This window comes from Streptomyces sp. NPDC031479 (genome assembly GCF_055581065.1).
Genome location: NZ_JBVIKC010000009.1, coordinates 1 through 56,904, shown reverse-complemented (window position 1 = coordinate 56,904; position 56,904 = coordinate 1). Strand labels below are relative to the sequence as shown.

The window sequence follows — 56,904 nt, the reverse complement described above, 5'->3', positions numbered from 1 at the left end:
CATCGCCGAACTGATCACCGCCGAGCACGGCAAGGTGCACTCGGACGCGCTGGGCGAGGTCGCCCGCGGCCTGGAGATCGTCGAGCTGGCCTGCGGGATCACCACCCAGCTCAAGGGCGAGCTGTCCACCTCCGTCTCCAGCCGGGTGGACGTCTCCTCGATCCGCCAGCCGCTGGGCGTCGTCGCGGGCATCACGCCCTTCAACTTCCCGGCGATGGTCCCGATGTGGATGTTCCCGCTGGCCGTGGCCTGCGGAAACACCTTCATCCTCAAGCCCAGCGAGAAGGACCCGTCGGCCGCCAACAAGCTGGCCGAGCTGATGACCGAGGCCGGTCTGCCCGCGGGCGTCCTGAACGTCGTCCACGGCGACAAGGCGGCCGTCGACGCGCTCCTCGCGCACCCGGGCATCTCCGCCGTGTCCTTCGTCGGCTCGACCCCGATCGCCCGCCACATCCACACCACCGCCTCGGCCAACGGCAAGCGCGTCCAGGCGCTGGGCGGCGCCAAGAACCACATGCTGGTGCTCCCGGACGCGGACCTGGACGCCGCCGCCGACGCGGCCGTCTCCGCGGCCTACGGTTCGGCCGGCGAGCGCTGCATGGCGATCTCCGCGGTCGTCGCCGTCGGCTCCATCGCGGACGAGCTCGTCGAGAAGATCCGCGAGCGCGCCGAGAAGATCAAGATCGGCCCCGGCAACGACCCCACGTCCGAGATGGGCCCGCTGATCACCGCCGCCCACCGCGACAAGGTCGCCTCCTACGTCAAGGGCGCCGCGGCCCAGGGCGCCGACGTCGTCCTCGACGGCACCGGCTACACGGTCGAGGGCAACGAGAACGGCCACTGGATCGGCCTGTCCCTCCTGGACAACGTCAGGACCGACTCCGACGCCTACCGCGACGAGATCTTCGGTCCGGTGCTGTGCGTGCTGCGCACCGAGACCTACGAGGAGGGCGTGGCTCTCATCAACGCCTCGCCGTTCGGCAACGGCACCGCGATCTTCACCCGCGACGGCGGCGCCGCCCGCCGCTTCCAGCTGGAGATCGAGGCGGGCATGGTCGGCGTGAACGTGCCGATCCCGGTGCCGGTGGGCTACCACTCCTTCGGTGGCTGGAAGGACTCGCTCTTCGGCGACCACCACATCTACGGCAACGACGGCATCCACTTCTACACGCGCGGCAAGGTCGTCACCACCCGCTGGCCGGACCCGGCCGACGCCCCGGCCGGCGTGGACCTGGGCTTCCCCCGCAACCACTGATGCCCGGCAGCCGGTGACGCCCGGAGGCCTCCGGTTCCCCGGAAGCCTCCGGTTCCCCGGCCGCCGCCGTCGTCGGCCGGCGCGTCCCCGGACAGCAGGACCCCCTGGCCAACCCTCACCGGCCGGGGGGTCCTGCCGTTCGCCGCGCCGGGCCGCCCGGGGGGTCCGTGGCTCGGGCCGCCCGGGGGTCCCCGGGGTGCCAGGGGTGCCCGGGGTGCTCGGGCCGCGCGGGGCCTCGCCGGTCAGTGCGTCCGCGCCAAGTCCCGTTCGGCTTGGGGCCGTGGGGGATCCGAGCGTCGCCGCCGGCGCAGTACCAGCACGGCCGTCCCCGCCCCCGCCAGCACCAGGACCGCTCCCGCCGCCGCCCAGGGGACCGCGAGGAAGTCCGTGGCGGACTCGGAGGAGAGGTCGGGGTAGGCGGCCGCGCCCGCCGAGACCTTGACGCTCACCCAGTCCAACTGGGGCGAGTCCGGCCACGGCTCGGTCATCTCCACCCGCTGCCCCGGCAGCAGCACCAGCTTCGGCTCCCGGGCCGGCCGGTCCAGCACCCGGCGCCCGAACAGTCCCCGCGCGGACACCGCCACCTTCGGCTCCACCACCACGTTGCCCCGGTTGACCAGCGCGTACGAGACCGTGGCGCGGGCGTCCTTCACCCACGGCAGCAGGGGTGCCCCCCGGGTGACCCGTACGTCCTCCACGCTCAGCCCCGGGGTCAGCGGTCCCGGTACCCGGAAGTACAGCCGGGCCCCCACCGAACGCTTCACCCCCACCTGCAGCTTGCCGTCCTTCTGTACCCCCTCGACGGCGGTGTTGAGGGCGACGATCCCGCCGACGTGATCGCCCGGCGTGGCGTCCCCGGGGACCTTGACGGTGAAGGGGATGTCGGCGCGGCCCTTCGGCGGCACGGTCACGGTGGCCGACGCCTGCGGTGCCAGCGCGATCCAGGTGCCGACGTCCTCGGGCTTCGTTTCGGCGGGCAGCAGCGCGAAGGCGCCCCCCGACGGGGTGTTCACGGCGTCGGTGGCGAAGACCTGGAAGGTCAGCTCCTTGTCGGAGGAGTTCAGGATCGTGGCGCTGTCGCTGACGGTGGCCCCGGCGGCGCCCTGGTGGAAGAAGTACGCGCGGTCGGTCATCGCGGCGCCCGCGGCGGGCGTGGGGAACACCCCCCAGGTGCCGTTGTCCGCGGCCGTGGCGGGGGCGGCGGACAGGGCGGGGAGCAGCAGCAGCCCGCACAGTCCGGCGAGGAGGACGTGCGGGAGGGTGCGCAGGCGCATGGGCGGGTCTCTCCAGTCACGGCGCGGAACGGGAAGAGGGGTGGTGCGACGCCGTGGCGCCGCACCACCCCGGGGCCGGGCCCGGTCAGGCGATCGAGAAGGTCACGACCGACTGGTAGGTGTCGGCGAACATGAACGGCGGCAGCTGCAGCATCGCCGCGCCGCCCACGGCGAACTCGCCGCCGGTCAGCTCGTCACCACCGGCCGCCTGGGAAGCGACCTTCATCGGGGTGTCGGTGATCGCGCCCGGCGCACCGGCGGTGCAGGTGCTCGGGCTGTCCGGGTTGGTCACGGTGCAGGACGGCTGGATGCCGATCTGCGCCTTCGCCATCGAGTGGCCGGTCGTCTGGTTCAGGAACGGCGTACGGGTCGCCGTCACGTCCCAGCCGAGGCTGCCGCCGCGGAAGTCCTGGACGGTGGCGGCGTTGAACGCGCCGAACACCGACTGGGCCTTGCCGTTGATGGTCACCGCGCCGAAGCTGACGGCCGGCTGGCCGTCCTTCGGGCCGAGGGCCAGCGGTCCGGGCAGCACCTCGACGTCCACCGGGTTCTGCACGCCCGCCTGCTCCTCGACGAACACGAAGGGCTTGGCCGGGGGTACCGAACCGTCGATCTTGATGGCGTCGGCCTTCTTGGTGACCGTGATGTTGCAGGTGGCGGCGCCGGTCGCGTCCGCCGTGCCGGTACCGGTGTCACCGGTCGCGGCGCCCGCGAGGAGGGCGGAACAGGTGACCGCGCCGGCCGGGAAGTTGGCGCCGGTTGCGGTGACGGCGGTGCCCGCCTTGCCGCTGTTGGGCGTCAGCCTCGTGGTGACCGGGTCCTTGGGCAGGGCCTCGACGGCCACCGAGCCGACGGAGGCGCTGGGACGCGGATCCGGCGTACAGGTCGTCGTGTAGACCGTGCCGCCGAGGTCGGCGTCCGTGATCACCTGGTCGATGGTGATCTGGACCGTGGTGCCCTCGGTGCCGTCCGGGACGGTGATGTTCCCGCTGAAGGCGGGCGGGTCGGCCTTCTTGCCGGCTTCCTGGTGGCTGGGGACGGCCGCGCTGGTGACCGTCTGGGCGACCCCGCCGACGAGCAGCTTCGCCTTGATCGTGTTGACCGTGTCGATGGTGAACATCGGGACGACCGGGGTCTCACCGGGGTCGATGGTGATGGGGACGCTCTGGCCGGCCTTCGCGGTGTCCGGCAGCGTGATCGTGTAGTCCTGATTGCCGTTGGCGCCCGGCTGGGGCGCCGGGGCCACGCACTTCACGGGGACCGAAGTGGTCTTGGTCGCGGCCTGCGCCGTGCCCGTGAGGGCCACCACACCGCCCGTCAGGGCCAGGGAAAGGGCGCCCGCCCCGGCCAGAACTCTTCGTCGGAACGTTGTACTCACTGGGTCGCGACTCCTTCGTCAGACGAAACCCCTCCCCCCACCCGCTGTGGGGAGGAGGTTGAGCCGGTGCGGATGGCCGTCATTGACGCGTCGCGGTCATGAGAAGTCAATGGCTTGCTTTCGCCCGAAGCACACACACATTGATGTCCCATCAGACCCGGTCTGATGGGACATCGGATACCGACTGGTCGGTGGCGGGTACGCCCGGGGCGGGAGGGGTCAGCGGTCCGTCGGGACGTGCAGGAGCAGGTTCGGGGTTCCGGCCGGGAGGTTCGTGATCCGGTCCGGAACGGCGGCGCGCACCAGGGCCTGGCGCACCTGTTCGGGGGACGGGTGCATGCCGGTCACGCCGGGCAGGCCGACGGTGCCGGGCGCGGCCGGTGCGCCACCGGTCCCGCCGGTCCCGGTCGTGCCGTTCCCGGTGTCCGACAGGATCAGCGCGGCCACGCCCGCCACGTGCGGGGCGGCCATGGAGGTGCCGGAAGCGCGGGCGAGGGCGGTCGCGGAGCCCTTCCAGGCGGAGACGACGGACACGCCCGGCGCGGAGATGTCCACGCAGGGGCCGTGGTTGGAGAACGCGGGGCGGCGGTCGGCGGCGTCGGTCGCGCCGACGGTGAGGGCCTGCGGGACGCCGGAGGGGGAGCCGGCGCAGGCGTCCTTGCCCTCGTTCCCGGCGGCCACGGTGAAGGTGATCCCGGACGCCACCGCGCGGATGACGGCCGCGTCCATGGCGTGGCTACGGGAGCCGCCCATGCTCATGTTGGCCACCAACGGGCCCTTCGGCGCGTTCTTGACCGCGTCCTTCACCATCCAGTCCAGGCCGCGCAGGATGGCCGACAGTCGCCCGTCACCCCGGCAGTCGGCCACCTTCACCCCGACGAGGGACACCCCCTTCGCGACCCCGTACGTAGCCCCGCCGACGGCCGCCGCGACGTGGGTGCCGTGGCCGTTGCAGTCGGACGCGCCCTCCAGGAACACCGCGTTGTAGCCGGCGCGGGCGCGTCCGCCGAACTCCTGGTGGAGGGTGTTGATTCCGGTGTCGACCACGTAGACGGTGACGCCCCGGCCCTGGGAGGCGTACGTGTACGAGCCGTCGAGCGGCAGCTCGCGCTGGTCGATCCGGTCCAACGGCCAGGGCGCGGACCGCTGCACGGCGGCGGCGGGTGCCGCGGGTGCCGGGGCCGCGGCGGCGGGGGTGGGGGTGGGGGTGGGAGCGGGCACCGCGGGAGCCGAGGGCGGGGGCGGCGTCGGGTCGTCGGAGATCCGGTAGAGCCCGTCCGGCTCCACGGAGGCCACCCTCGGGTCGGCGGCGAGCTCGGCGGCGCGGGCCGCGGTGGTGCGTACGGCGAAGCCGTTGAGGGCGGTGTCGTAGACCGCCGAGACCTGGTCGCCCGCCTCCGCCGCCTCGGCGGCGAGCGCACGGGCCGGGGCGCGGGAGCTGGTGTCCTTGAGGACGACGACGTAGGGGGCGGTGGGGACGTCGGTGGCACGCGCGGCGTCGGCGGTGCGCGGCGGCAGGACGGTGGCCGCCGCGAGGAGGGCGGCGGCCGGGAGGAGCGCGGTCATGGCGGTCATGCCGCCGATGCTCGGGCCGCCCCGGCGACGGCGCGCGGAGGGTGCGCCGACTGGCCGCACGACACGCCGCCGCGGGGGGCGCGGCGGACTAACCGAGCGCCCAGCCGCGCATCGTGAAGACGCCCTCGTCCTCGGCGCCCGCCGAGTCGTAGGTTGCCAGGGCGGGGCCGTTCCCGGTATCGACCCCCACCCACATGCCGTAGCAGCCGCGCGCCCTGGCCTCGTCTGCGAGGGCCAGGGTCAGGGCGCGGCCGATCCCGCGCCGCCGGTGGGCCTCGTCCACGGAGAGTTCGTAGAGGCACATCTCGGTGCCTTTGTCGGGGTGGGTCATCTCGACGCCGGAGACCATGCCGACCGGCACGTCCCCGACGTAGGCGATGAGCATCAGGTGACCGGGCGTGTCGAGGAAGCGCCGGGCCCAGTCCTCACGGGCGGGACCGTCGAAGAGCCCTTCGGCCGCCACGAGTTCGGCGCAGCTGCGGGCACGGCGGATGTCCATGGCCCGACCCTAGGCCCTGTCGTCGGAGCGGCGCCCGCCCGCGCCGTTGTCGGGGCCCGGAACGGGTCCGGTTACGCGCGCCCCTCCACCTCAGGACGCTTCCCCTCGGCCCCTCGGCCCCTCGGCCCCTCGGCCCCTCGGCCCCTCGGCCCCTCGGCCCCTCGGCCCCTCGGCCGCCCAGCCTCTCGGCCCCCCAGCCCCTCGGCACCGAGGGGGCCCGGTGCGCCGGATGTCGCGGCTGACCGGCGGCTCGGGCCGCGCGCCGGGACCGGCCGGTCCGGCGGCTCCGGGTCGGTCAGGTGGCGCGGAGGGCCAGGGCGGCCGCGAAGGCGGATGGTGCCGGGAGGTCGCGCAGGGTCCAGCCCGGGACCGGCGCCGGAGTGGCCGCCGAGCCCACGTACGGGTCGGCCAGGCCGAGTGCCAGTCCCGTGCCGGTGGCCTTGAGGTAGGCCTCCTTGCGGGACCACACCCGCGCGAGGGCCGCCGGGCGGTCCGCCACCGGGAGGCCGGAGAGCTCGGCCGTCTCCGCCGGGTGCAGGGTGCCCAGGACGTCGTCCACCGCTCCCGCTCCGGGCAGACCCTCGATGTCCACGCCGACCGGTACCCCCGCGAAGGCGAAGTACGCCATGTCGTCGCTGTGCGAGAGCGAGAAGTGCAGCGCGCCCCCGGCCACGGCGGGGCGCCCGTGCGGCCCGCCGCAGCACGGGCAGTCCTCCCGCACCAGGGCGACCCGCTCCGGCGGGAGCCCGAGGTATCCGCCGAGCAGTACGCGCAGCCCCAGGTGCGACGCGAGGTAGCTGCGGCGGTCGCCCGCGCGCAGCAGCCGCGAGAGCCGGTCCCGCTCGGACGCGTCCAGCAGCGCGACGGCACCGGCGACGTCGTGGCCGCCGACCACCTCGCGCGTGGTGTCCAGCGCCCACACCGTTACGGCGGCGCCCACCGGGAGCGCACCGGTCCGGGGTATGCCCTCGCCGAGTTGGTTCACGTACTCGATCACCCGATGAGGGTAGACGAGGAGGCGGGCCCGGCTACCCTCGTCCGGTATTGATCTTTCCGAGTCCAGGGGGAACTCGCCGTGCACAGTGCCGTCGTGACGCCGGAAGGCGACCGGATCCGCTGGGTCGAACTCGCCGGGGAGGGGCCGGTCCGCGTCTTCCTGCACGGGCTCGGCTCCACCTCGCCGGCCTACTTCGCGGCCGTCGCCGCCCACCCGTTGCTGGCCGGGCGGCGCTCGCTGCTGGTCGACATGCTGGGGCACGGGCACAGCGACCGGCCCGAGGCGTTCACGTACACCCTGGAGGCGCACGCCGACGCCGTCGCGCGGGCGCTCACCGAGGCCGGGGCCGAGGGGGCCGAGCTGATCGGCCACAGCATGGGCGGGGCGGTGGCCATCGTGCTCGCCGCCCGGCACCCCCGGCTGGTCTCCCGGCTCGTGCTGGTCGACGCCAACCTGGACCCGGTCCCGACCGTTCCCCGCACACCGGGCAGTAGCGGGATCGCCTCCTACACGGAGGAGGAGTTCCTGGCGGGGGGCTGGGCCGAGGTCCGCGACCGGGTCGGCGCGCACTGGTGGTCGACCATGCGGCTGGCCGGCCGCACCGCCCTGCACCGCAGCGCGGTGCACCTCGCCGCGGGCACCACGCCCACCATGCGCGAGCTCCTGCTGGACCTGAAGCTCCCGCGCAGCTTCCTCTACCCGGAGGCCGACGGCTCCCTGCCCGGGGCCGAGGCCCTGGAGGCCGCCGGGGTCGCCGTCGTCGCGGTGCCGGACTGCGGGCACAACATCATGCTGGACAACCCCGAGGCCTTCGTCCGCGCCACCGCCGCCGCCCTCGCCCCGACCGCGCCCTGACCCGTCCCCGCCGGGCGGACCCGGGGGAGCGCCGGGAACGACGGCGGGTTCAGCGGCGCCCGGCCGGGACGGCCGAGGCCGGTGCCACGGAGGGCTGTCCGTCCGGTATTCGCGCCCCCGGCGAGGGCGTGCCGTCGGTCCAGGCGTAGACCTTCCTGCCGCGTACGGCGACCTGGTACTGGTACCGGTCCCGGCACTCGGGCCGTTCCTCGGAGCGCGTGTCGCCGGGCCACCAACGGGCGTCCAGATGGGGCCCGCCCGCCTTCTTCGGGGCGCTGACGGCGCACTGCGGACCATCGAGCGGGGTCTTGCCGAGGGTGAACCGGATCAGCCGGGCCTCGCCGGTGGTGCGCACCCGTACGCGGACATCGGTGGCGTCCTTCGGTATCCAGCTCGGCAGGACGAACGCCAGGTCACCGCGCGTGGGCGCGTCGGCGGCGGTGGCGAAGTGCCTGCCCTTCTCCTTGAAGAAGCGGTCGTTGAGGGTGTTGGTGACCGGGTTGGGCGGAAGGTTCGGCAGGGCGAGCGCGGCGATGGCGAAGGCTCCCGCCAAGGCGGCGGCGATGACGAGCGGACGGCGGTTCATGGCTATAAGTGTTCGGATCGAAGCCCGATCGCGCGTCCCTCCGCAGTACGAATCCCGACTCTGCCTGAAGTCGCATACGCCGTCATACCTGAGTGCCGGTCCGGGCGGCCGGCGTAGGCCCACGGTCCTTCGCGGGGGCACCGGGCGAGGGTGGCCCCGCCGGACCGCGGGACCGCCGGCCGCGCCCGTCCCGCCGGACCGCCGCACCCCGGCCCCGCCCGTCCCGCCGGACCGCCGCACCCCGGCCCCGCCCGTCCCGCCGGACCCGCCGGGCCTCGTTATAGGTGTGCTGGGGATCGCAGATATGCCGGGCTCCGAGAGTGAACCCACAAGCCGCGCCGCGCAGTTGACGGGCGGCCTGCTCTCTCCCCCCACTCCCCCCGCCGCCCGGAGGAATGCCATGCGTCTTCGTCTCGCTCCCCTGCTCGCCGCCACGGCGGCCGCGGGTCTGCTCGCCCTCGCGACCCCCGCGTCGGCTGCCCCGGCGGACAAGCCGCAGGTCCTCAGCGGTTGGACGCAGACCAGCGCGTCCAGCTACAACGCCTGGGTCGCGGCGCGCGGCAGCCAGGGCAACTGGGCCGCGTACGGCTTCGACTGGTCCACGGACTACTGCTCGTCCTCCCCGGACAACCCGTTCGGCTTCCCGTTCCAGACGGCCTGCGCCCGCCACGACTTCGGCTACCGCAACTACAAGGCGGCGGGTTCCTTCCCGGCGAACAAGTCCCGGCTGGACGACGCCCTGTACGCGGACCTGAAGCGGGTGTGCTCGCAGTACTCGGGCGTCAAGAAGGGTTCCTGCGACAGCACCGCCTGGACGTACTACCAGGCGGTCAAGGCGTTCGGCGTCTCCCCGCAGGACGCCCCGGCCGCCTGACGGCCCCGGCCCGGCCCCGGCCCCGTTCCAGCCCGTCCCGGCCCCGTCCTGTACCCGCCCCCCGATCCCCGTCCCGCCCTCGCCCCCGTCGGGCGGGACGGTCCCCCTTCGCGGGAAACACGGAAGCCCTCCCGGTGGGAGGGCTTCCGTCGTGGTGCGGAGAGTGCCCCCGGCAGGACTCGAACCTGCGGCCAAGCGCTTAGAAGGCGCCTGCTCTATCCACTGAGCTACGGGGGCCGGAAGGTGACCGTGGTGGCCTGGAGCCCCTTGGTGGGGGTGGGACTGCGGTCCGTGCCGGGTCAAGGATAGGGCTCCGGTCGCCTTGTCCCGGTTGCTTCACCCGCGTGCCACGATGTGGAGGTTCGGTGAAGCGGTCCCGATAATCGCAGGCAGGTGCGATTCGCGCATCGCTTTTGCGCCGCGTCGGCCTGGGTGTTGTGCACTCGTTATGCCTGCGTCCCACTCGTCCTCCGTGTCCAGGATGTCCTGCCGAGGTCGCGGTCGGCGCGCAGAGGGCGTATAAGCTTCAAAAATGGTCCCAAATTGGGCATTCTTCGCATGTGGTGACCTTGGATGTTCGGCCTCAGCTGCTCGATGCCCTGTCCGCCCTGCGCGACCGGGTCGCGTCCGTGCGTCTGCCGCTGCCCCTGCCCGGCGCCCCGCGCGCCCGCCAGACCAGAGCCGAGCTGCTCGCGCAGCTCGACGACTACCTCGTACCCCGGCTGAAGGCGCCCGAGGCGCCCCTGCTCGCCGTCGTCGGCGGGTCCACCGGTGCCGGTAAGTCCACCCTCGTCAACTCCCTCGTCGGACGCCAGGTGAGTGAAGCCGGGGTGCTCCGGCCGACGACACGCACCCCCGTGCTCGTCTGCCATCCGGATGATCATCACTGGTTCGCCGGAATGCGGATCCTCCCCGACCTCCTGCGCGTCTGGGCCCCCGAAGGCGAGGACGAACTGCTTCCCGCGCCCAAGAAGCGCCCTCCACTCGGATCCAACCAGCGGACCGTGACGGGCGAACTGAGGATCGAGACCGTCTCGACCCTCCCGCGAGGGCTGGCCGTCCTCGACGCCCCCGACGTCGACTCCCTCGTGGTCGAGAACCGGACGCTCGCCGCGCAGCTGATCTGCGCCGCCGACGTCTGGGTCATGGTCACCACCGCCTCGCGGTACGCGGACGCCGTCCCCTGGCACATGCTGCGCACCGCCAAGCAGTACAGGGCCACCCTGGTCACCGTCCTGGACCGGGTCCCGCACCAGGTGCTCGCCGAGGTCTCGCGGCAGTACGGGGCCCTGCTCACCCGGGCCGGGCTGGGCGACGTACCGCGGTTCACGGTGCCGGAGCTGCCCGAGTCGGCGGGCGGGGGCGGGCTGCTGCCGGCGAGCGCCGTCGCGCCGCTGCTCGCCTGGCTCAGCCACCACGTCCAGGACCCGGCCGCCCGGCAGTACGCCGTCGGGCGGACCGCGCTGGGCGCCCTCGACTCCCTCGGACGCCGCATGCCGGAACTCGCCTCCGCCGTCGCCGCGCAGCACGCCGCCGCCGTACGGCTGACGTCCGCCGTCGAGGACGCGTACAAGCAGGAGGGCCGGCGGGTCCGCAACCGCCTGGACCGGGGCGCCGTACTCGCCGGGGACGCGCTGACCAGATGGCGCGGCTACCCCCTCGACACCAGTGCCGACGAACTGCTCGACTCCCTCGCCGAATCGCTGGCCGCGCTCCTGCAGTGCGCCGTGGCCGCCGCCGACGAACGCATCGCCGCCGCCTGGCGGCGCGAGCCGGCGGCCGGGGCGGTGACGCTGCCCGCGCCCGACCGCGAGGCGGCCGAACGCATCGGCGTGGCCGTACGACGCTGGCGGCGCGTCCTGGAGGAGCTGGCCGAGGAGGAGGTCGCCCGGCTCGACCGGCAGCCGGCGCCCGACCCCGACGCCATCGCGGCCCTCCTCGTCGCCGCCCTCCTGGGCGGCAAGCGGGCCCGGCCGGCGGGGGAGAAGCTCGCCGAACGGATCGGCGTACAGACCGCCGTACGGCTGCGGGACCGGGGCGGGGAGCTGGTCGCCGAACACCTCGACCAGGTGCTGCGCGCCGAACGCGACCGCAGGCTCGCCCCGCTGGAAGCGCTCGAAGTGACCCCGGAACCGCAGGCCGAGCTGATCGCCGCGCTGTCCCTACTGCAGAAGGAGAGGTGACGCGGTGACCGCGCTGACCGACCGCGACCGCACCGACGACCGCTGGGACGACGGCTTCATCGCGCGCTCGCGCCACCGGAGCCTGCGCAAGGGCGGGGCGGGGGCACGAGGAGGAGGACCGCGGTCCGGTTCCCCGGGGGCGTCGGGGCCGCGCGGGGAACGCGGCGGCCTCGACGGCGTCGACCCCGACGACTTGGACGACGTGTTCGGCGAGGAGCGGGACGAGGAGCGCCGCGAGGGCGACGAGGCCCTGGTCCGGGCCGTCTCCGGCGCCGGCAGCGACGGCGGCAAGGCCCCCGCCCTGCCGCTCAGCCCCGAGGCGCAGGCCCTGCGACTGCGCCTGGACGCCCTGCGCCAGCTCGTCGGGCTGTCCCGGACCCGGCTGGACGGCAAGACCCTCGCCGAGGCCGGCCGGGTGCTGGACGAGGCGGCCGCGCGACGCGGCCTGTCACCGCAGCACACGGTCGTCGCCATCGCCGGAGCCACCGGAAGCGGCAAGTCCACACTCTTCAATTCACTCGCCGGAGTGCAGATCTCCGAGACCGGTCTGCGCCGCCCGACCACCGCCGCGCCGATCGCGTGCAGTTGGTCCGACGGGGCCGCGGGACTGCTGGACCGGCTGGAGATCCCGGGCCGGCTGCGGCGCAGGCCCCGGGAGACCTCGGAGGCCGAGGTGCTGCGCGGGATGGTCCTCGTGGACCTGCCCGACCTGGACTCGGCGGTCGGCGCGCACCGCGACCACGTGGACCGGGTGCTGGCGCTGGTCGACGCGGTGGTGTGGGTGGTGGACCCGGAGAAGTACGCGGACGCCGTCCTGCACGAGCGGTACCTGCGACCGCTGGCCGGCCACGCGGAAGTGACGTTCGTCGTCCTGAACCAGGTGGACCGGCTGCCCGGCGAGGCCGCCGACCTCGTCCTGGACGACCTGCGCCGGCTCCTGGACGACGACGGCATCGCGCTCGGCGAGCACGGCGAGCCGGGGGCCACCGTGCTCGGACTGTCCGCCCTGACGGGTGAGGGGGTCGGGGAACTCCGCGAGCTGCTCGGACAGTTCACCCAGGAGAAGGGCGCCGCGACCCGCCGCATCTCCGCCGATGTGGACCGGGCCGCCGGACGTCTGCGGCCCCTGTACGTCGCCGACGGCCACGCCGGACCCGAGATCGGCGAGGCAGCCCGCGCCGAGTTCGAGGACCGGCTCGCGGAGGCCGTCGGGGCCTACGCGGCCGGCCTCGCCGCCGAACGGGCCTGGCGGCGCAACGCCGGCAAGGCCTGCGGCACGCCCTGGCTGCGGCTGTGGCGCTGGTACGAGGGCCGGCGCGCCCCGCGCACGCTGGCGGGCCTGGCCGCCCTCGCCGCGATCGGCCGTACCCCGGCGGCTTCCGAGCAGACGCCGGTCGAGCAGGAGGTGACCGCCCGGCAGCGGGTGGAGCAGGCCGTGCGGACCGTCGCGGACGAAGCGGTCGTCGGGCTGCCCGACCCCTGGGCCCAGGCCGTGCGGGAGACCGCCGTACGCGGCGCCGAACGGCTGCCGGAGGCGCTCGACGAACTGGCGGTCACGCTGGGTGCGGCCGTCGCGGTGCCCGCCGCCAGGCCGCCGCGGCCCACCTGGTGGCCCGCGGCGGTGCTGGCGCAGGCGGCCATGACGCTGGTGCAGATCTTCGGCGGGCTCTGGCTGGTCGGACAGATCGCCGGGGTCCTGGAGCCGAAGCTGCTGCCGCCGGTGCTGTTCATGGTGGCGGGGATCGTCGGAGGGCCGCTCGTGGAGTGGGCGTGCTCACTCGCGGCCCGCGGTCCCGCGCGCCGCTACGGACAGGACGCCGAGCGCAAACTGCGGCAGGCCGCGGCCGGCTGCGGGCGGGCCCGGGTGCTGGAGCCGGTGGCGGCGGAGCTGCTGCGCTACCGCGAAGTGCGCGAGCAGTACGCCACCGTCGCCGCAGGGGGGACGAAGTTGTCCACAACCCGCCAGTAGTCCACAGGCCCGAGCGGGGAGGGCGGCCCCGCGCCAGCATGGTCGTATCCCGTGCGGACGGTCCGGACGGGTACGACGCGGGGAGGGCTGCCGGGATGAACGACACCCTGGTGACGCTGGTGGGGTACGTGGCGACGCAGATCGACTTCAAGGAGACGCCGGCCGGCCCGTCGGCGCGGTTCCGCTTCGCGGTGACCCCGAGGTACTTCGACCGGCGCACGGACACCTGGACGGATGCGGCGACCAGCTTCTACACGGTCTGGGCGCGACGCGTGCTGGCACTGAACCTGGCGAGTTCCGTCTCGGTCGGGGAACCCCTCGTCGTCCACGGGCGGTTGCGGGTCCGGGAGGACCCACCCGACGGCGACGGCGTGCGGTGGTTCTCGGCCGACATCGACGCGGTGGCCGTCGGACACGACCTGAACCGCGGAACTGCCGCGTTCCGGCGGGTGGTCAAGACGGACACGCCACTGATGGGGCCTCAGAAGGCGGCGGTGGTCTGAGTGTTCGAGGAGGCTAGGATTCCCCGGTACTCACGGGCACCTGGGTCATTGGCCCGAAGGGGAAGACTGTGTCGATTGCTGTTCCCGCGTCCTCTGCGTCCTCTGCGTCCCCCGATCCCCGCGCCTCCGCGTGGGGATCGCCGTCCCCACCCGTGGGCGGATCACCGTCCGCGTCCGCCGCGCCACCGGCCGTCGCCGCGGCCCGCGCGACGATTCCGCTTCCCGCCGGGCCCGTTGGCCCCGGAGTCGTTCCCGGGGGGCTCGCGCGGCCCGTTCCGGATCCGGGCTCGGGCGCCGGGGGCCCGGCGCGGGCGTCTGTGCGGCGGCCCCTGGCGGTCGCCCTGCTCACCGCCGCCGCCCTCGCCAGCGGACCCGGGGCCCGCGCCTCGACGGACCCGGACCCGGCCGCCGGCCGGGCGGCGGAGGGCGCGAGCGCCGTGCTGGACGGGCTGAAGACGTACGGGCAGGCGGTCCTGCGCGCCGGGGACGGTTCGGTCCGGCAGATCCCGGCCGGGCTCTACGAGATGCGGGTCGACGGCGGCGGCATGCTCCAGACCTACGGGGTCGGGATCGCGGGCTCGGCGCAGCCGCAGGCCCGGTACACGGAGAGCGGCTGGAACGGCAGCTCCCTGGCGGGCAACGCCGAGGCCGGACGGATCCGCTGGGTCCTGGAGCACTCCTATCCGCAGCACAACGACCTGGCCGGGCTCGCGAAGGAGGCCGGCGCCGGGACGCTGACCGCGGAGAGCGCCGCCGCGGGGACCCAGGTGGCCATCTGGCGGCTGGCCGACGGCGCGCAGGTCGAGGCGGCCGACCCGGCGGCGGCGCGGCTGGCCGACTACCTCCAGCGGGAGGCGGGGCGGCTGCCGGAGCCCCCGGCCTCGTTGGACCTGGACCCCGGCCAGGTGTCCGGCCCGGTGACGGGGCCGACCGGCAGCCGGCTCGGGCCGGTCACGGTCAGAACGGGGGCGCAGAGCGTGACCGTCACCCCGGACGCGGCGGCCGCGGCCATGGGGGTGCGCGTGGTGGACGCCGAGGGGCGGCCGCTGAACTCCGCGGGCAACGGGAGCAGGCTCTACTTCGAGGTGCCCGCGGGCACCCCGGACGGGACGGCGTCGGTCATCGTGCAGGGCTCCACGAAGGTGCCCGTCGGGAGGGTCTTCACCAGCGGGATCCCGGCCGAGGCGCAGGTCGTGGCCGGCTCCAGCGACGCCGCGGCGACGGCCACCGCCACGGCCGTCTGGCCGCGGGGGCAGTCGTCGGCGGCGCAGGGCCCGGCGGGGACGGTGGGCACCCTGGCGGGCGCCTCGGAGGTGGCGGGCGCCGAGGCGGCCGCGACCGTCTCGCCGGAGTCCCCGGACGACGAGCGGCTGGCCACCAGCGGCAGCTCCGCCGCCACGCCGGTGATCGCCTCGCTCGCGGTGGGACTGGTGGTACTGGGAGGCATGGTGGTCCTCCTGCTGCGCAAGCGTCCGTTGGAGGGAGAGGAGGACGCAGAGGGGTCCGAGGGAGCGGAAGGCTGATTCCGGAGCGTCGTCCCGGGGTAGGCGCAGGCAATGGCTGATCAGGAACTGACCTGGCGGGGCACGGTCGCGCGGTGGGACCGGGGGCTGTTCGACGCGGTGGCCCGGCGGCACTGGCCGGGCGCCGACCGGGTGCTGCCGCGGCTCGGGCGCGCCGCCAACCACGGGGTGCTGTGGGGCGGGGCCGCCGTGGCGATCACCGTCCTCGGCTCACCGCGGGCCCGCGCGGCGGCGCTGCGCGGGATCGGCTCGCTGGCGCTGGCCTCGGCCACGATCAACACCGTCGGGAAGTGGTCGGTGCGCAGGCCCCGGCCCGTGCTGGACGGGGTTCCGGTGCTGCGGCAGCCAGCCGTGCAGCCGCGGACCACCTCGTTCCCGTCCGGGCACTCCGCCTCGGCCTTCGCCTTCGCCGCCGGTGTGGCCCTCGAATCGCCGGCGTGGGGGGCCGTACTGGTCCCCGTCGCCGCGTCGGTGGCCTTCTCGCGCGTCTACACCGGGGTGCACTACCCCTCCGACGTGGTGGTCGGGTCGGCGCTCGGGGTGGCCGCGGCGTTCGCCGTACGACGCCTCGCGCGCGAGGCCGAGCGGGCGAGGGCCGTACCGGGCGACGAGCGCCGGGCGCCCGGGGTACCCGCCCTGCCGGACGGGGAGGGGCTCACGGTCGTGGTGAACACCGCCTCGGGCACGGCCGGGTCGGCGGGGTTCGACGTGCTGCGCGAGCGGCTGCCCAAGGCGGAGGTCGTCGAATGTGCCGGTGAGGAGCTGGAGGCCGAGCTGGCCGCGGCCGCCGCCCGGGCCGAGGTGCTGGGGGTCTGCGGGGGTGACGGCACCGTCAACGCCGCGGCCACGGCGGCCCTGCGCGCCGGGGTGCCGCTCGCCCTGTTCCCCGGCGGCACCCTGAACCACTTCGCGCTCGACCTCGGGCTCGGCGGCGCCGAGGACACCTGCCGGGCGATCGCCGAGGGCCAGGCCGTCCGGGTCTCGGTGGGCCGGATCACCCCGACGGACGGGTCCGGCGACGGCGCGACGCGGTACTTCCTGAACAACTTCAGCATCGGCGCCTACCCGGAGCTGCTGCGCCACCGGCTGCGCTGGGCCCCGCGGATCGGCGGCGGCCCGGCCGCCGTGCTCGCCGCCTGGCGGGTGCTGCGGGCCGAGCGGCCCGTCCGGCTCACCCTGGCCGGACGCCCCCGCAGCGTCTGGCTGCTCTTCGCGGGCAACGGCACCTACCACGGCACCGGGCCCACGCCCCGGCGCCGCGACGGGGTCGGCGAGGGCCTCCTCGACCTCCGGCTCGTCCACGGCGGAGGCCGGCCGGGCCCCCGCCTGCTGGCCGCGGCCTTCACCGGCCCGCTGAGCCGGTCCCCGCTCCACGTGGCCACCCGTCGGCACGGTCTCCGCGTCGAGGACATCCCGCCGGGCACCCCGCTCGCCTACGACGGCGAATACGCCAAGGCGCCCGGCTCGCTCGTGCTCGCCGCGCTCCCCGACGCCCTGACCGTCTACCGCCCCCGCTGACCGCCCCCGGACGGCGCCCCCGCCTCCCCGACCCGTCCGTCGGGGCCGTGCGCTTCGTAGTCGTCGGGCCCGTAGCCGCGCGGTCCGTAGCCGTCGGGTCCGAAGTCCTCGGGCCCGTAACCGTGGGGCCCGACGCCGTCCGGGCCGTCGCCCTCCGGCCCGTCCCCGTCCCCGCCCCCTTCCCCGTCCACCGCGTCGTCCGGAACCACGGGACCCGGTTCCACCCCGAGGTCGGTGCGCATCACGGACCGCGCCCGTACCCAGGCGTCGCCCAGCTCCAGCAGCCCGGCCGGAATTTCGTCGAACCCCCACCCCGGCGACGGGTTCCCCCGCTCCAGCCGCATCGTCCGGGCGTACGCGCCCGCCAGCTCCCGGGTCAGGGTGCCCGTCACCGCCACGATCGCGCTGGCGAGCGCCAGTAACGCGTTGTCCACTCTTCCCCGCCCCCTGTCCCTCCGGAACACCGGCGCCCCACCGCTCAGGCGGCCCCCGCACCCCGACCGGTGTCGAGGATGCCGGCTCCGACGCCGCCCGGGGGCCCTGCCGGCCAGGCCGGGCGCGGGTTCCGCGGTGCCTTCGGGGTCTGCTCGGGCAGCCACGTGTGCCCGACGTCCGTGCGCCACGGGGAACCGGGGCTCGGCGGGCGCTCCCGTGTGGGAGGGGCCGGCCCCACGACGTACCAGCCGCCGACGAACCAGCCGGGGATCCGCGCGAACCGGCCGCGCCACGTGCGCGACCCGTCGTCGCGCGCCGGCGGCTCCATCACCTGCGGGAACCGGTCGAGGAGCGGCTGTCGGCGTTGGCGGTCGGTCCCCCTCCGGTCCGTGCCCAGGTCAGGGCCCCGGGACCATACGCGTTTCCCCCGGGGGATGGACGTACGGCAGTATGGGGTGTATCTGCCCACCATCGATCTGCCGGACGGTTTCTCTTGGCTGAGTACATCTACACCATGCGCAAGACGCGCAAGGCGCACGGTGACAAGGTGATCCTCGACGACGTCTTCCTGAACTTCCTGCCGGGGGCGAAGATCGGCGTCGTCGGCCCGAACGGCGCCGGCAAGTCCACCGTCCTGAAGATCATGGCGGGCATCGAGCAGCCGTCCAACGGTGACGCCTTCCTGTCGCCCGGTTACTCCGTCGGCATCCTCATGCAGGAGCCCAAGCTCGACGAGAGCAAGACCGTCCTGGAGAACGTCGAGGACGGCGTCGGCCCGATCAAGACCAAGCTCAACCGGTTCAACGCGATCGCCGAGGAAATGGCGACGAACTACACCGACGAGCTGATGGAGGAGATGGGCAAGCTCCAGGACGACCTGGACCACGCCAACGCGTGGGACCTCGACGCCCAGCTGGAGCAGGCCATGGACGCCCTGGGCTGCCCGCCCGGCGACTGGCCGGTCACCAACCTCTCCGGTGGTGAGAAGCGCCGCGTGGCCCTCTGCAAGCTGCTGCTTGAGGCCCCCGACCTGCTGCTCCTCGACGAGCCCACCAACCACCTCGACGCCGAGTCCGTGAACTGGCTGGAGCAGCACCTCGCCCAGTACAAGGGCGCCGTCGTGGCCGTCACCCACGACCGTTACTTCCTCGACAACGTCGCCGAGTGGATCCTCGAACTCGACCGCGGCCGCGCGCACCCCTACGAGGGCAACTACTCCACCTACCTGGAGAAGAAGGCCGAGCGCCTCAAGGTCGAGGGCAAGAAGGACGAGAAGCGCGCCAAGCGCCTCAAGGAAGAGCTGGAGTGGGTCCGCTCCAACGCCAAGGGCCGCCAGGCGAAGTCCAAGGCCCGTCTCGCTCGCTACGAGGAGATGGCGGCCGAGGCCGACAAGATGCGCAAGCTGGACTTCGAGGAGATCCAGATCCCGCCGGGCCCGCGTCTGGGCTCGATCGTGGTCGAGGTCAACAACCTCTCCAAGGCGTTCGGTGACAAGGTCCTCATCGACGACCTGTCCTTCACGCTGCCGCGCAACGGCATCGTCGGCATCATCGGCCCCAACGGCGCCGGCAAGACCACGCTCTTCAAGATGATCCAGGGCCTGGAGACGCCGGACTCCGGCGAGATCAAGGTCGGCGAGACCGTCAAGATCTCGTACGTGGACCAGGGCCGCGCCAACATCGACCCCAAGAAGTCCCTCTGGGCGGTCGTGTCGGACGAGCTGGACTACATCAACGTCGGCCAGGTCGAGATGCCGTCCCGCGCGTACGTCAGCGCCTTCGGCTTCAAGGGCCCGGACCAGCAGAAGCCGGCCGGTGTGCTCTCCGGCGGTGAGCGCAACCGCCTGAACCTCGCGCTTACCCTCAAGCAGGGCGGCAACCTGCTGCTCCTCGACGAGCCCACCAACGACCTCGACGTCGAGACCCTGGGCTCCCTGGAGAACGCGCTGCTGGAGTTCCCCGGTGCGGCCGTGGTCGTCTCCCACGACCGCTGGTTCCTGGACCGGGTCGCCACGCACATCCTGGCGTACGAGGGCGACTCGAAGTGGTTCTGGTTCGAGGGCAACTTCGAGTCCTACGAGAAGAACAAGGTCGAGCGGCTCGGCCCGGACGCCACGCGCCCGCACCGCGCCACCTACAAGAAGCTCACCCGGGGTTAGGCCGAGACCATGGCCAGACACCACTACCGGTGCCCCCTCCGCTGGGCGGACATGGATGCCTTCGGGCACGTCAACAACGTGGTCTTCCTCCGTTACCTGGAGGAGGCCCGCATCGACTTCATGTTCCGTCTGGCGCCGGGGGAGGGAAGCGACTCGTTCACGGGCGGCTCCGTCGTGGCCCGTCACGAGATCGACTACAAGCTGCCCCTCGTGCACCGGCACGAGCCGGTGCTCATCGAGTCCTGGGTGACCCGGATAGGCGCCGCGTCCCTGACCATCCGCTACGAGGTGAAGGACGAGGCGACGGCCGACGCTCCCGAGACGGTGTACGTCCGGGCCGAGACCGTGGTCGTGCCCTACAACCTCGCCGAGGGGCGGCCCCGCCGCATCACGGCCGAGGAGCGGCACTTCCTGGAGCAGTACCTCGACGCGCCCGCGGCGGCCGAAGGGCGCCTCGCGGCATGAACGAGCAGCTGCACTTCGCCGACTCCGGGGAGGCGGCGGACCTCGCCGCCTTCCTGGGCCGGCTGGTGCACTACGACCGCGCCGCCGCCGTCCGCGTCCAGGCGCGGGCGGGCGGCGGGGCGCTCGCCGTCTTCGGGAGGCCGCCGTCCTTCGACGTCCTGGCCGTCCGCACGGCACGGCTCGCCGCACCCCTCACCACCCCGCTGGACGTGACCGTGTCCGCCGGCGAGCTGCTGGAGGCGGTCGACGAGACCGGCGCCGGACTCCTCGTCCCCGGACCCGTCACCGGCCCGCCCTGGGCCGGGGTGCTCCCGCCGCACGGCGGCTGGCAGCCCGTGCCGGGGCTGCCCGCGCCCGAGGCGGTACGGGCGGCCGTTGCCGCCGCCGTCGCCGAGTTCCGGGCCCGCGACGAGGCCCTGCCCCCGCAGCACCGCACCCGGTCCGAGCGGGACCGCATCGGCCGCGAGATCTGGTCGCGCACGCTGGGTGACACCGACCTCCCGCTGCGCGCCGTGCACGCCGCCCAGTCCCTGGGTTTCCTGCGGCCGGTACGGGCCACCGTCCCGCCGGCCACCACCCCCGTCGGCACCCCCACGCCGGTGGCGCTGTTCGCCTCCGGCGGCTGGCTGCGGCTGGCCACGCCCTACGGCTCCGTCGCCACCCGGCGTCCCGGCCGGACCGGCGGGCTGGGCGCCCTCCAGGTACGGCCGGTCTGAACGCGCGGCCGGGGCGTCCGGGGCGTCCCGGCTAACCCGCGGTGTTGATCATCGAGGCGGCCGCGTAGGTCAGGTACCGCCACAGCTGCGCCTCGTGCGCCGGCGCCAGGCCCAGCTCGTCCACCGCGACCCGCATGTGCGCGAGCCACGCGTCGTGCGCGGCCGCGTCCACCTGGAACGGGGCGTGCCGCATGCGCAGGCGCGGGTGGCCGCGGTGGTCGCTGTACGTCGTCGGACCGCCCCAGTACTGCATCAGGAAGAGCGCGAACCGCTCCTCCGCGGGCCCGAGGTCCTCCTCCGGGTACATCGGACGCAGCAGCGGGTCCCCCGCGACCCCCTGGTAGAAGCGGTGGACCAGACGGCGGAAGGTCTCCTCGCCGCCCACCTGCTCGTAGAAGGTCGTCTCCTGGACCGTGCTCTGCGGATCGTCATTCACCCGACCATCGTCTCAGACGCCCGGACGGAGGACCCCGGTCCTAGGACTTCGGATGCCCGCCCGCGGGGGCGAGGGGTCGCACCCGGAGGCCGCCCGCAGCACAGTGGAGACATGGGCACGGGCGGCACGGGCGCTCACGCGTCACGCACTCCACGCGATCCCCGCACACCCCGCACCCCGCCGGGCGGCCCGGCGGCACGGGACCTGCGGGCGACCGCGCACGCCGCCCAGGTACGGGAGCTCACCGCCGCGGGCGCGCTGGAGGACCCGGCCTGGCGGGCGGCCTTCGCGGCCGTGCCCCGGCACCTCTTCGTGCCGTACTTCTGGACCGGCCGGGGCGCCGGGCACGAACGGCTGTGGGGCGAGGACCCCGATCCGGTACGGCGGGCCCGCTGGCTGCGCGGGGTGTACACGGACGCCCCCCTGGCGACGCGGCTGCGCGACGGCGAGCTGGTCTCCTCCAGCAGCCAGCCCTCCCTGATGGCGAAGATGCTGGAGAGCCTGGAGGTGCGCGACGGGGACGACGTGCTGGAGATCGGCGCGGGGACCGGCTACAACGCCGCGCTGCTGTGCCACCGGCTCGGCGAGGAGCACGTCACCACGGTGGACCTCGACGAGGAGATCACCGAGGCGGCGCGGGCCCATCTGGCCCTGCTCGGATACCGGCCGACGGTGGTCACCGGGGACGGCGCGCGCGGCTGCCCCGCCCGGGCCCCCTTCGACCGGATCCTGGTGACCTGCACCCTGCCGCTGATCCCGCACGCCTGGCTGGGCCAGTGCCGGCCGGGGGCGCGGATCCTGGCGCCCCTGTCGACCGGGCTGATCGCCCTCACGGTCCGGGACGCCGACTTCGCCGAGGGCCGCTTCCTGCACACCTCCGCCTACTTCGTCCCGCTGCGCGGGGCCACGGCCTCACCGCTGCCCGCGGGGGCCACGGGACCGCTGCACGGGGTGCCGTACGAGATGGTGGAGAACGAGCGCTTCCAGTTCCTGCTGATCCTGACCGCGGGCGTGCTGCACCCGCGCGAGGCGCTGGACCTGTGGCGCCGCGAGGGCCGGCCGCCGCGCGAGCGGTTCGGCGTCACCGTCACCGCCGAGGGCCAGTGGTCCTGGCTCGACGATCCCCAGGGGCCCTACGTGTGGCCCCTGGGGGAGGCCGTCGGATAGCGGCTACGGCCGGCCGCGGCGGACGGTGATGGTGGTCCAGGCCCCCACGTGGACCCGGTCGCCGTCGGCGAGCGGGACCGGGACGTACGGCTGGATCGGTTCCTCACCGCCGTTGATGGTGGTCCCGTTGGTGGAGTTCTGGTCCACCACGGCCCAGCCGCCGTCGGGCTGCTGCACCAGCACGGCGTGCTGGTGGGAGACGCCCGGGTCCTCCGGGGGCACCGACAGGTCGACGTCCGGGGACTCGCCCGTCGAGGCGCGGCGGCGGCCGATGGTGATCTGGCCGCCGGCGAGCGGGAGGTGCTGCTCCGGGGAGTACGCGGGCAGGTTGAGCCCGGCCGCCTCGGGGCCGCTGCGCTGCATCATCGCCATGAAGTACGAGCGGTCGGGGCCGATCGTCGCCGTCCAGGAGCCGGTGCCGTTCTGGGGCGGGGAAGGCTGCTGGGGCTGCTGCGCCTGCTGGGGCTGGTACTCGTGCTGCGGCGGGGCGGGCTGCCGGACCGGCTGCTGCGGGTACTCCGGCAGCGGCGGGGGCTGCTGGTAGTGCGGCTGCTGGTACTCCTGGTGCACCGGCTGCGGCTGCACCGGCTGCGCCGGCGGGGGTTGCACCGGCTGCGGCTGCCGCTCGGAGGCGGGCGGCGGCAGCAGCCAGTCGTCCTCGCCCTGGAGCGGCTCGGCGGGGCGGTTGACCCGCGAGGGCCGGGAGCCCTGGTAGTCGAAGTGGTCCTGTGAGTACACCGGCTGGGGCGGCGCCGGGGGCGGGGGCGGCGGGGTGCCCGCGCCCGTTCCCGCGCCGATCGCCTGGCCCTGGTTCTGGCCCGAGCTCTGGCCCTGGCCGACGGCATTGCCCGGACCGCCGTTGGGGCCGCTGTTCGGGCCGCCGTCCGGGGCCGAGGCGTACGGGGTCGCGCTGCGCGTCAGGAAGTTGTACCGGCACTCCTCGCAGAACGGCGCCATGGCCTCGCGCGGGGTCCGGCACTGCGGGCACAGCTCGGCCTGGGCGGTCGGCTCACCCGAGGTGGGAGGGTAGCCGTAGCCGTAGGAGGGCGCCGCGGGGGTGCCCGTAGGGGCAGCCATGCGGTGGCCGCAGACCTCGCACCAGTCGTCGGAGGCGGACTGGTGCCCGTTCGGGCAGGTCGGCATCGCGGCGCTTCCCCCTTCTCCCTGCGTCAAGGCGTCAGGTCTTCTCAGGTCTTCTTCACTCGGACGGTCTGCGTCGAACGCGTTTCAAGGGTCATCTCGTCGGCATCGGCGACCTTCGCCTTCAGCCGCACAGTACCCGCCACGGCATCCACGACATCCACCACCTTCGCCAGCAGTCTGGCAGTGTCCGCGTTCCCGGAGACGCTGGCCAGCTGCACGGCACGACCCAGTTTGGCCGTGGCGCCGTCGACATCACCCATTTTGCGGGCTTCCAGGCCCTGTTGGATAGCCTGCGCGAGCTCCGCCTGCCCTGTGTAGTGCGCCACCTGCGGGCTGATGGCGGTCGAGGCGGCCAGATCGTCGGTCCACACGGCCCGCACCAGACCCTGCGCGAGCGGGGGCCGCGGTTCTCCCGACGGACCGGGAAGCACCAGCGAGGCGCGGGCGGCCAGCATCTCCTGGCCGACGGAGGCGCCGGGCACCCGGACGCACACGTGGTACTCGCGGGACTCGTCGCCCCAGGAACCGGTCGGGTAGTCCCCGGCGCGGGGACCCGCCCCCGTACGGCGGTCCGTGAGGTCGTGCACGGACGGCGAGACCTGCTTGACGTACTGGATCTCCACGCCGACCGGGGTCCACAGGCGCAGCGCGACGTCCGCGACCTCCTTGCCCATGGCGTTCTCCATCATGCGCGTGAAGTCCTGGGCGAGGTGGGCCGGGTCGGCGACGATGTCGGCGGAGCCGAGCAGCGCGTGCGCGATCCCGGTCACCTCCTTCACCTCCCAGTCGGTGCCCACCCCGCGGGCGTCGCAGGTGAAGCGGCCGGCGCAGGCGTCGAGGGTGGCGCGCAGCACGGCCGGTTCCTCGTGCTCGTTGCGGCCGTCGGTGAGCAGGACGCCGTGCCGGATGGTGGCGGTGGACTGCCGCAGCAGGCCGTCGGCCAGCCGGAGCCAGGTGCCGATGGCGGTGCCGCCGCCCGCGCCGAGGCCGCGCAGGGCCTCCTTGGCCCGTGCGCGGGTGTCCGGACCGGCGGTGGCGAGGCGGCCCTGGCCGGGGTAGACCTCCTTCGCCACATGGGTACCGGCGATCACGGCGAAGGCGGTTCCGTCGCGGAGGGTGTCGATCGCGGCGGCGGTGGCCTCGCGCGCGCCGCGCATCTTGTCCGGCGGGTACTCCATCGAGCCGGAGCAGTCCACCATGATCACGACGGCCGCGTCCTGGCCGAGGGCACGGGTGGCGGTGGCGCCGCCGGTGGAGGTGACGGTCACGATGGCGTGCACGTCCCGCCCGCCCGCGGGAAGGAACTCGTTCTGGTACACCTCCACGCTGAAGCGCGGGGCGCTCGGCTTGGCGAAGTTCGCCATCGACAGGACTCCTCGGGGCTGGCTGGGGGAGGGCGGATCAGGCCTCGCTGCGCGGTTCCGTCTCCGTTCGCGCCGGCGCTTCCGGTTCCGCTTCCGCTTCGGCTTCCTGTACTGCTTCCGGTTCCGCGGCGAAGGGCACCAAGGCGACGGTGATGTTGTCGTGCCCGCCCCCGTCGAGGGCGTGCCCGACCAGCACCTGCGCGCTGTGCAGGGGGCGGGCCGCGGCGTCCGGGGGGAGGATCTGGGCCATGTCCGTCGCGGACTCGGCGTAGTTCCACAGGCCGTCCGTGCAGACCACGACGACACCGGGGTGGTCGGGCCGGAAGCTGGCCGTGTGCGGGTCGAGGTCGTAGGCGTCGGCCCCGAGCCAGCCGGTGATGGCGTGGGCGCGGACGTCGGCGTACGCCTCGGCCTCGCCCATCAGACCCGCCGCCACCATCTGCGCGGCCCAGGAGTCGTCCTCGGTGAGGCGGCGCGGCAGGGCGGCCCGGTCGTCCGGGACCCAGTAGGCGCGGCTGTCGCCGACCCAGCCGATGGTCAGGACCCCGCCGCTGACGACGGCGCCGACCAGGGTGCAGGCCGGGGCGTTCTGCGCGCCGGGGGTCTCCGGGGCGAGGGCGTTCACGGCGGCGGCCGCCGCCAGGATCGCCCCGTGCATGGCCTCCGACGGGTGGGTGCCGCGGGGGAGGGCGTCGAGCAGGGACTCGTTGGCGGCGCCGGCGGCCGCCGCCGACGCCTCGTCGGGGCGGCTCGCGGAGGACACCCCGTCGCAGACGATGGCCACGGTGGCGGCGGAGCCGTCGGGCAGCGCGGTGGCCGCGACGGCGAAGGAGTCCTCGTTGCGGTGGTGGCGCAGTCCGCGGTCGCTGACCGCGGCGACGCTGCAGAGCTCCTCCTCCACGTGGTCGCGCTCGCGGGGCTGCGCGTGGCCGCAGTGCTCGCAGTACCCGTCGGTGTCCACGTGCCCGGCCCGGCAGGCGACGCAGGTCTTGCCGCCGTCCCCCTGAGGGGCACCCGCGTACGGGTCCTCGGACGCGGGCGGCCCCTGCGGGGCGGCGGCGTACGGCTCCTCGGGCGCGGGCGGGCCCCAGGGCGTCCCGCCGGAGGGCGTTCCGGTCCCGCCGGGGAGGTCGTGGCGGACGGGATCCGCGCCGTACGGGGTCTCGTGCCCGGAGCCGGCGGAACCCCACGGGCCGCCGCCGGGCCGTGCGGAGGCGTCCCCGGCCAGGGTCGGGGCGTGCTCGTCGGTGCCGCCCCATCCGGGCGCGGGCACCCCGGAGAAGCCGGAGTGCGCGGCGGTGTCCCCGGCCGGGACCCCGCCCGCCGACGCCGGGGCCGACACCAGGGCGGCCCCCGCCGGGTCCGCCGCGGCGGCGTACCGGGGACCCGCCGGCGCGGGGGAGCGGGCCCCGCCCACGAGGGCGGACTCCCCGGACTCCCCGGCGTCCCCGGCTCCCGCCCCGGCCCCGGCCACCGGGGTGACCGGGAGGGTCGGCGTCGGATCCGGGTCAGGAGGCGGCGAGGAGAGGGCGTATCCGCACACGCCGCAGAAACGGTCCCCCTCTTCGAGGGGCTCCGCGCAGCCGGGGCAGCCCGACAGCCGATGCATCGACATCAATCACACCCACGTCCGGGGTCGGAAACGGTTTGCCCGCTCCACCAGTTCGATCCTCTCCTCGCCCCGCTGCGCCAGCCGGGCGAGGACGCGGTAAGAGCGCTCCAGGCCGAAGCGCAGCCCCCGCTCGTCCAGTTGACTGCCGAGCAACGAGGTCCGGCCGGGGTCGGCACCCCGGCTACCCGACAGTACCCAGTCCAGGGCCGAGCCCAGAACCTCCGTCGCCAGCCGCTCCTGCCGCTCCGGATCCAGACCGAACCGGCGCAGCGCCTCCACCTGGTCCGACGCGGCCGAGAGATCGGCCAGCAGGGCCTCGTGAGGGGACCGGTCGCGCAGGCGTGCCCGTACGGCCGCCACCCGTGCGGCGGTGTAGTGGATCGAGGCCTCCGGCACGGACTCCAGGGTGAGCACCGCCGCCTCCCGGTCCCCGGCGGCCAGTTGCACCCGGGCCAGCCCGAAGGCCGCGCTGACGAACCCCGGATCGGTGATCCAGACCAGCCGGTAGTACTCGGCGGCGTTGTCCAGTTGGCCCAGCACCTCCGCGCACAGCCCGAGGGCCAGCTTCGGGGCGGGCTCGCCGGGGAAGGCGTCGTAGATGGCGTCGAAGGACAGGGCCGCTATCTCGTCGTCGCCGGTGGCCAGCGAGGCGATCCCGCGGGCCCACACCACCCGCCAGTCGTCCGGGTGCCGCTCCTCCAGTTCGGTCAGGGCCTCTCCGGCGACGGCCAGTTCGCCCAGTTCGAGCCGGGCGCGCAGCTCGCGCAGCCGCAGCTCGGCGGAGTCGGCCGGGGCCGAGCCGAGCGCGCCCAGCAGGTCGGCCGGGGCGGAGGCGAGGAGTCCGGCCAGGAAACCGGCGTTCGGGTCGGCCGGGTCCACCAGCGGCACCGGCAGGGCCAGCGCGGTGTCGTACGCGTCGAGCGGGGCGGGCCCGGTCGCCGCCGCCGGTGCGGCCGCCACGGCCCGCCCGGTCCCGGCCCCTGAAGCAAGCGGAACCGGAACCGGAAGCGGGTCCGGCGCCGCGCTCCCGCGCCGGGGCGTCGGTACCGCGGGGCCCGCCACGTGCGTGGCGGTGGTGCCGAGCGCGGGCACGATCCCGGCTCCGGACGCCGCCACCGGGGCGGGTGCGGCTCCGGCCCCCGACGGCTCCGGCGCGCCCGCGCCGGCCGCCCCGGCCCCCGCGGACCCGCCCGGAGACAGAAGCGGAGACGGAAGCGGAGCCTGCCCGGGAACCGCCGCCACCACCCGGCTCCGGCGCCCCCAGACGCGGCGCGGGATCTCCCGCGCGCCCAGCCGGGACACCTCCGCCCCGTCCGCGTCGGCGTACAACCGGGTGTCGGGCACCCGCAGTTCCGGCCCGAACAGGGTCGACGGCTGCGGCCGCGGCCGCCCCGTCTGGAGCGCGACCACCTCCCGCAGCACACCCGTCAGCTGGTCCGCCATCTCCTGCGCGGAGGCGAACCGCCGCCCGGGATCCGGGTCGGTCGCCCGTACGAGCAGCCGGTAGAAGGACTCGTACCGGCCGAAGACCTCGATGTGCTCCGGGTCCGGCAGCGAGTCCACGAACACGTTCGTGTAGCCCTGGAAGTCGAAGGTCAGCACCGCCAGGGTGCGCGCCACCGTGTACAGGTCCGAGGCCACCGAGGGGCCCAGCTCCGCCACCTCGGGTGCCTGGTAGCCCACCGTGCCGTAGATCGCGGACTCGTCGTCGTCCATCCGCCGGACCGCGCCCATGTCGATCAGCTTCAGCTGGTCCTGCTGCTGGATGGCGTTGTCGACCTTGAAGTCGCAGTACAGCAGGTTCCTGCTGTGCAGGTGGCCGAGGGCCTCCAGCGCCTCGATCCCGTACGCGCACGCCTGTTCCACCGGCAGCGGGTCCCGCCGTCCGTCGGGCCGGCGCCGCTCGTTCGCGATCTCCTTCAGCGACTTGCCGCCCACGTACTCCATGACGATGTACCCGTCGAGCGAACCCGTCCGCTGGTCCAGGTGCTCCACGAAGTTGTAGATCCGCACGATGTTGGAGTGCTCGATCTCCGCCAGGAAGCGGCGCTCGGAGATCGCCGCCTCCATCGCGTCCTGGTCGCCGGTGTCCAGCAGGCCCTTGAGGACCACCCACCGGTTCGAGACCGCCCGGTCCACCGCCAGGTAGACCCAGCCCAGGCCGCCGTGGGCCAGACAGCCCGCCACCTCGTACTGGCCGTGCACCACGTCGCCGGAACGCAGCTTCGGCACGAAGGAGTAAGGGTGCCCGCACTTGGTGCAGAACCCCTCCGTCCGGCCCGGCCGGTCGCCGCGCGCGCGGCCCACCGGCGCCCCGCAGTCCGAACGGGAGCAGAACCGCTTGCGCTCCGGCACCTCCGGGTTCTCCAGCACCGCCGCCGAAGGATCGGGACGCGGCACCTCCGGCATGGTGACCAGCCCGGCGCCCAGCCTGCCGCGCCCCGAGGACGGGGCGGAGGAGCCCGAACTGCGCACCGAGACCGAACGGGTGGACGCGGCGCCCGTCAGGGACCGCGAGAGCCGCCCCGACACCGAACGGCGCGAGGACGAGGAGCGCGAGGACCGCGAGGAGCGCGCCGACGCCGAGGAGCGGGCCGAACCGCGCGAGCCCGCCGACCCCCGGGAATCCCCGTGCCGGGCGGCGCTCGTCATCCCCGTCGGCGGCGACACCAGCTCTTCCGCGCCCGCCGCGACCGCGCCGACGGGCGCGAGCCCGCAGGTGTCGCAGTAGACCTCCCCGCCGCCCATGTCCTCGTACGTCCCCGGGCAGCCGGGACGCACGCACGGCGTTCCGATCAGGCTCACGCGTCCTCCTCCCCCGGCCCGGCGGGCCGGTGGTCCTCCGGCAGGGGCTGCCCGGGCACCAGTGTCTCGGCCGTCGCCCTCTGGTAGCGCAGGACGGCCTGCTCGGCGGCGCGCAGGTCGCACGGCGCGCTCCACAGCATCCGCCGTGCCGCGTCGTACCGCTCGATCAGCAGCGGGTCCTCCGCCATGCCGTGCCGGGCCACCTTCGCCTTGTACGCGTCCAGCCGGCCGCGCAGTTCCGCCCGCACCGCCAGCGGGGCCGTCACCGCGGTCAACGATTCGCGGGCCCGTCGGAGTTCCTCGTCGGCCCGGTCCTCCAGGGAGTCCAGCAGCGGCGACAGCCGGTGCCACTGGGACCGCCGCCGGTACTCGGCCGCCGCCGCCAACTGCTCCTGCAGGGCCGTCGGCGGACCGCTGACCGCCGGGACCTCGGACGCCGCGATCTTCGCCAGTACCTCGCCGCGCGCCGTCCGCGCCTCCGCCAGGGTCCGGTCGGCCCGCGAGAGCACGTCCCGCACGCCGATCAGCCGCGCCTCAGCGTCCTGCCGCACGGTCAGCACCGCCTCCACCTCACGGCGTACGTCGTCCAGCGCGCGGGCCGCCCGGTCGTAACGGCCGGTGTCGGGCCGGCCGCCGCCGGGGGCGGAGCTCCCCGCCACCGGGATCCAGAACCCCAGCGGGTCCGCGATCACCCGCGCGCGCAGCTCCGCGAGCTCGATGGTGATCTCCTCCAGGTCGTCCCCCGAAGGGTGTTCGCCCGGCCGCACCCCCACCGAGTGCGCGAGCGCGCGCGTGCGGTGCAGTTCGGCACCGAGCAGGTCGATCCGCGCGGGCAGCGCCGACCACACCGAGTCGGCGGCGACCACCACGTCCAGCGAGCCGGCGTACAGCTCGTTCATCCGGGCCACCAGCTCGGCCAGCGAGAACCGCTCCGCGAGCGCGGCGCCCCCGGCTCCGGCCCCGGCGATCACCACTCCGGGACCGCGCAGCCGCTCGGTCAGCTCGGCCAGGTCCTCCCGGGTGGGCCAGCGGCGCCGCTCCCGGATCTCCCGGGCCGCGGCCAGGGCCCCGCTGTAGGCGTCGAAGTACGTCCACAGCCGGGTGACCGCCGCGTCGGCGGCGGCCCAGCGCTCCTCGGTGACCCCGCTCAGCGCGGCGCCCTCCAGCAGCCGGCGGCCGGCGTGGTCCTGGAGCGCGAGCAGCGAGGTCTCCACCGCTTCGTGCTCCGCGCCCAGCCGCGCCAGCGCGCGGTCGACTTCGTCCCGGTCCATCACGTCCCGCCCCGTCCCCGGATGGCTCGCGTACGGCTTCGATTCCGACACCGGCCTCAGCCGTTCCGGTACTTGGGCGCGGGCGGCTGGGCCGGGCTCGGCAGCACGTTCTCGAAGTGCTTGCGGTAGGAGGTCACCCAGGGGCTCTGCTCGCCGCCCGCGCGGTAGTTCTCCAGCACCTTGTTGACCCGGCGCACCAGGTCGGAGGCGTCCTTGTTCATCGCCACCCCGTAGAACTCGCGGGTGAAGGGCGCGCCGACCAGCTGCACCGACGGGTCCTGCGCCGCCTGGCCCGCGGCCAGGGCGTTGTCCGTGATGATGCCGTCCACCTCTCCCAGCTGCAGCCGCACCAGGCAGTCCAGCTGGTTGGGCACGGACACCGGCAGCGCGCCGTACGACTTTGCCTTGAGCGCCGCCTCCGCCGTGGAACCGGCGGCGGTGCAGATCCGGCGGCCCTGCAGCGAGGCGTCGTAGCCGGTGATGTGCGAACCCTTGGGGGCCAGCACCTGCTGCCCGGCCTCGAAGTAGGCCGTGGAGAAGGCCACGTCCTCCAGCCGCTTGCAGTTGATCGTCATGGTCCGCACGACGATGTCGACACGGCCCTCCTGGAGCGCCGGGATGCGCTGGCTGGTGGGGATGGCCCGGTAGATGACCGCGTCCTCCCTGCCCAGGATGTCCTTGGCTATGGCCTTGACCAGGTCGATGTCGAAGCCGTCGAGGTGGCCGTCCGGATTGCGGTACCCCCACTTGAAGCTGTTCTGGTCCACACCCGCCACCAGCTTGCCCGCCTTGCGGATCCGCTCGATCGTCGGACCGTCCAGACCGGACGGGGCCAGGCTGGCCTCCGGGTCCTGGCAGGTGTCGGCGGGGGCGAAGGGGGCCGCCGCCATCGTGGCCGGCTCCTGGACCGCGGTACGGTGCGCCGTGCCCGGCGAGGTCCCGGCCAGCGGCAGCAGCACCGCCGCCGCCGTCACCGCGCAGGCGGCGGCCATCGCGCTCACCCCGCCCCAGCCGCGCAGCCGGTGCACGGTCCGTGTCCGCCGTATCCGCATCGATCTCACCTGTACTCCGAAAGCCTGCGACCGATGCCGAGGAGGGCGGCGGCCGCGCCGACGGCCGCCAGCGCCGCCGAGCCCGTGATCAGCCCGCCCAGTGCGCCGAGCCCGCCCCGGGCGGCCCGGGTGAACTGGTTCTGCTCGTGCGCCACGGCCCGTTCCAGGGAGGCGTCCACCGTGTCGAACGAGGCCCCGCTGCTGTCCGGGTGCCGCTCGTCCCCGATGACCTGGGGAAGGGCGAGCTCGTAGTCGCCCTTCATGTCCGATTCCCGGGCCGCCGCGTGCCGCTGCTTCCACTGCGCCACACCGGCCACGGCCTGCGAGACGGGCTCACGGCCGCTCGTGTCGTCGGCCATGCGCAGGGCCCGCGCCAGCCCCTCGTCGAGCTGCTTCATGTTCTTCTCGTAGTCCACGTCGTACTTGTCGGACTTCTTGTCCGCGGCCAGTACGGCGCCCCGCGCGATCAGCGTCAGGTTCTCGTTGGCCCGCGCCTGGAGCGAGGCGATCCGCGCGTCGTTGAGCACCTTCAGCGACTCCTGGCCGTCGGTCCGCGCCTCGCTCAGCCCCGACCGGGCGAGCGTCTGGCCGACCGTCAGCCACAGCAGCACGACGGCGGCGGCGGCCGTCGCGGCGAGCAGCCCGTGGTTGAAGACCCGGTGGGTGCGCAGGTAGTTGCGGCGCTGGGCCCACACCAGGGCGGCGAGGGCCAGCAGCCCCGCGCCGGTCGAGGCCAGGGGCCAGGAGCGGGCCTCGTCGTAGTCCGTGTAGAGCCGGCCGGTCTCCGCCTCGTACAGGCGCTGCGCGGCGGGCAGCAGGACCGTGCTCATCTGCTCGTTGGCGTAGCGCAGGTAGGCGCCGCCGAGCGGCAGGCCCTGCCGGTTGGTCGCGCGGGCCTGCTCGATCAGGCCCGTGTAGCGGGGCAGCTGCTCGCCGAGGAGGGCGATCTCCTTGCGGGAGTCCCCGCCGGCGCCGGTGTTCGCGGCGGCGCTCACCAGCAGCCGCGAGGCGTTGGCGATGTCCTTCTCGTAGCGCAGGCGCACTTCGCGCGGCTCCTGGGCGCCCGCCAGGAAGCCGCTGGAGGAGGCCGTGTCGGCGTCCGCGAGGGAGCGGTAGATGCTCGCCGCGTCCGCGCTCAGCGGCTGGCTGCGGCCCACCACGTCGTCCGCGGCGGTGACGCGGCCGGAGACCTCCCACACCGCGACCGCGCCGAACAGGACGACCAGGGCGGCCAGCACCGCGCCGATGATCCGCAGGCGGCCCGGCTCGGTCGTGGCCGCGGCGCGCAGCCGCTCCACGCCCTCCGCCCAGGCGGTGCTCCGCCCCGGCGGCCCCGCCGGCGCGGGCGGCCCCGCGTCTGGTCCGGCGGGCAGCCCGGAGGCGGCGCTCCCGGGCGCGGCCGCGCGTGTCGTGATGGCCACCGTGACCTCCCCCTCGGTCCTCTGCTCCGGAGCAGTATGGCCGTAGTGGCGCCCGACCACAGCACCCGGAGCCCGATCTTGGGCGATCCGACGCCCCCGTGCGCCCCCTGCCGCCCCCGCGGCTTCCCGTCCCCCCTTCCCCCTCAATACGCCGGGCCACGCGCTTCGGTTCCCGACTCGCCCGCCCGCCAGGCGGGTTCACCCGAAGGTTCACCCGAAGTGGGCACGGAGCTTCGCGTGGGCCTCCGGCGGGGCGCCCACGGCGTCCAGGCCGAGGAGGGCGGCGCCCAGGACCGGCGGGGCCGTCACCACCGAGAGCCGGGCCAGCGGGGCCCGGGCGGCGAGGAGTTCCCCGATCCGGTCGTTGAGCTGCGGGTGCCGGGCCGCGAGGACGCTGCCGCCCAGCAGCACCGGCGCGTCCTCCCGCAGCAGACCCAGCCGCTCCAGCGCCACCACGGCCAGCGCCACCACCTCGCCGGCCTGCCGTTCCACGATCGCCGAGGCCACCGGGTCGCCCCCGGCGGCCACCGCGAACAGGACCGGTACCAGTTCGTGCATGCGCCCGCGGGCCACCGTGCCCAGGTGGAGGGCCTCGATCAGCGCGGCCATCGAGGCCAGCCCGAAGTGCGCGGGCAGGGCCTCCGCGAGGCCGGTGGGGCCGCCGCGTCCGTCCTCGGCCCGCGCGGCCCACCACATGGCGTCCTCCGCCAGGCCGCCCCCGCCGCCCCAGTCGCCGGAGATCACCCCGAGGGCGGGGAAGCGGGCGGTCCGGCCGTCGGGCAGCATCCCGACGCAGTTGATCCCCGCCCCGCACACCACCGCGACCCCGCGCGGCAGGTCCGCGCCGGACAGTCCCGCCCGCAGGATCGCGAAGGTGTCGTTGCGCACCTCGGTCCGCGTGCCCCAGCCCCGCGCGCCGACCGCGGCGGTGAGCTGCCGTTCCTCCACCGGGAGGTCGGCGTTGGCCAGGCAGGCCGAGACGAGGCCGGCGCAGGGCGCGCCGGGCCGCAGCCCGGCGGCCGCGGCGGCCTCCGCGACGGCGTGGGCGAGCACGTCCACGGCCGCCCCGATCCCGACCCGGGGAGGCTGGAAGCCCCCCGAGCGCCCGGTGCCCAGGACGGTGCCGTCGGCGCCGATCAGGGCCACGTCGGTCTTGCTGTTGCCCGCGTCGATGGCGAGGACGGCCGTGGAGGGGCCGGTCGCGCCGGTCACGCCCATGGCAGGTGCTCCTTGTTGTGTGCGAGCAGCCGGTCGGTCAGCCCCTCGGCGAGGTCGTACTGCCCGACCAGCGGATGCGCGAGGAGCGCCTTGAAGACCCGTTCGCGTCCGCCGCGCAGCGCCGCGTCGAGCGCGAGGTCCTCGTACGCGCTCACGTGCGCGGTCAGTCCGGCGAACAGGGGGTCCAGACGGGGCACGGGCAGCGGCGCGGGACCGGAGCCGTCGACGCGGGCCTGGACCTCGATGACGGCGTCGTCGGGCAGGAAGGGCAGGGTGCCGTCGTTGCGGGTGTTGACCACCTGCACGGACGGGCCGCCGTCGCCCAGCAGGGCCGCGGCCAGGTCCACGGCGGCCTCCGAGTAGAACGCGCCGCCCCGCTTGGCCAGCAGCGCGGGCTTCTCGTCGAGCGCGGGGTCCCCGTACAGGGCGAGGAGCTCCTTCTCCATCGCGGCGACCTCGGCGGCCCGGGAGGGCTTCTCGCCGAGTTCCCGGACCACCTCGTCGTGGGCGTAGAAGTAGCGCAGGTAGTACGAGGGCACGACGCCGAGCCGGTCCAGGAGGGCGCGCGGCAGGCGCAGGTCGGCGGCGACGGCGTCGCCGTGCGCGCCCAGCAGCCGGGGCAGCACGTCGGTGCCGTCGGGGCCGCCGAGGCGCACCCCCGTCTCCCAGGTGAGGTGGTTGAGCCCGACGTGGTCGAGGTGGACCTCGGCGGGGGCCACGTCCAGCAGCGCGGCGAACTTCCGCTGGAGACCGATGGCGACGTTGCACAGTCCGACCGCCTTGTGGCCGGCCCCGAGCAGGGCCCGGGTGACGATCCCGACGGGGTTGGTGAAGTCGATGATCCAGGCGTCGGGGGCCCTCCGGCGGACCCGTTCGGCGATGTCCAGCACCACGGGGACGGTGCGCAGGGCCTTGGCCAGGCCGCCCGCGCCGGTGGTCTCCTGGCCGACGCAGCCGCACTCCAGCGGCCAGGTCTCGTCCCGGAGCCGGGCGGCCTGCCCGCCGACGCGCAGTTGCAGCAGGACCGCGTCGGCCCCGGCCACCCCGGCGTCGAGGTCGCGGGTGGTGGTGACGACGCCCGGGTGGCCCTGGCGGGCGAGGATCCGCCGGGCCAGGCCGCCGATCAGCTCCAGTCGTTCGGTGGCGGGGTCGATGAGCACCAGTTCGGTGACCGGCAGGGTGTCGCGCATGCGCGCGAAGCCGTCGATCAGTTCGGGCGTGTAGGTGGAACCGCCGCCCACCACTGCGAGTTTCATCGGGCCTAGCCTTTCACTCCGGTCAGGGTGACGCCTTCGACGAACGCCTTCTGGGCGAAGAAGAAGAGGACGATCACCGGGGCCATGACGAGCACGGTCGCCGCCATGGTGAGGTTCCAGTTGGTCTGGTGCGCGCCCTTGAAGGACTCCAGGCCGTAGCTGAGGGTCCAGGCGGCCGGGTTGTCGGAGGCGTAGATCTGCGGGCCGAAGTAGTCGTTCCAGGCGTAGAAGAACTGGAACAGCGCGACGGCGGCGATGCCCGGCTTGGCCATGGGCAGCACCACGCGCAGCAGGGTGCGCAGCTCGCCGCAGCCGTCGACCCGGGCGGCGTCGAGGTATTCGTCGGGGATGGTGAGCAGGAACTGGCGGAGCAGGAAGATGGAGAAGGCGTCGCCGAAGGCCATCGGGACGATCAGCGGCCACAGGGTGCCGGAGAGGTCGAGCTGCCTGGCCCAGAAGAGGTACATGGGGATGACGACCACCTGCGGCGGCAGCATCATCATGGCGATCACGAGCATCAGCGCGAGCCGCCGGCCGCGGAAGCGGAACTTGGCGAGGGCGTAGGCGACGGGCAGCGAGGAGACCACGGTGAGCAGGGTGCCGAGGCCCGCGTACAGGAGGGTGTTGCGCCACCAGGTGAGGAACCCGGGGGTGTTCCAGACCTTGGCGTAGTTGCCCCACTCCCAGGTGCTGGGCCACAGGTCGCGGGTGAGTGTCTGGTGGTCGCCCATCAGGGAGGTGAGGAAGAGGAAGACGAAGGGGAGGACGAAGAACAGGGCGGCGGCCACCCCGAGGGCGTGGACGGCGATCCACCGCAGGACGGCCCCGCGGGTGTGCGGCCGGGCCGGCGGCGCCGGCTGCTCGGCGGGCAGCCGGGTGCGGGGGGCCTTCTCGGTCAGGGTCATCTCAGTCACCGGCTCCGATCAGTCCGCCACGGCGGCGCATCAGGAGCGCGGTGAAGGCCATGGAGAGGGCGAACAGCACCAGGGCGACGACGCAGGCGGCTCCGTAGTCGAAACGCTGGAAGCCGACGTTGTAGACGAGCTGGGGCAGGGTCAGGGTGGACTTGTCGGGGTAGCCCGGTTCGAACTGCTGGCCCGAGCCGCCGATGACCCCGGCGGCCACCTTTCCGGCGACCAGCGGCTGCGTGTAGTACTGCATGGCCTGGATGACCCCGGTGACCACGGCGAACAGGACGATCGGGGAGATGTTCGGCAGGGTGATGTGCCGGAAGCGGGCCCAGGCGCCGGCCCCGTCGAGCTCGGCTGCCTCGTACTGCTCCTTCGGTACGTCGAGCAGCGCGGCCATGAAGATCACCATCAGGTCGCCGACCCCCCACAGCGCGAGGGCGGTGAGCGCGGGCTTGGACCAGGCGGCGTCGGTGAACCAGCCGGGCGTGGGCAGCCCCATGCCGTCGAGCAGGGTGTTGACGGGACCGGTGCCGGGGTTGAGGAGGAAGACGAAGGCGAGGGTCGCGGCCACCGGCGGGGCCAGGTAGGGCAGGTAGAACAGGGTGCGGAAGATCCCCGCCCCGGTCTTGATCTTCGTGATGAGCAGGCCGACGCCGAGGCCGAAGACGACCCGGCAGCTCACCATGACGACCACCAGCCAGAGCGTGTTGCGCATGGCCGGCCAGAAGAGCGGATAGTCGGTGAAGACGTAGCTCCAGTTGGCCAGGCCGTTGAAGACGGGCGGGCGGAAGCCGTCGTAGCGGGTGAAGGAGAAGTACGCGGTCGACAGCAGCGGGTAGGCGAAGAAGACGGTGAAGCCGATCAGCCAGGGCGACATGAACGCGGCGGTCCGCAGGGCCGCCCGGCGCCGCTTGGCCCGCGGGGTGTACGGGGCCACCGGGCTACTTCGCCTTCGCGATGTCGGTGTCGATCTGCCGGTCGGTGGCGGCGAGACCGGCCTGGAGGTCGGTCACGTCGCCCTTCTCGAACCGGTACGCGAAGTCCTGGAGGGTCAGCTGGTAGGTGCCGCCGTCCGGCTGGGCCGGGGTGGTGTTCGACTTCGAGTTCCGGGCGATGTCGATGAAGGTCTTCAGCTCGGGGGTCATTTTGAGGTCCGGGGACTCCAGCGCGGCCAGCGTGGAGGGCACGTTGTGGATGGAGTTGGCGAAGGCGACGACGGCCGCGGTGTCGGTGGTCATGTACTTCACCAGCTCCCAGGCGGCGTTCTGCTTGCGGCTCGCCGAGGAGATGCCCATGATCGTGCCGGAGAGGTAGCCCTTGCCGTAGTCGCCCACCTGGTCGTCCGGTACGGGCAGCGGGGCGGTGCCGATCTCGAAGCCGACCCCGGCCTCCCGGGCCATGGCGGCGCGCCATTCGCCGTCGATCTGCATGGCCACCTGACCCTTGTTGAAGGGGTGTTCGGTGCTCCACTCGTTACCGAAGCCGGCGCGGAACCTCTCCAGCTTCTCGTAGCCGCCGAGCTCGGCGATCAGGTCCTTCTGGGCGGTCAGCATCTTCGCGAAGGCCGGGTCCTTCGCGAGGTTGGAGCTGCCGTCGGCGGCGAAGTAGGTGGGGCTCCACTGCGCGGCCAGGCGCATCGGGGTGGTCTCGTAGCCGTGGAAGGTGGGCATCACGCCGAGCTGGTCGTAGGAGTCCCCGTTGGGCTTGGTCAGCTTCCGGGCGTCCTCGGCGAACTGGCTCCAGGTCACCGGGGGGGCGGTGATTCCCGCGTCCGCGAAGGCGGTCTTGTTGTAGACGAGGCCGTAGGCGTCGTGCAGCAGCGGGAGCGTGCACTGGTTGCCCTTGAACTGGGTGTACTCCAGCAGGATCTTGGGGAAGACCTTCGCCTTGTCGACGCCGGACTTGGCGAGGAAGGGGTTCAGGTCGGCGAAGGCGCCGGAGTTGCAGAACTTGCCGACGCTGTCGGTGCTGAAGGAGGAGACCACGTCGGGGGCCTTGTCCCCGCCCGCGCGCAGCGCCTGGTTGATCTTGTCGTCGGTCATGTCGCCGGTGACCTCGACCTTGATGTTCGGGTGCGCCTTCTCGAAGCGGGCGATGTTCTCCTCTATCGCCTTCACCTCGGAGGGCGCGGCCCAGCCGTGCCAGAACTTCAGGGTGACGTCCGCCTTCGGGTCGTCGGAGGCGGTGCCGGTGCTCTGTCCCGTACAGGAGGTGGCGAGTACGCAGAGGGCGGCCAGGGCGGTGGCCGCGGTGGTCAGGCGTCGTCCGGTTCTGGGCATGGGGGTGCTCGCTCTCTGGGGGAGGAACTTCCGGTGGGATTGCCGGTGAGGGGGTGCGGGGGCGGGTGCGGGAGGCGGGTGCGGGGTCAGCGGGAGGTGTCGAAGACTTCCTCACGGGTGGCGGCCAGGGCGCTCTCCAGCGCGCCGCGCAGGACGGGCCGTTCGCGCACCTCCCCGGCGACCAGCCGGGGCCGGGAGGGGGCGAGTTCGGCGAGCTCGTCCTGCAGGAGGGTGCGCAGGGGGTCGCCGCCCGCGCTGATCGCGGCCCCGGACAGGACCACGAGCTCCGGGTCGAGGACGGCGACCAGCGAGGCGAGTCCGGTGGCGAGGACGGTCGCGTAGGACCGCAGGAAGTCCAGGTGGGGTCCCTCGGGTTCGGCGGCGGCCCGCCGCAGCAGGGCCACCGCGGCGGCCACCTGGGGTCCCGGCGCGGCGGGGCCGGTCCCGGTCGCCGCGCCGGGCGCGTCGGGGACCGGGACGCCGTGTTCGCGGGCGAGGCGGGGCAGCACCTGGGCGCCGGCCAGCTCCTGGTAGCCGCCGGAGTTGACCCGGGTGACCTGCCGGACCAGGGGGTGTCCGGGGACGGGCAGGAAGCCGACCTCGCCGGCGCCGCCGGTCCAGCCGCGGTGCAGCCGGCCGCCGAGCACCAGGGCGGCGCCGAGGCCCTCCTCGTTCCAGAGCAGGACGAAGTCCTCGTGGCCGCGGGCCGCGCCGAGGCGCTGCTCGGCGACGGCGGCGAGGTTCACGTCGTTCTCGTACTCGACCGGCATGGGCAGGGCCGCGGCCAGTTCGTCGAGCAGGGTGGGGGAGTGCCAGCCGGGGAGGTGGCTGGCGTAGCGCAGCCGGCCGGTCTGCGGGTCGAAGGCGCCCGGGGTGGCGATGACGAGGCGGTGCAGGTCCTCGCGGTGGAGTCCGGCGGCCGCGACGGCTCCGTCGAGGGCCGCGGTGACCTGTGCGACGGCTTCGGCGCCCTCGGCGTAGGGCAGCTCGAAGCAGCCGACGACGGTGCCGCTCAGATCGGCGACGGCCGCGACCACCCCCTCGGGGGTCACGTCGAGCCCGCCGACGTGCGCCGCGCGGGCGTTGAGGGTGTAGAGCTGGGCGTTCGGCCCGGGGCGGCCGCCGTCGGTGCCCGTGGCCACGACCAGCCCGGCGGCCTCCAGACGGGCGAGCAACTGCGAGGCGGTGGGCTTGGAGAGGCCGGTCAGGTGCCCGATCCGGGTCCGGGAGAGCGGGCCGTGGGTCAGCAGCAGCTCCAGGGCGGCGCGGTCGTTCATGGCGCGCAGCAGGCTGGGGGTTCCGGGCGTGGCGGCGGGCATGGGGCTGGGTCTCCCTCACCGAGGTGAACTGTTAGGTAAGTTTCCTATTGGCGTCTGAGCCGTGTCAATGGCGGTGCCGGGGGCGGTCTCGGGGCGGTGCCGGGGTGGTGCGGGGGGTGTGCCGAACCGGGTGTGCGGACGCCGCTGCCCCGCCGGTGGTGACCGGCGGGGCAGCGGGTGGAGGGTGAGGGGCGTGAGGTACGTGAGGTGCGTGAAGGGCTACTTGGAGATCCGGGGGTTGCCGGGCGAGGCCGGCGCCGGGATCGGGTTGGTGGCCATGGACTGCGGGGAGGAGGGGTTGGCCAGCGCCGACGGCGGGGCGACGGAGGCGGCCGGGTCCGGGCTCTCCTCCGGCTCGGAGGAGTCCGGCAGACCGCCGATGATCCGGATGCCCGCGGCGTCGAACGCCTCCTTGATCCGCCAGCGCAGCTCGCGCTCCACGGCGAACTGCTGGCCCGGCATGGTCTTCGCCGACACCTTCACCGTCATCGAGGCCAGCAGCACCTCGTCCAGGCCCAGCACCTCCACCGGCCCCCACAGGCGCTCGTCCCACGGGGACTCCTTCGCCAGCGAGTCCGCGACACCCTGGACCACCCGGCGGATGTGCGCGAGGTTCTCCGTCGGCTTGACCTGCACGGCCACGCCGGCGGTGGCCCAGCCCTGGCTGAGGTTGCCGATCCGCTTGATCTCGCCGTTGCGGACGTACCAGATCTCACCGTTGTCGCCGCGCAGCTTCGTCACGCGCAGTCCGACCTCGATCACCTCGCCGGAGGCCACCCCGGCGTCGATCTTGTCGCCGACGCCGTACTGGTCCTCCATGATCATGAACACGCCGGAGAGGAAGTCCGTCACCAGGTTGCGGGCGCCGAAACCGATCGCGACACCCGCCACACCGGCACTCGCCAGCAGCGGGGCCAGGTCGATCTTCAGGGCGGCCAGCACCATCAGCGCCGCCGTGCCGAGGATCAGGAACGAGGCCACCGACCGCAGCACCGAACCGATCGCCTCGGACCGCTGGCGCCGCCGCTCGGCATTGACCAGCAGCCCGCCCAGCGCGGTGCCCTCGACGGCCTCGGCGCTGGTGTTCATCCTGCTTATGAGCTTGGTCAGGGCCTTGCGGACCACCGAACGCAGCAGCGCCGCTATCACGACGATCAGCAGGATGCGCAGGCCGATGCTCAGCCAGGTGGCCCAGTTCTCCTCGATGAAGCTCGCGGCGTTGGTCACGCTCTCGGCGGCGTCGTCGGTGGTGTTCGCTGCCAACGGGAGCAGGGTGGCGGGCGAGGGCACGGCGGGGAACCTCCAGGCATAGCGGTCTGCCCGCGGGACGTGGGTGCGGGACAGACCAACCACACTAACGGGGCACGGGCCCGACGCCGTTGTCGTGTTCGAGGGAGAGCCCCGACGCGCCGGGGGATGACAGGGGGTGTGGTCGAAAACACCTCGGACCCGTTACGGGCGCGTGGTGGCGCTTCGACCAGCCGTAAGGGGAGACTGGAGAGCAGATCGTCCCGGCGCGAGCCACGCGCCGCCGGCGTACAAGGAGGCAGTCCGTGCCGCACGTCCTGGTCCTCAACGCGTCGTACGAGCCCCTCGGCGTCGTACCGCTCCGCCGCGCGCTCGTCCTCGTCCTGGAGAACAAAGCGGTCTCCCTGGAAGAATCGGGCGCCTTTCTGCACAGCGCGACGAGAGCCGTCCCCGCTCCCAGCGTGGTCCGGCTCAAGCGCTTCGTGCGGGTCCCCTACCGGGGGCCCGTTCCACTCACCCGCCGCGCGCTCTTCGCCCGCGACGGTGGCCGCTGCATGTACTGCGGGGCCGTCGCCACCAGCGTCGACCACGTCATCCCGCGCAGCCGGGGCGGCCAGCACGCCTGGGACAACGTCGTCGCCGCGTGCCGCCGCTGCAACCACGTCAAGGCCGACCGGCACCTGCTGGAGCTCGGCTGGCGGCTGCGCCACCAGCCCGCCCCGCCGTCCGGCCTGGCCTGGCGGATCATCGGAACGGGCCACAGGGATCCCCGCTGGATGCCGTACCTCCAGCCGTACGGGGCGGACGACGCGCTGGAGCGCATCGGGGTCGCCGCGTCATAGGGGCGCGGACCCGGCTACGGGACCACCGAGAAGGCCGAGGCCGACCAGAGGCTGCAGCCGAAACGGGTAGCCCGGCGGTCGCAGGTGACACGGACGAACCGGGTGTCCGGAGCGTCCAGCCGGACGGTGTCCACACCGCCCCGCGAGGTCACCGCGACGGCCGGGCGCCAGCTCACCCCGTCGGCGGACGTCTCGACCCGGTAGGCGGAGGGGTACGCCTCCTGCCAGTGCAGGCGCAGCAGCCCGATCCGGGCCGGGGCCGCCAGTTCCGCCCGCCACCAGGCGCCGTCCACCGCCGGCGAGGACCACCGGGTGGCGTCCGAACCGTCCACCGCCGCCGACGCCGGGAAGCGCGGGTCCTCGTCCGCCGAGGAGGACGCCCGCGCGCCGCGCAGCAGGTCCGGGCCACCGGTGCGCGGCACGGCCCGCACGGTCAGGGTGCGCGTCTCCCCGGCGAAGGCGACCGGGACGGCGTAGGTCCCGGCCGGGGTGCCCGCCGGCACCGTCACCTCCAGCGGGACGGACACCCGCGTGCCGCGCGGCACCACCACGTCCCCCGGCACCCGGACGGCCACCCCGGCCGGCGGGGCCGCCGTGAACGGGCCGCGCACCTCGCCCGGTCCCAGCGCCGACAACTGCGCGGTCACCGTGCGCGGGCCGCCGCCGATCTCCACGTCGGCCGGCGCCCCGTCGGCCAGGTCCAGAGCGACCCGCGGCCCGTCCGCGAACCACGGCACCACCGCGTGGACCACCGGGTCGGCGCCCGTCCACGACAGCCGCACGGCGTCGGCGCGCACCCCGGCCGCGTCGGCCTGGGTCCACCCGGAGACGGTCGCCTCGCCGATCCGGCGCCAGCCCTCGCCCGGCACCCGCACCTCCACCACCGCGCCCCGCGCGTCGGCGGCCGGCGGGTCCGTCATGACGGTGACCGCGGACAGCGGGCGCGCGGAGTCCAGCCGGACCGTCCAGGAGCCGGGCGCGTGCTCCACGGTGCCCTCCCGGCGGGCCGCGCCCGTCCAGCCGTCGGACTCCTCGGCCGCCCTCTTCAGGAAGGGGTCCAGCACGGAGGTGTCCACCCGGGCCCCGCCCTTCTCGGCCAGGGCCCGCCGTGCCGCGTCCAGTTCCCGAGAGGCCTGCCAGGCGGCGGCGCCGTCGCCGCGGGCCTCGGCCCGCAGCAGGTCCACGGCCAGCTCGCCCGCGGCCCCGTAGCGCGAGAGCCGCTCCAGCCAGGGGCCCGCCTCGGCGGCGTACGAGGGCAGCCGGGCCGGGGCCTCCCGCAGCACGGTGAAGGCCGCCCGCAGCCGCTCGCCCGCCTTGGGGTCACCGGTGGCGCGGGCCCGCCAGAACTCCTCCACCAGCGGCTTCAGGTACGCGGACTCCTCCAGCTTGAGCCCCGAGGAGGCGGTGTTGCCGGCCAGGGCGGCCAGCGCCTCGCGGGTGCGCCGGTCGGGGCCCGCCAGTTCGCGCACGGCCGCGGCCCAGGATTCCCCGGCCCGGTAGCCGCGCGGGTTCCAGGCGTAGTCCGCCGCCGTGAACAGCGGGATCCGCGACAGCGTGCCCTGTTCCATGGCGTTGGCCAGCACCCCGGCCGAGCCTCCGGCCACCGCCGGGTCGCGGCCCGCGTAGGGGCCGAGGAAGATGCGGCCCGGGTCCCAGTCGTTGACCGGGTAGTTGTCCATGGTGACCAGCGGGTGCCCGAGCGCGGACCGGGCTCCGGCCAGCTCCTTGCCCGTGATGGTGCGCGGCACCACGCCCACGCCCGTCCAGGCCACCTCCACCCGGGGGTCCAGCGCGCCGGCCAGCGCCGTCCGGTAGGTGGTGGCGCCGTCCTGGAAGTACTCGGTCGGCAGCAGCGACAGCGGTGCGGCCCCCGGGTGCCGGGCGGCCAGGTGCGCCGCCAGTTCGCCCGCGACCTCCGCGTGCGCCTTCGCCGCCGCCGCGGGACCCGTGCCGTAGCGGACCCGGTCGGCCCGGCAGCCCCACTCCGTGTAGCTGACGTCCTGGAACTGCAGCTGGAAGGACCGGAAACCCAGCTCCCACATGGCGTCCACCTTGCGCAGCAGCGCCGCCCGCTCGTCCGCCGAGGCCAGGCACATGGACTGCCCCGGGGACACCGCCCAGCCGAGGACGACCCGGTTGGCGCGGGCCCGTTCCGCCAGGGCCCGGAACTCCTCCTGCCGCTCCGGCGGGTAGGGGTCGCGCCAGCCCGTCGTGCGGTACGGGTCGTCGCCGGGGGCCAGCAGCAGGCGGTTCTGCTTGGTGCGGCCCAGGAAGTCGATCTGGGCGAGCCGCTGCTCCCGCGACCAGGGCTGCCCGTAGAACCCCTCGGTGACCCCGCGCACGGGGGCGATCGGCCAGTCGCGCACCAGCATCCCGGGCACCTTCCCGGGCCCGGCCGCCAGCAGTTGACGCAGCGTCTGCGCGGCGTGGAACAGCCCGTCCTCGCCCACCCCGGCCAGCGCGACCGTGTCCCGGCCGCCGGTGCGGCCCACCGCCAGCCGGTACCCGCCGTCGGGCAGGTCGCCGGCGGCGGCCGCACCGAGGGAGCGCAGCGCGGCCTCGGCGTCGGGCCCCTGGAGCCGTACGACGAGGGCCCGTTCGGGCAGCGCGGCCCCGGGGGTCCGCTCGTGCAGGGTCCGTACGCCCGCCCCGCGCAGGGCGGTGCGCACCACCTCGGCGGCGTACGGGTCCACGTCGTGCGGCGCGACCAGCACGGCCTCCGCCCCCACCGGCAGCTCCCGTCCCGGATCGGCGACCGCCGACTGCGGCCGGGGCCACACGGCGGGCCCCTCGGCGGCGGTTCGCGGCGGATCGGAGCCCGGGTCGAGCAACGGTACGGGGACCGCGGCGGAAGCGGCGGCCGAGCCGCCGTCGGAACGCGGCGTACCGGAGGTCTTCGGCGTGGCGGTGATGCCCTGCGGGGTCGCGGCGACCGCCCCGCCCAGCAGGCTCCCGATGACGGCGACCGCCGCCGCGGTGCTCCGCTTCCTGCCCCTGAGCTGCACGGAGCCTCCCCGTCCCGAGTCGTCCCCCGCCCGTACGAACGAGCCAGAGCCCACCACCCGTGCGGCTGAAGTGTCAATCGGGGCGGGTGATCTGACCTGGATCCGCCAGGAATGCGATGCCTCCGACTGGGTATGGCTGCGGTGTTCACCGGGGGTGTTGCATGGGCGCGTCCGACGGACCCGCACGAAGGAGTGCTCCCATGAACGCCCGAACCGCCGCCCGAACCGCCGCCCGCACCACCGCCGCCCGAACCACCGACCGCGCCCACGCCCCGCTCGCCCACCTGCCCGCCCCGTCCGGGCCGGCGCAGGGCCCCCTCACCAGCGAGCCCCCGCTGGCCGGCTCCGCGTACGCGCCGCTGACCAGCGAACCCCCGCTGCTGGAGGAGGCCCCGCTCACGAGCGAGCCGACCACCCCCGCACCGTCCGCCGCGGGCCTCTAGGGCACCGGGCGGGCCGCCCCACCCCACGACAAGGGAGCTCCATGGACGACCTCGCCCGGCTCGCGGCCCTGCACGGCGTCGCCACCCGCTACCAGCCCGCCGAGGACGTCACCGTCGACGTCCCCGAGGCCACGGTCCGGGCCGTCCTCGGGCTGATCGGGGTACCGGTCGACACCGCCGGGGACGTCCGGGGCCTGGCCGACTCCGCCGAACGGGAGCGGGCCGCGCGGCTGCTGCCGGCCACGGTCGTGCAGTGGCGCGGGGAGGCCGTCCCGGCCGTCCTGGCCGCGCTGCCGCCCGGGACCCGGCTGCGGGTGGCCCCCGAGGACGGGGCGGCGCGGCGGGACTGGGACGCGCAGCTGCCCCTCGGGGTCCACCGGCTCACCGCGCAGGCCCCCGACGGGCGCACCGCGGAGGCCACCCTGATCGTGGCCCCGGACCGGGCGCCGGCCACCCCCGGCCGGGCCCACGGGCTCCTGGTCCAGCTGTACTCGCTGCTCTCGGAGCGCTCCTGGGGCATGGGCGACCTCGGGGACCTGGCGGAGCTGGCCCGCTGGGCGGCCCGCACCCACGGCGCCGGGTTCGTCCAGGTCAACCCGGTGCACGCGGCCGTTCCGGGCACGCCGAGCGACCCCTCCCCGTACCGGCCGGCCTCGCGCCGCTTCCCCGACCCGGTGTACCTGCGGGTCGAGGACGTCCCCGAGTACGCGCACTGCCCGGAGCGGGCCGCCCTCGACGAACTGGCCTCCCGGGGCGGGCGGCTGCGCCGGGAGGTGCTGGAGAAGGGCGCCCTGATCGACCGGGACGCCGTCTGGGACCTCAAGCGCGCCGCCCTGGAACTGCTGTACGCCGTACCGCGTTCCCCCGTACGGCAGGCCGCCTACGAGGAGTTCCGCGCCGGGCAGGGCACCCTGCTGGAGCGGCACGCCGCCTGGTGCGCGGCGGCCGCGGGGGAGGATCCGGCGGAGCGCGCCGACTTCCACGCCTGGCTGGTGTGGCTGACGGACGAGCAGCTCACGGCCGCCCAGCGGGCCGCCCGGGAGGCCGGGATGGCGGTCGGGATCGTGCACGACCTCGCGGTGGGAGTGCACCCCGAGGGCTCCGACGCCCGGACCGGGCCCTTCCACGCCCGGCACGTCTCGGTGGGCGCCCCGCCGGACGCCTTCAACGCGCGGGGCCAGGACTGGGGGCTGCCGCCCTGGCGCCCCGACGCCCTGGAGGAGTCCGCGTACGCGCCCTTCCGCGACCTGCTGCGCGGTGTGTTCCGCTACGCGGGCGCGGTGCGCGTCGACCACGTCATGGGCCTGTTCCGGCTCTGGTGGATCCCCGAGGGTGCCCCGCCCGCCGACGGCACGTACGTCTCCTACGACGGCGAGGCGATGCTGGCCGTCCTGGTGCTGGAGGCCCATCGGGCCGGGGCGCCGGTGGTCGGGGAGGACCTCGGGACGGTGGAGCCGCGGGTGCGCCGCGCGCTGGCCCGGCGCGGGATCCTGGGCACCTCCGTGCTGTGGTTCGAGCGGGACTGGTCCGGCGACGGCGATCCGCTGCCGCCCGGGGCCTGGCGGGAGGACTGCCTGGCCACCGCCACCACCCACGACCTGCCGCCCAGCGCGGCGAAACTGGCCGGGGCGCACGTCGAACTGCGCGACCGGCTCGGCCTGCTGACCCGCCCGCCGGAGCGGGAGCGGGCCGAGGACGCCGCCGACACCGCGCAGTGGCTGCGGGTACTGGACGGGCTCGGGCTGGAGACCAAGGGCGAAGAGGCCGCCGTGCAGGCCCTGTACGCCTTCCTGCTGCGCACGCCCGCCCGGCTGGTCGGCGTGTGGCTGCCGGACGCGGTGGGGGACCGGCGGCCGCAGAACCTGCCGGGCACCTGGGACCAGTACCCCAACTGGCGGCTGCCGGTCGCGGACGAGGCGGGCCGCCCGCTGACCCTGGAGGCACTCACGGCCTCGCCCCGGGCGAACGCCCTGCTGAGCGCGGTGCGGAAGGGGGCGTGAACCCGTACGGCACCCCCGGGCGCGCGCCCGCTTCGGGTGTTCGCTACTTTGGCACCGTGGACAAGAAGAACGCTCTGCGCGCCGGCGCCGTCACGGCCGGATCGACGCTGATGATGCTGCTGATGACGTCTCCCGCCCTCGCGCTCACCCGCGACGACGGCGACGACCCGGGTCCGGGCCTGAGCATTGGCGAGACGATCGGCCTCTACGTGGCCCTGCCGATCGTGCTGTTCCTGGTCATCGCGGGTCTCGTGATGGTCACCGACAAGTCGCGCAAGCAGCAGTAACACCAGAACGGACGTGGGCCGGCCCGACGGGGCGGCGCCACTCCCGAAGACTTCCGGGGCGCCGGAGGTCCATCCGCCCGGCTCCGGCCCGGCGCGGGCGGACCTCCGGCGCCCCGTCGTGTCCGCGGCTGCCCGCAAGGGACGGCCTAGTGCTGCGGGACGTCGGCCAGCAGCTTGCGGAGCAGTCCCGTCAGGACCTCGACCTCCTCGGCGCCGAAGCCCTTGAGGGCGGCGGCCTGCGTCTCCAGGCCGGCCCCGACCGCCTCGTCGATGAGCGCGAGTCCGCGCTCGGTGATGGTGACCTGGAGGCCGCGGCGGTCGTGCGGGTCCGGGCTGCGCGTGAGCAGTCCGGCCTTCTCCAGCTTGTCCAGGCGCCCGGTCATGCCGCCGGTGGTGAGCATGAGCGTGGCCGACAGCTGGCGGGGCGAGAGCGTGTACGGGGCCCCGGAGCGCCGCAGCGTGGCGACGACGTCGAACTCCCCGGTGGAGATCCCGTAGCGGTTGTAGACCCGCTCCATCGCGTCGCCCATGGCTCTGGCGATCCGGTAGATCCGGCCGAAGACGCTCATGGGGGCGGTGTCCAGGTCCGGTCGTACCGCGAACCACTGTGCGGTGATCGCGTCGACGGCGTCCTTGCTGGTTTCTTCCCTGATGGCCTGGTTCATGTCCGAAGTATCCAAGTTCCGCTTCCTCGTTCGCAAGGAAGTAGCTTGCGGAAAACTAGCTTAGTAGTAAGCTACTTACGAGCGATCTAGTTGGGGGCAGCGGGCTCCCGGTCGCCGCCGCCGAGGAGTCGCCGTGAACCGCGTCGCCACCATCGCACTGACCGCGCTGGCCCCCATCTCCTGGGGCTCCACGTACGTCGTCGCCAGCGAGCTACTGCCGCCCGACCGGCCGCTCTTCACCGGGGCGATGCGGGCCCTGCCGGCCGGACTCCTGCTGATAGCCCTCTCCAGGACCCTCCCCAAGGGCGCCTGGTGGTGGAAGTCCGCCGTCCTCGGCACCCTGAACATCGGGGCCTTCTTCCCCCTCCTCTTCCTCGCCGCCTACCGGCTGCCCGGCGGCGTCGCCGCCGTACTGGGCGCCGCGGGCCCGCTGTTCGTCGTGGGCCTCGCGGCCCTCCTCCTGGGGGAACGGGCCAGGCTGCGCAACGTGCTCGCCGCCGTGGTCGCCGCGTTCGGCGTGAGCATGGTGGTGCTGACCGCGGAGGCTGAGCTCGACCTCATCGGCGTCATCGCCGGCATCGTCTCCTCCGCCTCCATGGGAGCCGGCACCGTGATGACCAAGCGCTGGGGGCGCCCCGAGGGCGTCGGCCCGCTGGCCGTGACCGGCTGGCAGCTCACCGCGGGCGGACTCGTCATCATCCCCATCGCCGCCCTCGTCGAAGGGGCCCCGCCCGCCCTCGACGGCAAGGCCTTCCTCGGCTACGGCTACATGATGCTGATCAACACCGGAGCCGCCTACGTCCTCTGGTTCCGCGGCATCGGCAAGCTCTCCGCCACCTCCGTCACCCTGCTCGGCCCGCTCTCCCCGCTCACCGCCGCCGTCATCGGCTGGGCCGCGCTGGGCCAGGCGCTGACCCCGATCCAGCTGGTGGGCATGGCGGTCGCCTTCGGAGCCACCGTCTTCGGCCAGCTCCCGGGCCGCGCCGACCGCACCTCCCCGGCCCCCGCGGCCGCGGCACCAAAGGAACCGTTCAGTTCTCCTGAAGCAACCGATCGAAATGTTTCGATGGACCTGAGTAATGCGGAGATGCGACGGTAGGGCACATCCAGACCAGCTCCAGAACCGAGGGGGAGACACCCAGGTGGCCGTCACGGACCGCGCCCGAACCGTTTCGCAGGAACAGCAGCAGTCCGACGGCGGAGGCGGGAAGAAGGGGGCCGCCGGGGTCGGCGTCCTCCTCGCCCTGCTCGCGACGGTCGTCTGGTCCGGCAGTTTCGTGGCCACCCGGGGCATGGCCGGTTCCGTCCCGCCCGTCCAGGCCGTCTTCTGGCGCTGGATCATCGCCGCCCTCGCGGTCGCCCCCTTCGCGGCCCGGCAGGCCTGGCAGCAGCGGGCCCTGATCCGCAAGCACCTCGGCTACGTCAGCCTCGCCACCCTCTTCGGCGTCACCCTCTACAACACCCTCGTCCACCAGGCCGGACTGACCACCTCCGCCTCCAACATGGGCATGATCATGGCTGCTTCGCCGGTCGTCATGGCCCTCTACGCCCGCCTCGGCGGCGAACGGCTCGGCATCCGGCGGACCTTCGGGATGCTGCTCGCGGCCTTCGGGGTCCTGCTCCTCGTCGGAGATGGCTCGCTCGGCTTCGACTTCACCGCCGGCGACCTGTGGATGTTCGCCGCCGCACTCTCCTTCGCCACCTACAGCGCGCTCCTGAAGCGCAAGCCCGCCGAGATCGGCGGCCTCGCCTTCCTGATCACCACCTTCGTGCTCGGCGCGCTGATGCTCGCCCCCGCCTACGCCGTCTCCCTCCACGTGCAGGGCGGCTTCGAGGCCACCGCCGGGACGGTCGGACCGCTGCTCTACGTCGGCGTGTTCTCCTCCGCCGTCGCCTTCTTCGCCTGGAACAAGGCCATCTCGATCATCGGCGCCGCCCGCGCGGGAGTCGTCTACTACCTCCAGCCGGTCTGCGTGGCGGGCCTGGGCCTCCTGCTCCTCGGCGAGCGCACCGGCCCGGCCGAACTGCTCAGCATGGTGCTGATCCTCGGCGGAGTCGGGCTGGCGAGTGTCACCCGGAGGTAGGTTCGGGGGCGTGATCGAGTGGGACATCAAGAAGCTGCGGATCCTGCGGACCCTGGCCCACCGGGGGACCGTCACCGCGACGGCCGAGGCGCTGCACATGACGCCCTCGGCCGTTTCGCAGCAGCTGACCAACCTCGCCCGGCAGCTGGGGGTCCCGCTGCTGGAGGCCCAGGGGCGCCGGGTCCGGCTCACCGACGCCGCCCACCTGGTGCTGCGTCACACCGAGGACGTCTTCGCCCAGCTGGAGCGGGCCGACGCCGAACTCACCGGGTACCTCGCCGGGGAGGCCGGGGAGGTACGGATCGGCGCCTTCTCGACCGCCGTTCCGGTGCTCGTCGTCCCCGCCGTCGCGGCCCTGCGGCGCAGCCACCCCGGGATCGAGGTCCGGATCCGGGAGACCGAGGCCGCCGAGTCCTACGAACTCCTCTCCGCCGGGGTTGTCGACCTGGCGCTGTCCCTCGCGGCCCACGCCCCGGGCGCCGGCGACCCCCGCTTCACCCGGGTCACCCTGCTGGAGGACCCCCTGGACGTCGCGCTGCCGCCCGGCCATCCGCTGGCCTCGGCGCGGGGCCTGCGGCTGGCCGACCTGGCCGGGGAGCGGTGGATCTACGGGGGCAGCGGACCCTGGTCGGAGATCACCCGCAGCGCGTGCGAGGCGGCGGGGTTCGTACCGGAGCAGGCGCACTCGGCGTCCGGGTGGACGGCGATCCTGGCGATGGTGGAGGCGGGGATGGGGGTCGCGCTCGTACCGCGGATGGTGTCGGGGCGGGCGGAGGGGGTCGCGGTGCGGATCCTGTACCAGGACCGGCCCACGCGGCACGTGATCGCCGCCCTGCGGCGGGGCTCGGAATCGGCCCCCGCCCTGGCCCGCGTCCTGACGGCCCTCCAGACCACGGCCGCCTGACCGCGGGCGTCGCCGCTGCGCGGGGCCCGTCCCCTACCCGCCCTTCCACCGTTCCCGCCTCAGGCGCCGGTGCGGCTGAAGGACCCGGGCGCGGCCCGTACCCGGGCCGGGCACCCACCGGGCGGGCAATCCCGGCGGGGCGGAAATCCAGCCCCGGCGTTTGAGGCGCGGGGTCCGGGGGCGGAGCCCCCGAAGGGTCCGGGCGGAGCCCGGGGAACGGTGGAAGGGCGGGTAGGGGACAGCCCCGCGCAGCGGCCACCCACCCGCACCCGGCCCGGGACCCGCACCCGGCCCGGGACCCGCACCGCGGCGCAGCTCCGGACGCGGAACGGCCCCGCCCGGCCCCCGGAGGGGCGGGCGGGGCCGGGGGCGTCAGCCCGGGGGTGTCAGCCCTGGGTGGCGGCGGCCGCGTCGGCGGCCTGGGCCTTCAGGGCGCGCTCGACCCCCGCCCGGGACTCCGACACCAGCCGCCGCAGCCCCGCGTTCGGCTCGGCCGAGGCCAGCCACGCGTCGGTCGCGTCGAGCGTCTCCCGCGAGACCTGCAGCGACGGGTACAGACCCACCGCGATCTGCTGCGCGATCTCGTGGCTCCGGGTGTCCCAGATCTCCTTGACCACGGCGAAGTACTTCGCCGCGTACGGCGCGAGCAGCTCCCGCTGGTCGGTCTGGACGAAGCCGCCGATCACGGCCTCCTGCACCGCGTTCGGCAGGTCCGCGGAGTCGATGACCGACGCCCACGTCTCCGCCTTGGCGGCCGCCGTCGGCCGCGCCGCACGGGCCGTCGCCGCGTGGCGCTCGCCCGCCGCCGTCGCGTCCCGCTCCAGCTCGGCCGCGATGGCCGGCTCGTCCGCGACACCGGTGGCGACCAGGCGCTCCAGGAACGCCCACCGCAGCTCGGTGTCCACGACCAGGCCCTCGACGGTCTCGGAGCCGTCCAGCAGCGCCGCCAGGTACGCGAGCTGCTCTTCGGTGCGGGCCGTCGCCGCGAAGGCCCGCGCCCACGCCAGCTGGTGGTCGCTGCCCGCCTCGGCCGTCCGCAGGTGGTCCCGCGTGGCCTCGGTCCAGGCGGCCAGGCCCCGCTCCCGCCACGCCGGGTCGGCGTACAGGTCCACGGCCAGCTTCACCTGGCGGTGCAGGGACTGCACGACGCCGATGTCGGACTCCTTGCCGATGCCCGACAGGACCAGCGCCAGGTAGTCGCGGGCGGCGAGCTCGCCGTCGCGGGTCATGTCCCAGGCGGAGGCCCAGCACAGGGCGCGCGGCAGCGACTCGGTGAAGTCGCCCAGGTGCGCGGTGACGTTGGCCAGCGAGACCTCGTCCAGGCGGACCTTGGCGTAGGACAGGTCGTCGTCGTTGAGCAGCACCACGGCCGGACGGGCGCGGCCCACCAGCTCCGGCACCGCCGTCCGCTCGCCGTCGATGTCCAGCTCGACGCGGTCCGTGCGGACCAGCTTGCCGTCCTGGAGCTCGTACAGGCCGACCGCGATGCGGTGCGGGCGCAGCACCGGCTCGCCCTTGGCGCCCGCGGGCAGGGCCGGGGCCTCCTGGCGGACGGCGAAGGCGGTGATCACGCCGTTCTCGTCCGTCTCGACCTCCGGGCGCAGGATGTTGATGCCCGCCGTCTCCAGCCACGCCTTCGACCAGGCGGTCAGGTCGCGGCCGGAGGTCTCCTCCAGCGCGCCCAGCAGGTCGGACAGCCGGGTGTTGCCGAACGCGTGCGCCTTGAAGTAGGCCTGCACGCCCTTGAAGAAGGCGTCCATGCCGACGTAGGCGACGAGCTGCTTGAGGACCGAGGCGCCCTTGGCGTACGTGATCCCGTCGAAGTTGACCAGGACGTCGTCCAGGTCACGGATGTCCGCCATGATCGGGTGCGTCGACGGCAGCTGGTCCTGGCGGTACGCCCAGGTCTTCATGGAGTTGGCGAAGGTGGTCCAGGCGTGCGGCCACTTCGAGCCCTCCGCGTACGCCTGGCAGGCGATGGAGGTGTACGTCGCGAACGACTCGTTCAGCCACAGGTCGTTCCACCACTCCATGGTGACCAGGTCGCCGAACCACATGTGCGCGAGCTCGTGGAGGATCGTCTCCGCGCGGACCTCGTACGCCGCGTCCGTCACCTTGGAGCGGAAGACGTACTGGTCGCGGATGGTGACCGCGCCGGCGTTCTCCATCGCGCCCGCGTTGAACTCCGGTACGAAGAGCTGGTCGTACTTGGCGAAGGGGTAGTCGTAGGCGAACTTCTCCTGGAACCAGTCGAAGCCCTGCCGGGTCACGTCGAAGATCGCGTCCGCGTCGAGGAACTCGGCGAGCGAGGGGCGGCAGTAGATGCCGAGCGGGACGGACTGGCCGTCCTTGCCCTCGTACGAGCTGTGGACGGCGTGGTACGGGCCGACGATCAGCGCGGTGATGTACGAGGAGATCCGCGGGGTCGGCTCGAAGGCCCACACCCGGTCCTTCGGCTCCGGCGTCGGGGAGTTCGAGATGACCGTCCAGCCCTCCGGGGCCGTCACGGTGAAACGGAACGTCGCCTTCAGGTCGGGCTGCTCGAAGCTGGCGAAGACCCGCCGCGCGTCCGGCACCTCGAACTGGGTGTACAGGTAGGCCTGCTGGTCGACCGGGTCGACGAAGCGGTGCAGGCCCTCGCCGGTGTTGGTGTAGGCGCAGTCGGCGACCACGCGGAGCTCGTTGGCCCCGGCGGCGAGCCCGGACAGGGCGATCCGCGAGTCGTGGAAGACGGCGGCGGCGTCCAGCGCCACGCCGTTCAGGACGACCTCGTGCACGGCCGGGGCGACCAGGTCGATGAAGGTCTCGGCGCCGGCCTCGGCCGACTCGAAGCGCACGGTGGTCACGGACGGGAAGGTGCCGCCCTCCTGCGCACCGCTGAGATCCAGTTCGACCTCGTACGAGTCGACGGTGAGCAGCTTCGCCCGCTGCTGAGCCTCTTCACGGGTGAGATTCGTGCCAGGCACGCGGTCATCTCCTTTGATGGTGACGTTGCCCCGCCATCCTTCCACGCGCTCCGCGTCGCCGCGCCGGACTAATCCACGGGCGAACGCGAGGTCCGATTCCCGCCAGCCCCGTCGGACCGGACGGGGCACGATCGCAGCCATGACCTCCTCCACGGTCCGCGCCGCCGGACCCCCTCCCGCCGTCCTGCCCCGCCCCCTCACCCCCGACGTCCTCGCCGAGCTGCGCCGGCGCGACGACGCGGGCCGGCCCTGCCTGCCGTACGAGGACCCGGAGGGCGGGGCCCCGCTGCGCTGCTGCCTGCGCCGCAGCCGGGCGGGCGAGCGCATCGCCCTGGTCTCCTACGCGCCGCTGCGCCGCTGGGCGGCCGGGGCCGGCGTGGATCCGGGGGCGTACGACGAGCAGGGGCCGGTGTTCGTGCACGCCGCCCCCTGCGCGGGTCCGCCGCGAGAAGGCGGCCTGCCGTTCGGGACGCCGGGGGCACTGCGCGTCGCCCGGCGCTACGACGCTGGCGGCCGGATCCTCGGCGGCCGCGTACTGGACCTCGGCGAGGAACCCGACGCGGTCGTCCGGCAGGCGCTGGCCGAGGCCTTCGACGACCCGGAGGTCGCCCTCGTGCACGTCCGCGCGGTGGAGTACGGCTGCTTCCTCTACGAGGTGCGGCGGCCGTGAAACGGGGGAGGGGCGGGCGCCGTACGGCACCCGCCCCTCCCGCGCCCGGGGCCCGGATCAGCCCTGGCGCAGCTCCTCGGCCACGAGCTCGGCGATCTGGACGGCGTTCAGCGCGGCGCCCTTGCGCAGGTTGTCGTTCGACAGGAACAGCGCGATGCCGTTGTCCACCGTCTCGTCGACGCGGATGCGGCCCACGTACGAGGCGTCCTTGCCGGCCGCCTGGAGGGGGGTCGGGATCTCGGACAGCTCGACGCCGGGGGCGTCCGCCAGCAGCTCGTAGGCGCGCTCGACGCTCAGCGGGCGGGTGAAGCGGGCGTTGACCTGCAGGGAGTGACCCGAGAAGACGGGGACGCGCACGCAGGTGCCGGAGACCTTGAGCTCCGGGATCTCCAGGATCTTGCGGGACTCGTTGCGGAGCTTCTGCTCCTCGTCGGTCTCGAAGGAGCCGTCGTCGACCAGGTTGCCCGCGAGCGGGACCACGTTGTAGGCGATCGGGCGCTTGTAGACGGCGGGCTCCGGGAAGTCCACCGCGCCGCCGTCGAAGGTCAGCTGGTCGGCGGCCTCGGAGACCGCGCAGGCCTGGCCCTTGAGCTCGGCCACGCCGGCCAGGCCCGAGCCGGAGACGGCCTGGTAGGTGGTGGCGACCAGCGCGGTCAGGCCGGCCTCGTCGTGCAGGGGGCGCAGCACGGGCATCGCGGCCATCGTGGTGCAGTTCGGGTTCGCGATGATGCCCTTGGGGCGGTTCTTGATCGCGTGCGGGTTGACCTCGGAGACGACGAGGGGGACCTCGGGGTCGCCGCGCCAGGCGGAGGAGTTGTCGATCACGACGGCGCCCTGGGAGGCGACCTTCTCGGCGAGGGCCCGGGAGGTGGAGCCGCCGGCGGAGAAGAGCACGATGTCCAGGCCGGAGTAGTCGGCCGTGGAGGCGTCCTCGATGGTGATCTCGCGGCCCTCCCACTCCAGGGTCGAGCCCGCCGAACGGGCCGAGGCGAACAGCCGCAGCTCGTCCACCGGGAACTTGCGCTCGGCCAGGATGCCGCGCATGACTCCGCCGACCTGTCCGGTGGCTCCGACGATTCCGACCCTCACGGTGACTCCTCTTGGTACGTAGGCGCGGGCGCGCGTGAGGCCATCATGCGTTCGACCCCACGAGGATTGTCCAATCCATTGTCCGAGCTGCGGACGGTGTCCGGGATGTGAACCGGTGTGGCGAGTCCGTGACGGGCGTGTTGCAGGGCCCCCGGACATCCGTTTTGCCTGGTCAAGGCCGGTTAGCGTCCGCTCTGTCGTGTCCGCTTTCCGGACAGTGCGTACCAGACATCGGAACGCCCGCCTCGGGGAGAACACCGTGCGGGACATCCGCCACCGCCGCCGGTCCGGCGTCGGCCGACGGCCACGACCACCGCGACCGGCGCGGGGCCGGGCTCGTCGAGGAGGTCACCGCCCGCGGGGCCTACCGCCACCCGGCGAGGTTCCAGCAGATCGCCGAAGCCAACGGCGGCAACCGCGCCGCGGGCACCCCGGGGCGCGCGGCCTCCGCCGCCTTCGTGCACGACACCCCGTCATCGCCCACGCGGTGGGCACCTACGCGCAGGATCTGAGCTCGATCGGCAGGTAGCGCGGCCCCGGCCCGAGGGGGCGGGTACGGCGAAGGGGGGGGGGGGCGGGGGGGGGGGCCGCCCCCCCCCCCCCCCCTCCCCCCCCCAAGGGGGGTGCGGGGGGGACCTCTCCATTTGTCCGCTTTCGAGGACGGGGGGGGTGTCGTGGGGGGTG

47 protein-coding genes and 1 tRNA gene (1 of these 48 only partly in view) are annotated in these 56,904 nt (G+C 74.3%); 21 read left to right on the top strand and 27 right to left on the bottom strand.

All coding sequences use genetic code 11. The features are described from left to right. Window positions 1–1,255, top strand: partial view of a CoA-acylating methylmalonate-semialdehyde dehydrogenase gene (locus ACZ5D2_RS12870; RefSeq protein ID WP_371678476.1) — the 3' portion only. 245 nt of this gene lie to the left of the window's left edge; the window shows 1,255 of its 1,500 coding nt (coding positions 246–1,500); the start codon falls outside the window, past its left edge; the stop codon is at window positions 1,253–1,255. Between the two features lie 242 nt (window positions 1,256–1,497). Here the strand turns inward: ACZ5D2_RS12870 and ACZ5D2_RS12865 are convergent, their stop codons facing one another. The 5 genes from ACZ5D2_RS12865 to ACZ5D2_RS12845 form a co-directional block, all read right to left on the bottom strand. Next, entirely contained in the window at window positions 1,498–2,529 is a 1,032-nt protein-coding gene (locus tag ACZ5D2_RS12865) for a WxL protein peptidoglycan domain-containing protein (RefSeq protein ID WP_468928957.1), read from the bottom strand. An 85-nt stretch (window positions 2,530–2,614) separates the two neighbouring features. Next, on the bottom strand, window positions 2,615–3,907 hold the full coding sequence (locus ACZ5D2_RS12860) for a hypothetical protein (RefSeq protein WP_371678478.1): 1,293 nt from the start codon (window positions 3,905–3,907) through the stop codon (window positions 2,615–2,617). 219 nt (window positions 3,908–4,126) lie between these two features. Next, a complete protein-coding gene (locus ACZ5D2_RS12855; RefSeq protein ID WP_468928955.1) occupies window positions 4,127–5,482 on the bottom strand; it encodes a S8 family peptidase in 1,356 nt (451 codons plus the stop codon). A gap of 88 nt (window positions 5,483–5,570) precedes the next feature. Then, entirely contained in the window at window positions 5,571–5,981 is a 411-nt protein-coding gene (locus ACZ5D2_RS12850) for a GNAT family N-acetyltransferase (protein WP_371678480.1), read from the bottom strand. A gap of 295 nt (window positions 5,982–6,276) precedes the next feature. After that, entirely contained in the window at window positions 6,277–6,978 is a 702-nt protein-coding gene (locus ACZ5D2_RS12845) for a 4'-phosphopantetheinyl transferase family protein (protein WP_371678481.1), read from the bottom strand. A 78-nt stretch (window positions 6,979–7,056) separates the two neighbouring features. Between ACZ5D2_RS12845 and ACZ5D2_RS12840 the strand changes: the two genes are divergently transcribed. Next, entirely contained in the window at window positions 7,057–7,833 is a 777-nt protein-coding gene (locus ACZ5D2_RS12840) for an alpha/beta fold hydrolase (protein WP_468928953.1), read from the top strand. 49 nt (window positions 7,834–7,882) lie between these two features. Here ACZ5D2_RS12840 and ACZ5D2_RS12835 read toward each other — a convergent pair whose 3' ends face one another. Further along, on the bottom strand, window positions 7,883–8,419 hold the full coding sequence (locus ACZ5D2_RS12835) for a hypothetical protein (RefSeq protein WP_371678483.1): 537 nt from the start codon (window positions 8,417–8,419) through the stop codon (window positions 7,883–7,885). Between the two features lie 400 nt (window positions 8,420–8,819). Between ACZ5D2_RS12835 and ACZ5D2_RS12830 the strand changes: the two genes are divergently transcribed. Continuing rightward, window positions 8,820–9,293 carry a phospholipase gene (locus tag ACZ5D2_RS12830; protein WP_371678484.1) on the top strand — a complete coding sequence of 158 codons (474 nt, stop codon included), beginning with the start codon at window positions 8,820–8,822 and terminating at the stop codon, window positions 9,291–9,293. A 164-nt stretch (window positions 9,294–9,457) separates the two neighbouring features. On the opposite strand, the gene ACZ5D2_RS12825 is transcribed toward ACZ5D2_RS12830, so the two are convergent. Beyond that, window positions 9,458–9,530 (bottom strand) — tRNA-Arg (locus tag ACZ5D2_RS12825). Between the two features lie 332 nt (window positions 9,531–9,862). Between ACZ5D2_RS12825 and ACZ5D2_RS12820 the strand changes: the two genes are divergently transcribed. The 5 genes from ACZ5D2_RS12820 (at window position 9,863) to ACZ5D2_RS12800 (ending at window position 16,989) form a co-directional block, all read left to right on the top strand. Continuing rightward, window positions 9,863–11,476, top strand: coding sequence for a dynamin family protein (locus tag ACZ5D2_RS12820; RefSeq protein WP_371678485.1), 1,614 nt, complete (start codon window positions 9,863–9,865; stop codon window positions 11,474–11,476). A gap of 4 nt (window positions 11,477–11,480) precedes the next feature. Then, window positions 11,481–13,445, top strand: a complete 1,965-nt coding sequence (locus ACZ5D2_RS12815; protein WP_468928950.1) for a GTPase — start codon at window positions 11,481–11,483, stop codon at window positions 13,443–13,445. A gap of 95 nt (window positions 13,446–13,540) precedes the next feature. Beyond that, window positions 13,541–13,948 carry a single-stranded DNA-binding protein gene (locus ACZ5D2_RS12810; protein ID WP_030229555.1) on the top strand — a complete coding sequence of 136 codons (408 nt, stop codon included), beginning with the start codon at window positions 13,541–13,543 and terminating at the stop codon, window positions 13,946–13,948. Window positions 13,949–14,265: 317 nt separating this feature from the next. Continuing rightward, on the top strand, window positions 14,266–15,471 hold the full coding sequence (locus tag ACZ5D2_RS12805) for a TQXA domain-containing protein (RefSeq protein ID WP_468928947.1): 1,206 nt from the start codon (window positions 14,266–14,268) through the stop codon (window positions 15,469–15,471). Window positions 15,472–15,504: 33 nt separating this feature from the next. After that, on the top strand, window positions 15,505–16,989 hold the full coding sequence (locus tag ACZ5D2_RS12800) for a bifunctional phosphatase PAP2/diacylglycerol kinase family protein (RefSeq protein WP_371678488.1): 1,485 nt from the start codon (window positions 15,505–15,507) through the stop codon (window positions 16,987–16,989). On the opposite strand, the gene ACZ5D2_RS12795 is transcribed toward ACZ5D2_RS12800, so the two are convergent. Continuing rightward, a complete protein-coding gene (locus ACZ5D2_RS12795; protein ID WP_468928944.1) occupies window positions 16,974–17,423 on the bottom strand; it encodes a hypothetical protein in 450 nt (149 codons plus the stop codon). The genes ACZ5D2_RS12800 and ACZ5D2_RS12795 overlap by 16 nt on opposite strands. A 494-nt stretch (window positions 17,424–17,917) precedes the next feature. Between ACZ5D2_RS12795 and ettA the strand changes: the two genes are divergently transcribed. Genes ettA through ACZ5D2_RS12780 form a run of 3 tightly spaced genes read left to right on the top strand, consistent with a single transcriptional unit; the run spans window position 17,918 to window position 20,763 of the window. Next, on the top strand, window positions 17,918–19,582 hold the full coding sequence (gene ettA, locus ACZ5D2_RS12790; RefSeq protein ID WP_266839082.1) for an energy-dependent translational throttle protein EttA: 1,665 nt from the start codon (window positions 17,918–17,920) through the stop codon (window positions 19,580–19,582). Between the two features lie 9 nt (window positions 19,583–19,591). Further along, the gene (locus ACZ5D2_RS12785; RefSeq protein ID WP_266839080.1) at window positions 19,592–20,047 is read left to right on the top strand and encodes an acyl-CoA thioesterase; all 456 of its coding nucleotides are present in this window, start codon (window positions 19,592–19,594) and stop codon (window positions 20,045–20,047) included. Continuing rightward, on the top strand, window positions 20,044–20,763 hold the full coding sequence (locus ACZ5D2_RS12780; protein WP_371678489.1) for a DUF8010 domain-containing protein: 720 nt from the start codon (window positions 20,044–20,046) through the stop codon (window positions 20,761–20,763). The genes ACZ5D2_RS12785 and ACZ5D2_RS12780 overlap by 4 nt, the downstream gene beginning before the upstream one ends. 31 nt (window positions 20,764–20,794) lie before the next feature. Here ACZ5D2_RS12780 and ACZ5D2_RS12775 read toward each other — a convergent pair whose 3' ends face one another. Continuing rightward, window positions 20,795–21,199 carry a globin gene (locus tag ACZ5D2_RS12775; protein WP_371678490.1) on the bottom strand — a complete coding sequence of 135 codons (405 nt, stop codon included), beginning with the start codon at window positions 21,197–21,199 and terminating at the stop codon, window positions 20,795–20,797. Between the two features lie 111 nt (window positions 21,200–21,310). Here ACZ5D2_RS12775 and ACZ5D2_RS12770 point away from each other — a divergent pair, with 111 nt between their 5' ends. Beyond that, a complete protein-coding gene (locus ACZ5D2_RS12770) occupies window positions 21,311–22,366 on the top strand; it encodes a methyltransferase domain-containing protein (RefSeq protein ID WP_468928941.1) in 1,056 nt (351 codons plus the stop codon). A 3-nt stretch (window positions 22,367–22,369) separates the two neighbouring features. On the opposite strand, the gene ACZ5D2_RS12765 is transcribed toward ACZ5D2_RS12770, so the two are convergent. The 4 genes from ACZ5D2_RS12765 to ACZ5D2_RS12750 are packed head-to-tail and all read right to left on the bottom strand — an operon-like array spanning window position 22,370 to window position 28,894. Beyond that, window positions 22,370–23,509: an FHA domain-containing protein gene (locus tag ACZ5D2_RS12765; protein ID WP_468928939.1), complete on the bottom strand. Its 1,140-nt coding sequence runs from the start codon at window positions 23,507–23,509 to the stop codon at window positions 22,370–22,372. Window positions 23,510–23,553: 44 nt separating this feature from the next. Next, window positions 23,554–24,873, bottom strand: coding sequence for a VWA domain-containing protein (locus ACZ5D2_RS12760; RefSeq protein WP_468928937.1), 1,320 nt, complete (start codon window positions 24,871–24,873; stop codon window positions 23,554–23,556). A gap of 37 nt (window positions 24,874–24,910) precedes the next feature. After that, window positions 24,911–26,488: a protein phosphatase 2C domain-containing protein gene (locus tag ACZ5D2_RS12755; RefSeq protein WP_371678494.1), complete on the bottom strand. Its 1,578-nt coding sequence runs from the start codon at window positions 26,486–26,488 to the stop codon at window positions 24,911–24,913. Between the two features lie 3 nt (window positions 26,489–26,491). Further along, window positions 26,492–28,894 carry a serine/threonine-protein kinase gene (locus ACZ5D2_RS12750; protein WP_468928934.1) on the bottom strand — a complete coding sequence of 801 codons (2,403 nt, stop codon included), beginning with the start codon at window positions 28,892–28,894 and terminating at the stop codon, window positions 26,492–26,494. Between ACZ5D2_RS12750 and ACZ5D2_RS12745 the strand changes: the two genes are divergently transcribed. Next, window positions 28,893–29,216 (top strand): hypothetical protein, encoded by a 324-nt coding sequence (locus tag ACZ5D2_RS12745; RefSeq protein ID WP_468928932.1) that lies wholly within the window; start codon window positions 28,893–28,895, stop codon window positions 29,214–29,216. The two genes, ACZ5D2_RS12750 and ACZ5D2_RS12745, sit on opposite strands and share 2 nt — an antisense overlap. A 70-nt stretch (window positions 29,217–29,286) precedes the next feature. On the opposite strand, the gene ACZ5D2_RS12740 is transcribed toward ACZ5D2_RS12745, so the two are convergent. The 10 genes from ACZ5D2_RS12740 to ACZ5D2_RS12695 form a co-directional block, all read right to left on the bottom strand. Next, window positions 29,287–30,561: a hypothetical protein gene (locus ACZ5D2_RS12740; RefSeq protein WP_468928930.1), complete on the bottom strand. Its 1,275-nt coding sequence runs from the start codon at window positions 30,559–30,561 to the stop codon at window positions 29,287–29,289. Between the two features lie 56 nt (window positions 30,562–30,617). Then, on the bottom strand, window positions 30,618–31,613 hold the full coding sequence (locus ACZ5D2_RS12735) for a glutamate ABC transporter substrate-binding protein (protein ID WP_371678496.1): 996 nt from the start codon (window positions 31,611–31,613) through the stop codon (window positions 30,618–30,620). A gap of 5 nt (window positions 31,614–31,618) precedes the next feature. After that, entirely contained in the window at window positions 31,619–33,034 is a 1,416-nt protein-coding gene (locus ACZ5D2_RS12730) for a hypothetical protein (RefSeq protein WP_468928928.1), read from the bottom strand. Between the two features lie 210 nt (window positions 33,035–33,244). Further along, window positions 33,245–34,252, bottom strand: a complete 1,008-nt coding sequence (locus ACZ5D2_RS12725) for an N-acetylglucosamine kinase (RefSeq protein ID WP_371678498.1) — start codon at window positions 34,250–34,252, stop codon at window positions 33,245–33,247. Continuing rightward, a complete protein-coding gene (locus tag ACZ5D2_RS12720) occupies window positions 34,243–35,508 on the bottom strand; it encodes a 6-phospho-beta-glucosidase (protein ID WP_371678499.1) in 1,266 nt (421 codons plus the stop codon). The genes ACZ5D2_RS12725 and ACZ5D2_RS12720 overlap by 10 nt, the downstream gene beginning before the upstream one ends. Window positions 35,509–35,513: 5 nt before the next feature. Further along, window positions 35,514–36,413, bottom strand: coding sequence for a carbohydrate ABC transporter permease (locus ACZ5D2_RS12715; RefSeq protein ID WP_371681268.1), 900 nt, complete (start codon window positions 36,411–36,413; stop codon window positions 35,514–35,516). Between the two features lies 1 nt (window position 36,414). Next, window positions 36,415–37,296 carry a carbohydrate ABC transporter permease gene (locus ACZ5D2_RS12710; protein WP_371681269.1) on the bottom strand — a complete coding sequence of 294 codons (882 nt, stop codon included), beginning with the start codon at window positions 37,294–37,296 and terminating at the stop codon, window positions 36,415–36,417. Window positions 37,297–37,360: 64 nt separating this feature from the next. Then, window positions 37,361–38,698 (bottom strand): ABC transporter substrate-binding protein, encoded by a 1,338-nt coding sequence (locus ACZ5D2_RS12705; protein ID WP_371678500.1) that lies wholly within the window; start codon window positions 38,696–38,698, stop codon window positions 37,361–37,363. Between the two features lie 86 nt (window positions 38,699–38,784). Further along, window positions 38,785–40,017, bottom strand: coding sequence for an ROK family transcriptional regulator (locus ACZ5D2_RS12700; RefSeq protein ID WP_371678502.1), 1,233 nt, complete (start codon window positions 40,015–40,017; stop codon window positions 38,785–38,787). 219 nt (window positions 40,018–40,236) lie between these two features. After that, window positions 40,237–41,307 carry a mechanosensitive ion channel family protein gene (locus tag ACZ5D2_RS12695; protein ID WP_371678503.1) on the bottom strand — a complete coding sequence of 357 codons (1,071 nt, stop codon included), beginning with the start codon at window positions 41,305–41,307 and terminating at the stop codon, window positions 40,237–40,239. Window positions 41,308–41,570: 263 nt separating this feature from the next. Here ACZ5D2_RS12695 and ACZ5D2_RS12690 point away from each other — a divergent pair, with 263 nt between their 5' ends. Beyond that, window positions 41,571–42,107, top strand: a complete 537-nt coding sequence (locus tag ACZ5D2_RS12690; protein ID WP_371678504.1) for an HNH endonuclease — start codon at window positions 41,571–41,573, stop codon at window positions 42,105–42,107. A gap of 14 nt (window positions 42,108–42,121) precedes the next feature. On the opposite strand, the gene ACZ5D2_RS12685 is transcribed toward ACZ5D2_RS12690, so the two are convergent. Beyond that, window positions 42,122–45,112: a beta-N-acetylglucosaminidase domain-containing protein gene (locus ACZ5D2_RS12685; RefSeq protein WP_468928924.1), complete on the bottom strand. Its 2,991-nt coding sequence runs from the start codon at window positions 45,110–45,112 to the stop codon at window positions 42,122–42,124. A 200-nt stretch (window positions 45,113–45,312) separates the two neighbouring features. Here ACZ5D2_RS12685 and ACZ5D2_RS12680 point away from each other — a divergent pair, with 200 nt between their 5' ends. From ACZ5D2_RS12680 to ACZ5D2_RS12670, 3 genes are read left to right on the top strand one after another with little or no spacing between them, the layout of a single operon-like run. Next, window positions 45,313–45,555, top strand: a complete 243-nt coding sequence (locus ACZ5D2_RS12680; RefSeq protein ID WP_468928922.1) for a hypothetical protein — start codon at window positions 45,313–45,315, stop codon at window positions 45,553–45,555. Between the two features lie 41 nt (window positions 45,556–45,596). Then, window positions 45,597–47,555, top strand: coding sequence for a 4-alpha-glucanotransferase (locus ACZ5D2_RS12675; RefSeq protein WP_371678507.1), 1,959 nt, complete (start codon window positions 45,597–45,599; stop codon window positions 47,553–47,555). 56 nt (window positions 47,556–47,611) lie between these two features. Further along, complete coding sequence (locus ACZ5D2_RS12670; protein ID WP_030229592.1) at window positions 47,612–47,842, top strand: hypothetical protein; 231 nt, start codon at window positions 47,612–47,614, stop codon at window positions 47,840–47,842. Between the two features lie 146 nt (window positions 47,843–47,988). Here ACZ5D2_RS12670 and ACZ5D2_RS12665 read toward each other — a convergent pair whose 3' ends face one another. Beyond that, a complete protein-coding gene (locus ACZ5D2_RS12665) occupies window positions 47,989–48,507 on the bottom strand; it encodes a MarR family winged helix-turn-helix transcriptional regulator (protein ID WP_371678508.1) in 519 nt (172 codons plus the stop codon). A 133-nt stretch (window positions 48,508–48,640) separates the two neighbouring features. On the opposite strand from ACZ5D2_RS12665, the gene ACZ5D2_RS12660 reads away from it, so the two are divergent. The 3 genes from ACZ5D2_RS12660 to ACZ5D2_RS12650 are packed head-to-tail and all read left to right on the top strand — an operon-like array spanning window position 48,641 to window position 51,495. Further along, the gene (locus ACZ5D2_RS12660; RefSeq protein ID WP_371678509.1) at window positions 48,641–49,606 is read left to right on the top strand and encodes an EamA family transporter; all 966 of its coding nucleotides are present in this window, start codon (window positions 48,641–48,643) and stop codon (window positions 49,604–49,606) included. A gap of 43 nt (window positions 49,607–49,649) precedes the next feature. After that, window positions 49,650–50,591 (top strand): DMT family transporter, encoded by a 942-nt coding sequence (locus tag ACZ5D2_RS12655; protein ID WP_371678510.1) that lies wholly within the window; start codon window positions 49,650–49,652, stop codon window positions 50,589–50,591. 10 nt (window positions 50,592–50,601) lie between these two features. Next, window positions 50,602–51,495: a LysR family transcriptional regulator gene (locus tag ACZ5D2_RS12650; protein ID WP_468928918.1), complete on the top strand. Its 894-nt coding sequence runs from the start codon at window positions 50,602–50,604 to the stop codon at window positions 51,493–51,495. A gap of 386 nt (window positions 51,496–51,881) precedes the next feature. Here the strand turns inward: ACZ5D2_RS12650 and pepN are convergent, their stop codons facing one another. Beyond that, window positions 51,882–54,461, bottom strand: a complete 2,580-nt coding sequence (pepN, locus tag ACZ5D2_RS12645) for an aminopeptidase N (protein WP_371678513.1) — start codon at window positions 54,459–54,461, stop codon at window positions 51,882–51,884. Window positions 54,462–54,600: 139 nt separating this feature from the next. Here pepN and ACZ5D2_RS12640 point away from each other — a divergent pair, with 139 nt between their 5' ends. After that, window positions 54,601–55,131: a DUF1203 domain-containing protein gene (locus tag ACZ5D2_RS12640; protein ID WP_371678514.1), complete on the top strand. Its 531-nt coding sequence runs from the start codon at window positions 54,601–54,603 to the stop codon at window positions 55,129–55,131. 57 nt (window positions 55,132–55,188) lie between these two features. Here the strand turns inward: ACZ5D2_RS12640 and ACZ5D2_RS12635 are convergent, their stop codons facing one another. Continuing rightward, entirely contained in the window at window positions 55,189–56,220 is a 1,032-nt protein-coding gene (locus ACZ5D2_RS12635) for an aspartate-semialdehyde dehydrogenase (protein ID WP_371678515.1), read from the bottom strand. Between the last annotated feature and the right edge of the window lie 684 nt (window positions 56,221–56,904).

Excerpts from the sequence above, each read along its gene's own strand:
- ACZ5D2_RS12865 (WP_468928957.1), bottom strand. The coding sequence starts at position 2,529 with ATGCGCCTGCGCACCCTCCCGCACGTCCTCCTCGCCGGACTGTGCGGG.
- ACZ5D2_RS12855 (WP_468928955.1), bottom strand. The coding sequence starts at position 5,482 with ATGACCGCCATGACCGCGCTCCTCCCGGCCGCCGCCCTCCTCGCGGCG.
- ACZ5D2_RS12850 (WP_371678480.1), bottom strand. The coding sequence starts at position 5,981 with ATGGACATCCGCCGTGCCCGCAGCTGCGCCGAACTCGTGGCGGCCGAA.
- ACZ5D2_RS12835 (WP_371678483.1), bottom strand. The coding sequence starts at position 8,419 with ATGAACCGCCGTCCGCTCGTCATCGCCGCCGCCTTGGCGGGAGCCTTC.
- ACZ5D2_RS12830 (WP_371678484.1), top strand. The coding sequence starts at position 8,820 with ATGCGTCTTCGTCTCGCTCCCCTGCTCGCCGCCACGGCGGCCGCGGGT.
- ACZ5D2_RS12810 (WP_030229555.1), top strand. The coding sequence starts at position 13,541 with ATGAACGACACCCTGGTGACGCTGGTGGGGTACGTGGCGACGCAGATC.
- ACZ5D2_RS12800 (WP_371678488.1), top strand. The coding sequence starts at position 15,505 with ATGGCTGATCAGGAACTGACCTGGCGGGGCACGGTCGCGCGGTGGGAC.
- ACZ5D2_RS12785 (WP_266839080.1), top strand. The coding sequence starts at position 19,592 with ATGGCCAGACACCACTACCGGTGCCCCCTCCGCTGGGCGGACATGGAT.
- ACZ5D2_RS12780 (WP_371678489.1), top strand. The coding sequence starts at position 20,044 with ATGAACGAGCAGCTGCACTTCGCCGACTCCGGGGAGGCGGCGGACCTC.
- ACZ5D2_RS12770 (WP_468928941.1), top strand. The coding sequence starts at position 21,311 with ATGGGCACGGGCGGCACGGGCGCTCACGCGTCACGCACTCCACGCGAT.
- ACZ5D2_RS12765 (WP_468928939.1), bottom strand. The coding sequence starts at position 23,509 with ATGCCGACCTGCCCGAACGGGCACCAGTCCGCCTCCGACGACTGGTGC.
- ACZ5D2_RS12760 (WP_468928937.1), bottom strand. The coding sequence starts at position 24,873 with ATGGCGAACTTCGCCAAGCCGAGCGCCCCGCGCTTCAGCGTGGAGGTG.
- ACZ5D2_RS12755 (WP_371678494.1), bottom strand. The coding sequence starts at position 26,488 with ATGTCGATGCATCGGCTGTCGGGCTGCCCCGGCTGCGCGGAGCCCCTC.
- ACZ5D2_RS12745 (WP_468928932.1), top strand. The coding sequence starts at position 28,893 with ATGGTGACCAGCCCGGCGCCCAGCCTGCCGCGCCCCGAGGACGGGGCG.
- ACZ5D2_RS12750 (WP_468928934.1), bottom strand. The coding sequence starts at position 28,894 with ATGCCGGAGGTGCCGCGTCCCGATCCTTCGGCGGCGGTGCTGGAGAAC.
- ACZ5D2_RS12740 (WP_468928930.1), bottom strand. The coding sequence starts at position 30,561 with ATGGACCGGGACGAAGTCGACCGCGCGCTGGCGCGGCTGGGCGCGGAG.
- ACZ5D2_RS12735 (WP_371678496.1), bottom strand. The coding sequence starts at position 31,613 with ATGCGGATACGGCGGACACGGACCGTGCACCGGCTGCGCGGCTGGGGC.
- ACZ5D2_RS12725 (WP_371678498.1), bottom strand. The coding sequence starts at position 34,252 with ATGGGCGTGACCGGCGCGACCGGCCCCTCCACGGCCGTCCTCGCCATC.
- ACZ5D2_RS12720 (WP_371678499.1), bottom strand. The coding sequence starts at position 35,508 with ATGAAACTCGCAGTGGTGGGCGGCGGTTCCACCTACACGCCCGAACTG.
- ACZ5D2_RS12715 (WP_371681268.1), bottom strand. The coding sequence starts at position 36,413 with ATGACCCTGACCGAGAAGGCCCCCCGCACCCGGCTGCCCGCCGAGCAG.
- ACZ5D2_RS12710 (WP_371681269.1), bottom strand. The coding sequence starts at position 37,296 with ATGTCGCCCTGGCTGATCGGCTTCACCGTCTTCTTCGCCTACCCGCTG.
- ACZ5D2_RS12705 (WP_371678500.1), bottom strand. The coding sequence starts at position 38,698 with ATGCCCAGAACCGGACGACGCCTGACCACCGCGGCCACCGCCCTGGCC.
- ACZ5D2_RS12700 (WP_371678502.1), bottom strand. The coding sequence starts at position 40,017 with ATGCCCGCCGCCACGCCCGGAACCCCCAGCCTGCTGCGCGCCATGAAC.
- ACZ5D2_RS12680 (WP_468928922.1), top strand. The coding sequence starts at position 45,313 with ATGAACGCCCGAACCGCCGCCCGAACCGCCGCCCGCACCACCGCCGCC.
- ACZ5D2_RS12675 (WP_371678507.1), top strand. The coding sequence starts at position 45,597 with ATGGACGACCTCGCCCGGCTCGCGGCCCTGCACGGCGTCGCCACCCGC.
- ACZ5D2_RS12665 (WP_371678508.1), bottom strand. The coding sequence starts at position 48,507 with ATGAACCAGGCCATCAGGGAAGAAACCAGCAAGGACGCCGTCGACGCG.
- ACZ5D2_RS12640 (WP_371678514.1), top strand. The coding sequence starts at position 54,601 with ATGACCTCCTCCACGGTCCGCGCCGCCGGACCCCCTCCCGCCGTCCTG.